At 41.1% G+C, this 55498-nt stretch carries 70 protein-coding genes, 1 pseudogene and 1 riboswitch (2 of these 72 running past the window's edge); of the genes and pseudogenes, 7 read left to right on the forward strand and 64 right to left on the reverse strand.

What is annotated here, in order from left to right; all coding sequences use genetic code 11:
* The 48 genes from SK637_RS08640 to uvrA all read right to left on the reverse strand — a co-directional run.
* Positions 1-577, reverse strand: partial view of a PFL family protein gene (locus SK637_RS08640; protein ID WP_033689438.1) — the 5' end (the start) only. 761 nt of this gene lie to the left of the window's left edge; 577 of the gene's 1338 nt are visible here — the first part of the coding sequence; its start codon is at positions 575-577; the stop codon falls past the left edge of the window.
* Positions 578-586: 9 nt separating this feature from the next.
* Positions 587-853 (reverse strand): ACT domain-containing protein, encoded by a 267-nt coding sequence (locus SK637_RS08645; RefSeq protein ID WP_000644130.1) that lies wholly within the window; start codon positions 851-853, stop codon positions 587-589.
* 264 nt (positions 854-1117) lie between these two features.
* Positions 1118-1504 (reverse strand): 50S ribosomal protein L17, encoded by a 387-nt coding sequence (gene rplQ / locus SK637_RS08650; RefSeq protein ID WP_000331493.1) that lies wholly within the window; start codon positions 1502-1504, stop codon positions 1118-1120.
* Positions 1505-1515: 11 nt separating this feature from the next.
* Positions 1516-2451 (reverse strand): DNA-directed RNA polymerase subunit alpha, encoded by a 936-nt coding sequence (locus SK637_RS08655; protein WP_000568988.1) that lies wholly within the window; start codon positions 2449-2451, stop codon positions 1516-1518.
* A 42-nt stretch (positions 2452-2493) separates the two neighbouring features.
* Positions 2494-2877, reverse strand: coding sequence for a 30S ribosomal protein S11 (gene rpsK / locus SK637_RS08660; RefSeq protein WP_001118385.1), 384 nt, complete (start codon positions 2875-2877; stop codon positions 2494-2496).
* Between the two features lie 17 nt (positions 2878-2894).
* The gene (gene rpsM, locus SK637_RS08665) at positions 2895-3260 is read right to left on the reverse strand and encodes a 30S ribosomal protein S13 (protein WP_000090781.1); all 366 of its coding nucleotides are present in this window, start codon (positions 3258-3260) and stop codon (positions 2895-2897) included.
* A 17-nt stretch (positions 3261-3277) separates the two neighbouring features.
* A complete protein-coding gene (gene rpmJ, locus SK637_RS08670) occupies positions 3278-3394 on the reverse strand; it encodes a 50S ribosomal protein L36 (RefSeq protein WP_001808836.1) in 117 nt (38 codons plus the stop codon).
* Between the two features lie 24 nt (positions 3395-3418).
* Positions 3419-3637 (reverse strand): translation initiation factor IF-1, encoded by a 219-nt coding sequence (gene infA / locus SK637_RS08675; protein WP_001029883.1) that lies wholly within the window; start codon positions 3635-3637, stop codon positions 3419-3421.
* A 116-nt stretch (positions 3638-3753) separates the two neighbouring features.
* A complete protein-coding gene (locus tag SK637_RS08680) occupies positions 3754-4392 on the reverse strand; it encodes an adenylate kinase (protein ID WP_033689440.1) in 639 nt (212 codons plus the stop codon).
* Positions 4393-4541: 149 nt separating this feature from the next.
* Positions 4542-5852 (reverse strand): preprotein translocase subunit SecY, encoded by a 1311-nt coding sequence (gene secY, locus SK637_RS08685; protein ID WP_000465403.1) that lies wholly within the window; start codon positions 5850-5852, stop codon positions 4542-4544.
* Positions 5853-5864: 12 nt separating this feature from the next.
* A complete protein-coding gene (gene rplO, locus SK637_RS08690) occupies positions 5865-6305 on the reverse strand; it encodes a 50S ribosomal protein L15 (protein ID WP_000766087.1) in 441 nt (146 codons plus the stop codon).
* A 144-nt stretch (positions 6306-6449) separates the two neighbouring features.
* Positions 6450-6632, reverse strand: a complete 183-nt coding sequence (gene rpmD, locus SK637_RS08695; protein ID WP_000057241.1) for a 50S ribosomal protein L30 — start codon at positions 6630-6632, stop codon at positions 6450-6452.
* A gap of 13 nt (positions 6633-6645) precedes the next feature.
* A complete protein-coding gene (gene rpsE / locus SK637_RS08700) occupies positions 6646-7140 on the reverse strand; it encodes a 30S ribosomal protein S5 (RefSeq protein ID WP_000874202.1) in 495 nt (164 codons plus the stop codon).
* A 17-nt stretch (positions 7141-7157) separates the two neighbouring features.
* Entirely contained in the window at positions 7158-7514 is a 357-nt protein-coding gene (gene rplR, locus SK637_RS08705; RefSeq protein WP_000624044.1) for a 50S ribosomal protein L18, read from the reverse strand.
* An 83-nt stretch (positions 7515-7597) separates the two neighbouring features.
* Positions 7598-8134, reverse strand: coding sequence for a 50S ribosomal protein L6 (gene rplF / locus SK637_RS08710; RefSeq protein ID WP_033689441.1), 537 nt, complete (start codon positions 8132-8134; stop codon positions 7598-7600).
* 187 nt (positions 8135-8321) lie between these two features.
* Positions 8322-8720, reverse strand: coding sequence for a 30S ribosomal protein S8 (rpsH, locus tag SK637_RS08715; RefSeq protein ID WP_000245504.1), 399 nt, complete (start codon positions 8718-8720; stop codon positions 8322-8324).
* 284 nt (positions 8721-9004) lie between these two features.
* Complete coding sequence (locus tag SK637_RS08720; RefSeq protein WP_001085697.1) at positions 9005-9190, reverse strand: type Z 30S ribosomal protein S14; 186 nt, start codon at positions 9188-9190, stop codon at positions 9005-9007.
* A gap of 17 nt (positions 9191-9207) precedes the next feature.
* A complete protein-coding gene (gene rplE / locus SK637_RS08725; protein WP_000013542.1) occupies positions 9208-9750 on the reverse strand; it encodes a 50S ribosomal protein L5 in 543 nt (180 codons plus the stop codon).
* Positions 9751-9773: 23 nt separating this feature from the next.
* On the reverse strand, positions 9774-10079 hold the full coding sequence (gene rplX / locus SK637_RS08730; protein ID WP_000497691.1) for a 50S ribosomal protein L24: 306 nt from the start codon (positions 10077-10079) through the stop codon (positions 9774-9776).
* A gap of 78 nt (positions 10080-10157) precedes the next feature.
* Complete coding sequence (gene rplN / locus SK637_RS08735; RefSeq protein WP_000616545.1) at positions 10158-10526, reverse strand: 50S ribosomal protein L14; 369 nt, start codon at positions 10524-10526, stop codon at positions 10158-10160.
* A 25-nt stretch (positions 10527-10551) separates the two neighbouring features.
* A complete protein-coding gene (rpsQ, locus tag SK637_RS08740) occupies positions 10552-10812 on the reverse strand; it encodes a 30S ribosomal protein S17 (RefSeq protein WP_000440801.1) in 261 nt (86 codons plus the stop codon).
* A 24-nt stretch (positions 10813-10836) separates the two neighbouring features.
* Positions 10837-11043 carry a 50S ribosomal protein L29 gene (rpmC, locus tag SK637_RS08745; protein ID WP_000772918.1) on the reverse strand — a complete coding sequence of 69 codons (207 nt, stop codon included), beginning with the start codon at positions 11041-11043 and terminating at the stop codon, positions 10837-10839.
* A 9-nt stretch (positions 11044-11052) separates the two neighbouring features.
* Positions 11053-11466, reverse strand: a complete 414-nt coding sequence (gene rplP, locus SK637_RS08750; RefSeq protein ID WP_000960946.1) for a 50S ribosomal protein L16 — start codon at positions 11464-11466, stop codon at positions 11053-11055.
* A 3-nt stretch (positions 11467-11469) separates the two neighbouring features.
* Positions 11470-12123, reverse strand: a complete 654-nt coding sequence (gene rpsC / locus SK637_RS08755; RefSeq protein ID WP_000529936.1) for a 30S ribosomal protein S3 — start codon at positions 12121-12123, stop codon at positions 11470-11472.
* Positions 12124-12135: 12 nt separating this feature from the next.
* Positions 12136-12480 carry a 50S ribosomal protein L22 gene (gene rplV / locus SK637_RS08760; protein WP_000818137.1) on the reverse strand — a complete coding sequence of 115 codons (345 nt, stop codon included), beginning with the start codon at positions 12478-12480 and terminating at the stop codon, positions 12136-12138.
* An 11-nt stretch (positions 12481-12491) separates the two neighbouring features.
* On the reverse strand, positions 12492-12773 hold the full coding sequence (gene rpsS, locus SK637_RS08765) for a 30S ribosomal protein S19 (RefSeq protein ID WP_000533766.1): 282 nt from the start codon (positions 12771-12773) through the stop codon (positions 12492-12494).
* A 103-nt stretch (positions 12774-12876) separates the two neighbouring features.
* Positions 12877-13710 (reverse strand): 50S ribosomal protein L2, encoded by an 834-nt coding sequence (gene rplB, locus SK637_RS08770; protein ID WP_000512911.1) that lies wholly within the window; start codon positions 13708-13710, stop codon positions 12877-12879.
* A gap of 17 nt (positions 13711-13727) precedes the next feature.
* Positions 13728-14024: a 50S ribosomal protein L23 gene (locus tag SK637_RS08775; protein WP_001055347.1), complete on the reverse strand. Its 297-nt coding sequence runs from the start codon at positions 14022-14024 to the stop codon at positions 13728-13730.
* On the reverse strand, positions 14024-14647 hold the full coding sequence (rplD, locus tag SK637_RS08780) for a 50S ribosomal protein L4 (RefSeq protein ID WP_033689442.1): 624 nt from the start codon (positions 14645-14647) through the stop codon (positions 14024-14026). Before rplD ends, SK637_RS08775 begins: the two co-directional genes overlap by 1 nt.
* Before the next feature lie 24 nt (positions 14648-14671).
* Entirely contained in the window at positions 14672-15298 is a 627-nt protein-coding gene (rplC, locus tag SK637_RS08785) for a 50S ribosomal protein L3 (RefSeq protein ID WP_000160197.1), read from the reverse strand.
* 216 nt (positions 15299-15514) lie between these two features.
* Positions 15515-15823: a 30S ribosomal protein S10 gene (gene rpsJ / locus SK637_RS08790; RefSeq protein ID WP_001284513.1), complete on the reverse strand. Its 309-nt coding sequence runs from the start codon at positions 15821-15823 to the stop codon at positions 15515-15517.
* Positions 15824-16074: 251 nt separating this feature from the next.
* Positions 16075-16701, reverse strand: a complete 627-nt coding sequence (locus SK637_RS08795; RefSeq protein ID WP_033689443.1) for a uridine kinase family protein — start codon at positions 16699-16701, stop codon at positions 16075-16077.
* A complete protein-coding gene (nrdG, locus tag SK637_RS08800) occupies positions 16698-17288 on the reverse strand; it encodes an anaerobic ribonucleoside-triphosphate reductase activating protein (RefSeq protein ID WP_001064215.1) in 591 nt (196 codons plus the stop codon). Before nrdG ends, SK637_RS08795 begins: the two co-directional genes overlap by 4 nt.
* Entirely contained in the window at positions 17281-17787 is a 507-nt protein-coding gene (locus tag SK637_RS08805; protein WP_033689444.1) for a GNAT family N-acetyltransferase, read from the reverse strand. The genes nrdG and SK637_RS08805 overlap by 8 nt, the downstream gene beginning before the upstream one ends.
* A 43-nt stretch (positions 17788-17830) precedes the next feature.
* On the reverse strand, positions 17831-17971 hold the full coding sequence (locus SK637_RS09920) for a hypothetical protein (protein WP_000521618.1): 141 nt from the start codon (positions 17969-17971) through the stop codon (positions 17831-17833).
* Positions 17972-17982: 11 nt separating this feature from the next.
* A complete protein-coding gene (gene nrdD, locus SK637_RS08815; protein WP_033689662.1) occupies positions 17983-20190 on the reverse strand; it encodes an anaerobic ribonucleoside-triphosphate reductase in 2208 nt (735 codons plus the stop codon).
* Between the two features lie 119 nt (positions 20191-20309).
* Entirely contained in the window at positions 20310-21863 is a 1554-nt protein-coding gene (locus tag SK637_RS08820) for a hypothetical protein (RefSeq protein WP_033689445.1), read from the reverse strand.
* 254 nt (positions 21864-22117) lie between these two features.
* On the reverse strand, positions 22118-23650 hold the full coding sequence (gene cls / locus SK637_RS08830) for a cardiolipin synthase (RefSeq protein ID WP_033689447.1): 1533 nt from the start codon (positions 23648-23650) through the stop codon (positions 22118-22120).
* Positions 23651-23904: 254 nt separating this feature from the next.
* Positions 23905-24369 carry an SP_0198 family lipoprotein gene (locus tag SK637_RS08835; protein ID WP_033689448.1) on the reverse strand — a complete coding sequence of 155 codons (465 nt, stop codon included), beginning with the start codon at positions 24367-24369 and terminating at the stop codon, positions 23905-23907.
* 86 nt (positions 24370-24455) lie between these two features.
* Positions 24456-25706 (reverse strand): folylpolyglutamate synthase/dihydrofolate synthase family protein, encoded by a 1251-nt coding sequence (locus tag SK637_RS08840; RefSeq protein ID WP_033689449.1) that lies wholly within the window; start codon positions 25704-25706, stop codon positions 24456-24458.
* 404 nt (positions 25707-26110) lie between these two features.
* Positions 26111-26416: a DUF1292 domain-containing protein gene (locus tag SK637_RS08845; protein WP_000017620.1), complete on the reverse strand. Its 306-nt coding sequence runs from the start codon at positions 26414-26416 to the stop codon at positions 26111-26113.
* A 15-nt stretch (positions 26417-26431) separates the two neighbouring features.
* Entirely contained in the window at positions 26432-26851 is a 420-nt protein-coding gene (ruvX, locus tag SK637_RS08850; protein WP_033689450.1) for a Holliday junction resolvase RuvX, read from the reverse strand.
* A gap of 3 nt (positions 26852-26854) precedes the next feature.
* Positions 26855-27121, reverse strand: coding sequence for an IreB family regulatory phosphoprotein (locus SK637_RS08855; RefSeq protein WP_033689451.1), 267 nt, complete (start codon positions 27119-27121; stop codon positions 26855-26857).
* A gap of 86 nt (positions 27122-27207) precedes the next feature.
* A complete protein-coding gene (locus SK637_RS08860; RefSeq protein ID WP_033689452.1) occupies positions 27208-27777 on the reverse strand; it encodes an SP0191 family lipoprotein in 570 nt (189 codons plus the stop codon).
* A 67-nt stretch (positions 27778-27844) separates the two neighbouring features.
* Positions 27845-28243 carry a transcriptional regulator Spx gene (gene spx / locus SK637_RS08865; protein ID WP_000591165.1) on the reverse strand — a complete coding sequence of 133 codons (399 nt, stop codon included), beginning with the start codon at positions 28241-28243 and terminating at the stop codon, positions 27845-27847.
* A gap of 135 nt (positions 28244-28378) precedes the next feature.
* A complete protein-coding gene (mgtA, locus tag SK637_RS08875; protein ID WP_033689453.1) occupies positions 28379-31039 on the reverse strand; it encodes a magnesium-translocating P-type ATPase in 2661 nt (886 codons plus the stop codon).
* Positions 31040-31233: 194 nt separating this feature from the next.
* A riboswitch (M-box (ykoK) riboswitch) is annotated at positions 31234-31384 on the reverse strand.
* Between the two features lie 57 nt (positions 31385-31441).
* The gene (locus SK637_RS08880; RefSeq protein WP_033689454.1) at positions 31442-32503 is read right to left on the reverse strand and encodes a M24 family metallopeptidase; all 1062 of its coding nucleotides are present in this window, start codon (positions 32501-32503) and stop codon (positions 31442-31444) included.
* A complete protein-coding gene (uvrA, locus tag SK637_RS08885; protein WP_033689456.1) occupies positions 32496-35327 on the reverse strand; it encodes an excinuclease ABC subunit UvrA in 2832 nt (943 codons plus the stop codon). Before uvrA ends, SK637_RS08880 begins: the two co-directional genes overlap by 8 nt.
* 131 nt (positions 35328-35458) lie before the next feature.
* Between uvrA and SK637_RS08890 the strand changes: the two genes are divergently transcribed.
* The 4 genes from SK637_RS08890 (at position 35459) to SK637_RS08905 (ending at position 38764) form a co-directional block, all read left to right on the forward strand.
* Positions 35459-36403, forward strand: a complete 945-nt coding sequence (locus SK637_RS08890) for a magnesium transporter CorA family protein (protein ID WP_000815623.1) — start codon at positions 35459-35461, stop codon at positions 36401-36403.
* An 11-nt stretch (positions 36404-36414) separates the two neighbouring features.
* Positions 36415-37092: a DUF1129 domain-containing protein gene (locus SK637_RS08895; RefSeq protein WP_033689457.1), complete on the forward strand. Its 678-nt coding sequence runs from the start codon at positions 36415-36417 to the stop codon at positions 37090-37092.
* A gap of 224 nt (positions 37093-37316) precedes the next feature.
* On the forward strand, positions 37317-37580 hold the full coding sequence (locus SK637_RS08900; RefSeq protein WP_000166114.1) for a SemiSWEET family transporter: 264 nt from the start codon (positions 37317-37319) through the stop codon (positions 37578-37580).
* A gap of 152 nt (positions 37581-37732) precedes the next feature.
* A complete protein-coding gene (locus SK637_RS08905) occupies positions 37733-38764 on the forward strand; it encodes a S66 family peptidase (protein WP_033689458.1) in 1032 nt (343 codons plus the stop codon).
* A 61-nt stretch (positions 38765-38825) separates the two neighbouring features.
* Here the strand turns inward: SK637_RS08905 and SK637_RS08910 are convergent, their stop codons facing one another.
* Genes SK637_RS08910 through mutL form a run of 3 tightly spaced genes read right to left on the reverse strand, consistent with a single transcriptional unit; the run spans position 38826 to position 41957 of the window.
* Positions 38826-39389, reverse strand: a complete 564-nt coding sequence (locus SK637_RS08910) for a DNA-3-methyladenine glycosylase I (protein WP_033689460.1) — start codon at positions 39387-39389, stop codon at positions 38826-38828.
* A gap of 9 nt (positions 39390-39398) precedes the next feature.
* Complete coding sequence (gene ruvA, locus SK637_RS08915; protein ID WP_033685590.1) at positions 39399-39992, reverse strand: Holliday junction branch migration protein RuvA; 594 nt, start codon at positions 39990-39992, stop codon at positions 39399-39401.
* A 15-nt stretch (positions 39993-40007) separates the two neighbouring features.
* The gene (gene mutL / locus SK637_RS08920) at positions 40008-41957 is read right to left on the reverse strand and encodes a DNA mismatch repair endonuclease MutL (protein ID WP_033689462.1); all 1950 of its coding nucleotides are present in this window, start codon (positions 41955-41957) and stop codon (positions 40008-40010) included.
* A gap of 206 nt (positions 41958-42163) precedes the next feature.
* Between mutL and SK637_RS08930 the strand changes: the two genes are divergently transcribed.
* Together SK637_RS08930 and SK637_RS08935 are read left to right on the forward strand one after the other, a co-directional pair.
* Entirely contained in the window at positions 42164-42604 is a 441-nt protein-coding gene (locus tag SK637_RS08930) for a LytTR family DNA-binding domain-containing protein (RefSeq protein WP_033689463.1), read from the forward strand.
* Positions 42601-43059, forward strand: a complete 459-nt coding sequence (locus SK637_RS08935) for a DUF3021 domain-containing protein (protein ID WP_033689465.1) — start codon at positions 42601-42603, stop codon at positions 43057-43059. Before SK637_RS08930 ends, SK637_RS08935 begins: the two co-directional genes overlap by 4 nt.
* A gap of 47 nt (positions 43060-43106) precedes the next feature.
* On the opposite strand, the gene nrdI is transcribed toward SK637_RS08935, so the two are convergent.
* The 5 genes from nrdI to SK637_RS08960 form a co-directional block, all read right to left on the reverse strand.
* Complete coding sequence (gene nrdI, locus SK637_RS08940) at positions 43107-43571, reverse strand: class Ib ribonucleoside-diphosphate reductase assembly flavoprotein NrdI (RefSeq protein ID WP_033689466.1); 465 nt, start codon at positions 43569-43571, stop codon at positions 43107-43109.
* Between the two features lie 77 nt (positions 43572-43648).
* A complete protein-coding gene (locus tag SK637_RS08945) occupies positions 43649-44182 on the reverse strand; it encodes an ABC transporter permease (protein ID WP_033689471.1) in 534 nt (177 codons plus the stop codon).
* 60 nt (positions 44183-44242) lie between these two features.
* Positions 44243-45529, reverse strand: coding sequence for a response regulator transcription factor (locus SK637_RS08950; protein ID WP_033689473.1), 1287 nt, complete (start codon positions 45527-45529; stop codon positions 44243-44245).
* An 11-nt stretch (positions 45530-45540) separates the two neighbouring features.
* Entirely contained in the window at positions 45541-47211 is a 1671-nt protein-coding gene (locus SK637_RS08955) for a sensor histidine kinase (RefSeq protein ID WP_284698238.1), read from the reverse strand.
* On the reverse strand, positions 47189-47803 hold the full coding sequence (locus SK637_RS08960) for a YesL family protein (RefSeq protein WP_033689474.1): 615 nt from the start codon (positions 47801-47803) through the stop codon (positions 47189-47191). The genes SK637_RS08955 and SK637_RS08960 overlap by 23 nt, the downstream gene beginning before the upstream one ends.
* 133 nt (positions 47804-47936) lie before the next feature.
* Between SK637_RS08960 and SK637_RS08965 the strand changes: the two genes are divergently transcribed.
* The gene (locus SK637_RS08965) at positions 47937-48506 is read left to right on the forward strand and encodes an MptD family putative ECF transporter S component (RefSeq protein WP_000748388.1); all 570 of its coding nucleotides are present in this window, start codon (positions 47937-47939) and stop codon (positions 48504-48506) included.
* Between the two features lie 28 nt (positions 48507-48534).
* On the opposite strand, the pseudogene SK637_RS08970 reads toward SK637_RS08965, so the two are convergent.
* The 8 genes and pseudogenes from SK637_RS08970 to SK637_RS09005 all read right to left on the reverse strand — a co-directional run.
* Positions 48535-48774, reverse strand: a pseudogene (locus SK637_RS08970) (ABC transporter permease); the annotation flags it as partial.
* 16 nt (positions 48775-48790) lie between these two features.
* Positions 48791-50035, reverse strand: a complete 1245-nt coding sequence (locus SK637_RS08975) for an MFS transporter (protein ID WP_033689475.1) — start codon at positions 50033-50035, stop codon at positions 48791-48793.
* Positions 50036-50219: 184 nt separating this feature from the next.
* A complete protein-coding gene (locus SK637_RS08980; protein ID WP_237397629.1) occupies positions 50220-50957 on the reverse strand; it encodes an Rgg family transcriptional regulator in 738 nt (245 codons plus the stop codon).
* 262 nt (positions 50958-51219) lie between these two features.
* Complete coding sequence (locus SK637_RS08985) at positions 51220-51912, reverse strand: methionine ABC transporter permease (protein ID WP_000444647.1); 693 nt, start codon at positions 51910-51912, stop codon at positions 51220-51222.
* A gap of 1 nt (position 51913) precedes the next feature.
* Positions 51914-52975 carry a methionine ABC transporter ATP-binding protein gene (locus SK637_RS08990; RefSeq protein ID WP_033689477.1) on the reverse strand — a complete coding sequence of 354 codons (1062 nt, stop codon included), beginning with the start codon at positions 52973-52975 and terminating at the stop codon, positions 51914-51916.
* Positions 52968-54341: a M20 family metallopeptidase gene (locus SK637_RS08995; RefSeq protein WP_033689478.1), complete on the reverse strand. Its 1374-nt coding sequence runs from the start codon at positions 54339-54341 to the stop codon at positions 52968-52970. The genes SK637_RS08990 and SK637_RS08995 overlap by 8 nt, the downstream gene beginning before the upstream one ends.
* Before the next feature lie 96 nt (positions 54342-54437).
* Positions 54438-55292 (reverse strand): MetQ/NlpA family ABC transporter substrate-binding protein, encoded by an 855-nt coding sequence (locus SK637_RS09000; RefSeq protein WP_033689479.1) that lies wholly within the window; start codon positions 55290-55292, stop codon positions 54438-54440.
* 153 nt (positions 55293-55445) lie between these two features.
* Positions 55446-55498, reverse strand: the 3' portion of a protein-coding gene (locus SK637_RS09005) for an amino acid ABC transporter substrate-binding protein (RefSeq protein WP_033689480.1). It continues 778 nt past the right edge of the window; only the last 53 of its 831 coding nucleotides appear in the window; its start codon lies off the right edge, out of view — the gene reads right to left on this strand; its stop codon occupies positions 55446-55448.

The following is a 55498-nucleotide window of genomic DNA, read 5'->3' on the forward strand; positions in this document are numbered from 1 at the left end:
GATTGTCCTCAACAGCATTAGCGAATACAACCAACTTGGCCGCTCCCATATCTGATAAATTAGCTGTTTCCTTGATAACTCGTCCCATATCTGCTACAGCCGTCATATTGATACCAGACTTGGTTGAGCCGATATTGACTGACGAGCAGACCTTGTCCGTTTCAGCCAAAGCACGAGGAATAGAATTGATAAGAATCTCATCTCCCTTTTGGTACCCCTTTTGTACCAAGGCAGAGAAACCACCAATAAAATCCACACCGATTTCTTTCGCAGCCTTATCAAGCGCTTTTGCCAGAACCACGTAGTCCGTCGCGTCTGTCGCTGCCCCTATCAGAGAAATAGGAGTCACCGATACACGCTTATTAACGATAGGAATTCCCAACTCAGCTGCAATTTCATCACCAACAGCTACTAAATTTGCTGCTTTGGTCGTAATCTTTTGATAAACTTTCTCCGCAGCACGATTGATATCTGGATCAATACAGTCTAATAGGGAAATCCCCATGGTAATGGTTCTAATATCGAAGTTTTGCTCCTCAATCATGGCAATGGTTTCAGTAACTTGTCTAATATCCATGATAACCTCCTAGATATTATACATAGCTTCGAAAATCGCTGCACTCTGAATATTGATTTTCACATTCAAAGTTTGCCCAAAAGCTTCAAATTCATTACGAAGATAGGTAAAATCTTGCTTTTTATCACTAGAGACGACAGCCATCATCGTGAAATATTCATCCAAGACAGTTTGAGAGATATCATCAATATTTAAACCCAATTCTGCAATTTTACCAGAAACACCTGCAACAATTCCAGACTTATCTTTACCAACAACAGTTATAATCGCTTTCATAAGCAAACTCCAATTCTTCTTTTAATAGGAAACCTGAACATTAAACAGGATTCTTTTCAAATAGTATAGCATAATTCTAACTAAAATACTCAAAAACGCCTGCTTACGAAGTTGTTCTTAAGAAAAAAACAATTTCGTAAACAAGCGTCTACTATCCCAACTTATGATGAGTGTTCCCGCTAGGACCGAGATCCTAGCGGTAGACCAGAGCTAGACTAAGAGCACAAGACTCCATCATCATAACACTCAACAAAATTGATGATTTTATACTAATTCGATGATCGCCATTGGCGCTGCATCACCACGACGTGGTTCAGTTTTAAGGATACGAGTGTATCCACCGTTACGTTCAGCATAACGAGGTGCAATTTCTGAGAACAATTTTTGAAGTGCTGTAGTAGAAGTGTACTTATCAGTTGCTTCATCATAGTTTTCAGATGCGATTTCATTACGTACGAAAGCAGCTGCTTGACGACGTGCATGCAAATCACCACGTTTACCTAGAGTAATCATTTTTTCAACAGTTTTACGGATTTCTTTAGCACGAGCTTCAGTTGTCACGATTGATTCGTTGATCAAAAGGTCAGTTGTCAAATCGCGAAGCATTGCTTTACGTTGTGAGCTAGTGCGTCCTAGTTTACGGTAAGCCATGTATTCCTCCTTTATTTATCTTTTAATCCAAGACCCAAATCAATGAGTTTGAGTTTCACTTCTTCCAAACTCTTGCGTCCAAGATTTCGTACTTTCATCATCTCTGCTTCAGATTTTTCTGTCAAATCATGCACAGTATTGATACCGGCACGTTTCAAACAGTTGTATGAACGCACAGACAAGTCCAGTTCCTCAATCGTACGATCCAAAATACGGTCGTCAGATTCAGTGTCAGCTTCTTTCATCACTTCAGTTGACTTAGCAATCTCAGTAAGATTTGTAAACAAATCAAGATGTTCTGTCAAAATACGTGCTGAAAGCCCTAAAGCATCTTCTGGAATAATTGTTCCATTTGTCAAGATTTCAAGGGTTAATTTGTCAAATCCATCATTGCTACCTACACGAGCAGGTTCCACTTGATAGTTGACTTTTGTAACTGGTGTATAAATAGAATCTACAGCAAGTGTTCCAACTGGTGCATTATCCTTTTTATTTTCATCAGCAGGTACATATCCACGACCACTGTTAACAGTCATAGTCGCTTTTAGGGAAGAACCTTCACCGATTGTAAAGAGATAATGATCTGGATTTACAATTTCAATATCGCTATCTGTCAAAATGTCACCAGCTGTTACTTCAGCAGGACCTTCAACATCTAGTTCGATGATTTTTTCGTCTTCAACGTACGATTTCACTGCAATTCCTTTAATGTTCAGAATGATTTGCATCACGTCTTCACGAACACCTGGAACTGTGTCAAACTCATGCAACACACCATCAATATTGATAGATGTCACAGCTGCTCCTGGTAGAGAAGCTAGAAGTACACGACGAAGAGAGTTACCAAGAGTTGTACCGTAGCCACGTTCAAGTGGTTCGATTACAAACTTGCCATAATCTTTATTTTCATCAATTTTTGTTATATTTGGTTTTTCAAACTCGATCATTTAGTTACTCCCTCTTAAACGAAAAGCAGTGTAATGCGATGATTATACACGGCGACGTTTTGGAGGACGAGCACCATTGTGTGGCACTGGAGTCACATCACGAATTGCTGTTACTTCAAGACCAGCGGCAGCAAGCGCACGAATAGCTGACTCACGACCAGAACCTGGACCTTTTACAGTAACTTCAACTGATTTAAGACCGTGTTCTTGTGCAGATTTAGCAGCAGCTTCAGAAGCCATTTGAGCAGCGAATGGTGTAGATTTACGAGAACCTTTGAAACCAAGAGCACCAGCTGATGACCAAGCAATTGCATTACCATGCACATCAGTAATCATAACAATAGTGTTATTAAATGTAGCGTGAATATGAGCAATACCAGATTCGATATTCTTTTTCACACGACGTTTACGTGTTGGTTTAGCCAAGACTTTTACCTCCTATATTATTTTTTCTTACCAGCAATCGCAACAGCTTTACCTTTACGAGTGCGAGCGTTGTTTTTAGTGTTTTGTCCACGGACAGGAAGTCCACGACGGTGACGGATACCACGGTATGAACCGATTTCCATCAAACGTTTAATGTTCAAGTTTACTTCACGACGAAGGTCACCTTCAACTTTGATTGCATCCACTTCACGACGGATAGCATCTTCTTGATCTGATGTAAGATCACGTACACGAACATCTTCTGAGATTCCAGCAGCAGCCAAAATTTTCTTAGATGTTGCAAGTCCGATACCATAAACATAAGTCAATGAGATTACTACGCGTTTGTCATTTGGAATGTCAACTCCAGCAATACGAGCCATGTTTTCTCCTTTCTATCTTATCCTTGACGTTGTTTGTGTTTTGGATTTGCTGGGCAAATTACCATAACACGACCATTACGACGAATAACTTTACAGTATTCGCAAATTGGTTTGACCGATGGTCTTACTTTCATTTCTTATCCCTCCAAGTTTTTCGATTATTTAAAGCGGTAAGTGATACGTCCACGTGTCAAGTCATATGGACTCATTTCGACAGTAACACGATCTCCCGCTAAAATACGAATATAGTTTTTACGAATTTTACCAGAAACTGTTGCTAAAATCTGATGTCCATTTTCAAGTTCAACCGTAAACATTGCATTCGGCATTGTATCAACTACTTTGCCTTCAACTTCAATCACATCGTCTTTTGCCACGCAAAAGCACCTCCATAAATTTCGATTCGATGCCTCTAGACACAGAGACAACAATTATAAGTCAGACTATCTTAGTATAACATTTGTAGCGGATTTTTGCAAGTGTGAAAAACGCTTTATTTCAAATTTGTCAATACTTTTTCGATATCTGAGAAGACATCATTGATATCTTGATTACCTTCGATGTCATGAACCAAACCTTTGGCACGGTAGTGAGCAATGATTGGTTCCCCTTGAGCAATATTTACATCCAAACGACGTTTTACTGTCTCAGGCTTATCATCTTCACGTTGGTAGTAATCTTCTTCTTTATAGTCAACTGGTGGGTTAAAGACCTTGTGGAAAGTTTCTCCAGTTACGCGGTGGATGATACGGCCACTCAAACGTTCCAAGAGGCTGTCAGGGTTCACTTCAATATTGATAACACCTTCTAATTCAATGCCAAGTTCAGCCAATGTTTTGTCCAAGGCATGAGCTTGTTCGATCGTACGTGGGTAACCATCCAACAAGAATCCTGTTTCTTTAATATCATCTTGTGAAAGACGTTCTTTTACAATCCCATTTGTAACTTCGTCAGGAACTAATTCACCCTTGTCAATGTATGACTTAGCAAGAATACCCATTTCAGTTTGATTTGCCATAGCAGCACGGAACATATCACCTGTTGAGATATGTGCAACATGGAATTGTTCTACGATTTTTGCTGCTTGAGTTCCCTTACCTGCACCAGGTAAGCCCATAATCAAAAGATTCATGATTTGATCTCCTTATTTTATTTTTAAATAGAAGCAAAAATTCTTTTCACCCCTATTTAAAAACAAAATAGAAGAGGGGAGACCAAACTCTCACAAATGTTAGAGTTAAACCTCCACTCCCTCAGTAATTACTGATTCAGTAATTACTTTTATTCTGTTCTGTCCATGAAACCAACATACTTACGTTTCAATAGGTAGCCTTCCAATTGTTTGATTCCTTCAATACCTGTAGAGATAATGATCAAAAGACTGGTTCCTCCAAAAGCAACTGCTTCTGAAAGTCCGAAAACATCTTTTGCTACGATCGGTAAAATAGAAATCACACCAAGGAAGAGAGAACCAACAGTTGCAAGACGACGAAGAAGTTTAGACATATATTCTTCTGTACCTTTACCAGGACGAACTCCGTGGATATAGGCACCGCTCTTTTGTAGGTTCTCTGCCGCTTTTTCAGGATTAATCTGTACAAACGTATAGAAGAATGTAAAGAGAATAATCAATAAAGCATACATAGCAATACCAGTTGGTGAAGTTGTTGCCAGCATTTCTTGTGCTGTTCTTACCCAAGCCCAATCATGACCTGTAGCGCTCAAAAACTGAAGAATAGCCGCAGGCGCTGCAGTAATCGAACTTGCAAAGATAACAGGGATAACTCCAGCAGGGTTTACCTTCAAAGGAAGGTAAGAGCTAGATGGAGCACCTTGTGCAACCTTAGTATATTGGATTGGAATTTTGTATTCTGCTTGTTGAACATAGGTTGTAAAGTAAATAATCAACAATACAGTAATAATCAAAATGATTACGAAAATGATAGATGAGTTGATACGGCTACTTGGTACGTTCACAAAGTAGTCCACATAGATGCCCTGAATCATCTCTGGAATTGAGGCAACAATCCCGGCAAAGATAATCATAGAAACACCATTTCCGTATCCCTTATCTGTAATTTGCTCTCCCAACCAAGTCACAATCATGCTACCAGCTGTTAAGATGATACCAATCATGATAAAGACTTGTGGTGTAAGAGCTGTTTTCAACAATTGAGCTCCAGCCAAAGTATTAAAACCAGCTGTAATCCCGATAGATTGCACAAAGGCTAGAACAAGAGCAATATAACGAGTAGCTTGATTTAATTTTCTTCGACCTACTTCCCCTTGTTTACCCCACTCTACAAATTTGGGTAAAATATCCATTTGCAAGAGTTGGACAACGATAGAGGCCGTAATGTAGGGACTAACACCAAGAGCAAAAACTGAGAAGTTTTTCATGGCATTCCCTGACACCAAGCTCAACATGTTTAAGAAGGATAATCCACTTAAAGCATTCAAGCTATTGGCATTCACACCAGGAACTGTAATGCTAGTTCCGATACGAAAGACCAAAACGATAAAAATTGTAAATAAAATTTTTGATCGAACCTGCTTGACTTTAAGAGCTTCTCTTAATAATTTAAAAAACATAGGTCACCTCTCTTAGATGACTTCTACTGAACCACCTTTAGCAGTGATAGCTTCTTCAGCTGATTTAGAGAATTTAGCTGCTTTCACAGTCAATTTCTTAGTCAACTCACCGTTACCAAGAATTTTAATACCTGATTTTTCAGCTTTAACAATTCCTGCTTCGATAAGAACAACTGGAGTAACTTCAGCACCATCTTCAAAGACGTTCAATTGGTCAAGGTTCACAATTGCGTATTCTTTAGCGTTGATATTAGTGAATCCACGTTTTGGAAGACGACGGAACAATGGAGTTTGTCCACCTTCAAAACCAAGGCGAACTCCGCCACCGCTACGAGCTTTTTGACCTTTTTGACCACGACCAGATGTTTTACCGTTACCTGATGAAGTACCACGACCAACGCGGTTACGTACTTTACGAGAACCTTCTGCAGGTTTCAATTCATGAAGTTTCATTTTTATTTTCTCCTCTTTTGTAAAATGCTAGCGCCGATAAGGAAGAAAAGGTTGTCTCCCCCATCAACTCGCCTATACGACGTCATCATAGATGACTATATCTAGTTTTAGGGGATGGTATAGTGCACATCCCCTAAAAATTCATTAGTTTACTTCTTCAACTGTTACCAAGTGAGATACTGCTGTGATCATACCACGGATAGCAGCGTTATCTTCTTTAATAACAGAGCTGTTCAATTTGCCAAGTCCAAGTGCTACAACAGTTTTACGTTGTGATGGAATGCGTCCGATTGGAGACTTAGTCAAAGTAATTTTAATTTGAGCCATTTTATCCCCTTTCTTATGCCAAATCAGAAACTGAAATACCACGAAGGGCAGCAACTTCTTCAGCGCGTTTCAATTGTTTCAAACCTTCAACAGTTGCACGAACAATGTTGATTGGAGTGTTAGAACCAAGTGATTTAGATGTAATATCTGCCACACCTGCCAATTCCACAACGGCACGAACTGCACCACCAGCGGCAACTCCAGAACCTTCTACAGCAGGTTTCAACAATACTTTAGCTCCACCGAATTCTGAAAGAACTTCGTGTGGGATTGTTGTTCCAACCATAGGAACTTCGATCAAGTTTTTCTTAGCATCATCTACTGCTTTACGGATTGCTTCTGGAACTTCTTGAGCTTTACCAGTACCAAATCCTACGCGACCGTTGTGGTCACCAACAACAACAAGAGCTGCGAAACGAAGACGACGTCCACCTTTAACAACTTTTGTAACACGGTTGACAGCAACTACGCGTTCTTCTAATTCAACTGCATTGTCTTTAAATGCCATTTTCTAGTGTCCTCCTATTAGAATTTCAATCCGTTTTCACGAGCTGCATCAGCCAAAGCTTTCACACGTCCGTGATATAGATATCCACCGCGGTCGAACACCACTTCTGAAATACCTTTAGCGTTTGCACGTTCTGCAACGAGTTTACCGACAGCAACGGCTTGTTCAGTTTTAGTTCCTTTTGAAACTTCTTTGTCAAGAGTTGAAGCACTTGCGAGCGTTACACCCGCTACGTCATCAATCACTTGAGCGTAGATGCCTGTATTAGAACGGAATACGTTCAAACGTGGGCGATCAGCAGTTCCAGAGAGTTTTCCGCGAACGCGACGGTGGCGTTTTTGGCGGAGTTTGTTTTTATCTGGTTTTGAAATCACAGTTTTCACCTCTTTAGTTTTAAATCGTGTGCTATGCACAAAGTTGGAAAATAGGTTGGTGGTTGAGACTCAACCACTCAACATTATTTACCTGTTTTACCTTCTTTACGGCGAACGAATTCACCAACGTAACGGATACCTTTACCTTTATATGGTTCTGGTGAACGAAGGCTACGTACGTAAGCAGCTGTTTGACCAACTACTTCTTTTGAAATTCCGTTAACAACGATTGTTGTTGGGTTTGGAAGTTCAAAAGTAATTCCTTCTGGAGCTTCAACTTCGTCTGGATGAGATTTACCAACAGCCAAAACAAGTTTAGATCCTTGAAGTTGTGCACGGTAACCAACCCCGCGCATTTCAAGTTCTTTCTTGAATCCTTCTGATACACCAACAACCATGTTGTTCAAAAGGGCACGAGTAGTTCCGTGGATAGTTTTCATTTCTTTTGAATCGTTTGGACGGTGAAGAGTTACTTCTGTACCTTCCACACGGATTTCAATATCTTTTGAGAACTCACGAGTAAGTTCTCCTTTAGGTCCTTTTACAGTTACAACGTTGTCATTGTTAGTGAGTTCAACACCAGCGGGCAACACGATAACTTTATTACCAATACGTGACATGTTTATTTTCTCCTGTTAGATTGTCAGGCCAGAACGGCCAGTTTTCACGGGGTTAAATCGATTTCTCGATTTAAAGGAACATTTAGGTTTCAATTTCAAAGTGAATCTAGGCATCGTCTCGCAGGCATAACTTTGGGTTAGGCTAGAGACGATAACAAAGAGTTACAAAGAAATTGGGAGCTAAATATTACCAAACGTAAGCGATAACCTCACCACCAACATTCTTTTGGCGTGCTTCTTTATCAGTAAGCAAACCTTCAGAAGTTGAAAGGATAGCAATTCCAAGTCCGTTAAGAACTTTTGGAAGGTCTTCACGTTTTTTGTAGACACGAAGTCCTGGTTTAGAAACACGTTTCAAGTTAGTGATAACTTTTTCACCGTTTGGTCCGTATTTAAGGAATACACGGATGATACCTTGTTTGTCATCTTCGATGATTTCAACGTTTTTTACAAAACCTTCGCGTTTAAGGATTTCAGCAATCCCTTTTTTGATGTTTGATGCAGGTACTTCAAGTACTTCGTGTTTAGCTTGGTTAGCGTTACGAATACGAGTTAGGAAGTCTGCGATTGGGTCAGTCATAACCATTTTGTTTTTCTCCTCTTACTAGTAGTTTGCAAGTTGCACTTGCTAGTTAATACATGATACAAAGAGCGTAACAGCACTAGCAAAAATAGGCAATTTGATGCAGGAGCGATGCTCCAAAGAAAATTGGTCTTTTTTGCAAAAGCTGTAGCTCGTGTTCAAATTGGCAAGCCCAACTGAACCCGGGCTAAACTCTGTGTGAAAAAGATAAACTTTCCTAGAAACTTCAGTTTCTTCGTCAAGTTTCCTATTTTCACTTAGAGTTTTGACGCCCTTGATATCTTAAATTACCAAGATGCTTTTGTTACACCAGGAATTTGTCCTTTGTAAGCTAATTCACGGAAGCAAACACGGCAAAGTTTAAATTTGCGGTAAACTGAATGTGGACGACCACATTTTTCACAACGAGTATAAGCTTGAGTAGAGAACTTCGCTGGACGTTTGTTCTTAGCAATCATTGATTTTTTAGCCATTAGATTTACCTCCTATATTATTTTGCAAAAGGCATTCCAAGGCCTGTAAGCAATGCACGTGACTCTTCGTCAGTGTTAGCAGTTGTTACGATAACGATGTCAAGACCACGAGTTTTGTCAACGTCATCGAAGTTGATTTCTGGGAAGATCAATTGTTCTTTCACACCAAGTGTGTAGTTTCCGCGTCCGTCAAATGATTTTGTTGGAACACCGTGGAAGTCACGTACACGTGGAAGTGAAACTGAAACCAATTTATCCAAGAATTCGTACATACGTTCACCACGAAGGGTAACTTTTGCACCAATCGCAACACCTTCACGAAGACGGAAGCCGGCGATTGATTTTTTAGCTTTAGTGATAAGTGGTTTTTGACCTGAGATAAGTGCCAATTCTTCAGCAGCTTTTTCAAGGCTTTTAGCGTTTGATACAGCTTCACCAACACCCATGTTCAAAACGATCTTATCTACTTTAGGCACAGCCATCACTGATGAGTAGTTGAATTGTTCTGTCAAAGCAGGAACTACTTCATTAAGATATTTTTCTTTTAAACGATTTGCCATTATACTTCTCCTTTCCTTCGTGATTAATCAAGCACTTCGCCTGATTTTTTGTTGTAGCGAACTTTTTTACCGTCTACAAATTTGTAACCAACACGACCAGCTACACCATTTTTGTCCAAAACTTGAACGTTTGATACGTGGATAGCTGCTTCTTTCTCGATGATACCACCTTGAGGAAGCTCGTTAGTTGGACGTTGATGTTTCTTAACGATGTTAACACCTTCAACGATAACTTTGTTTACTTTTGGAAGGGCAGTAAGGACAACAGCTTCTGTTCCCTTATCTTTACCAGCGATTACGCGAACTTTGTCGCCTTTTTTTACAAACATTAGGTTTCTCCTTGATTTTTCTTACGCCCATAAGGGCACCCTGGAGGTAAATCCAGGGGACTAGTTTGTTTCTAAAAATTAAAGTACTTCTGGAGCAAGTGACACGATCTTCATGAAGCCACCTTCACGCAATTCACGTGCAACTGGGCCAAAGATACGTGTTCCGCGAGGAGTTTTGTCTTCACGGATGATAACTGCTGCGTTTTCGTCAAATTTGATGTATGAACCATCAGCACGACGAGCACCTGATTTAGTACGAACGATAACTGCTTTAACAACGTCACCTTTTTTAACCGCACCACCAGGAGTAGCTTGTTTTACAGATGCCACGATAACATCACCGATGTTTGCAAATTTACGTCCTGAACCACCAAGAACTTTGATAGTCAAGATTTCACGAGCACCGCTGTTGTCTGCGACTTTCAAACGAGTTTCTGTTTGAATCATTTCAGTTTTCTCCTTTCAGGTTTGATTAGATGATGACCGCTTCTTCAACAACTTCTACAAGACGGAAACGTTTTGTAGCTGAAAGCGGGCGAGTTTCCATGATACGTACGATATCGCCTTCTTTGGCAACATTGTTTTCATCATGAGCTTTGTATTTTTTAGAGTAGTTAATACGTTTACCATAGACTGGGTGGTTACGTTTTGTTTCAACTACAACTGTGATTGTCTTGTCCATTTTGTCAGATACAACACGTCCAACAAGAACTTTACGATTATTGCGTTCCATTGAAATTTCTCCTTCCCTAGTCTATTATTTCGCTTCAGATTGAACTGTTTTGATACGAGCGATTTGTTTTTTAACTTCTTTCAAGCGAGCTGTTTGTTCCAATTGACCAGTAGCAGCTTGGAAACGAAGTTCAAACAATTCTTTTTTCAATTCGTTTTCGCGCTTCGCGAGTTCTTCTTGAGAAAGACCACGAAGTTCTTTAACAAATTCTTTTACTTCATTAAGTTTCATGCCTTCTCCTTATTCTGCTTCACGTTTTACGAATTTACATTTAACTGGCAATTTGTGGCTAGCAAGACGAAGCGCTTCGCGAGCGATCTCTTCAGATACACCAGCGATTTCGAACATCACTTTACCACGTTTAACTGGTGCTACCCAACCTTCAGGTGCCCCTTTACCAGATCCCATACGCACACCGATAGCTTTAGCAGTGTATGATTTGTGTGGGAAGATTTTAATCCAAACTTTACCACCACGTTTCATGTAACGAGTCATGGCGATACGAGCAGCTTCGATTTGGCGGTTAGTGATCCAGTGGCTAGTTGTAGCTTGAAGACCGTATTCACCGAATGCTACTTCTTTTCCACCTTTTGCTTCACCGCGCATTTTTCCACGGAATTCACGACGGTGTTTAACACGTTTAGGTACTAACATTGGTTATTTACCTCCTTTAGTGTTTTTGCGAGCTGGAAGAACTTCACCACGGTAGATCCATACTTTAACACCAAGTTTACCGTATGTAGTATCTGCTTCTTCCCAAGCGTAATCGATATCTGCACGAAGTGTGTGAAGTGGAACAGTTCCTTCAGAGTATCCTTCAGCACGGGCGATATCTGCACCGTTCAAACGACCTGATACTTGAGTTTTGATTCCTTTAGCTCCAGCACGCATTGCACGTTGGATTGCTTGTTTTTGTGCACGACGGAAAGCAACACGTTGCTCCAATTGACGAGCAATTCCTTCACCTACAAGGTGAGCATCCAAATCAGGTTGTTTGATTTCGATGATGTTGATGTGTACTTGTTTTCCAGTCAATTTGTTAAGTTTCGCACGGAGTGCATCAACGTTAGCACCACCTTTACCGATAACCATACCTGGTTTAGCAGTGTGAAGTGAAACGTTAACTTTGTTTACTGCGCGTTCGATTTCGATAGTTGAAACTGCTGCGTCAGCAAGTTCTTTTTGAACGAATTTACGGATTGCAAGATCTTCATGAAGGTAATCCGCGTATTCTTTTTCAGCATACCATTTGGCATCCCAATCACGGATGATGCCGACACGCATACCAATTGGATGTACTTTTTGACCCACGATTTTACCTCCTTATTTTTCTGCAACAGCTACAGTGATGTGAGCTGTACGTTTGTTGATTGGTGAAGCTGAACCTTTCGCACGTGGACGGAAACGTTTCATAGTTGGTCCTTCGTTTGCGAATGCTTCAGATACTACCAAGTTAGCTTTATCCAAACCAAAGTTGTTTTCAGCGTTAGCTACAGCTGAGTTCAAAACTTTCAAGATGATTTCAGCGGCTTTGTTTGGGGTGAATGTCAAGATTGCGATTGCATCGGCTACGCTTTTACCACGGATGTTATCAAGAACAAGACGTGATTTACGAGGTGAAACACGTACTGTACGAGCCATTGCTTTAGCTGAAGTAATTTCTGCCATTTATGTTCTCCTTATTTTCTACGTGTTTTCTTGTCGTCTGCAGCGTGACCTTTGTAAGTACGAGTTGGTGCAAATTCACCAAGTTTGTGACCTACCATGTCTTCTTGGATGTAAACAGGTACGTGTTTACGTCCGTCATAAACTGCAATAGTGTAACCAATGAAACTTGGGAAGATCGTTGAACGACGTGACCAAGTTTTAATAACTTTTTTCTTTTCGTCGTTAGCTTGAGCTTCAACTTTTTTCATCAAATGCTCATCGACGAAAGGTCCTTTTTTAAGACTGCGTCCCATTTTTATATTTTCTCCTTTAAATGTTGTACCACAGCGGCTTGCGCTCACCTGGAGCGCTACCGAGCTGGCGGATTTACTAGTTGCTTAAGCAACTAGTTTAATATTATTTCTCGTTGCGACGACGAACGATAAGTTTGTCAGATTTCGCTTTCTTGTTACGAGTTTTAAGACCAAGAGCAGGTTTGCCCCATGGAGTAGATGGTGCTTTACGACCAACTGGTGCTTTACCTTCACCACCACCGTGTGGGTGATCGTTAGGGTTCATTACAGAACCACGAACTGTTGGGCGGATACCTTTCCAACGGCTACGTCCTGCTTTACCAAGGTTTACAAGTCCATGTTGTTCGTTTCCGACAACACCAACAGTAGCACGGCAAGTTCCAAGAATCATACGAACTTCACCTGATTGAAGACGAACAAGAACGTATTTACCTTCAGAACCCAATACTTGAGCAGATGCTCCAGCAGCACGTACCAATTCACCACCACGACCTGGTTTCAACTCGATGTTGTGGATCAAAGTACCAACTGGGATGTTAGCAAGTGGAAGAGCGTTTCCGACTTTGATATCTGCTTCTGGACCTGAAACGATACGTTGACCAACTTCAAGACCTTTTGGAGCGATGATGTACGCTTTCACACCGTCAGTGTAGTGTACAAGAGCGATGTTTGCAGAACGGTTTGGATCGTACTCGATTGTTTTAACAACTGCTTCAACGTTGTCTTTGTTACGTTTGAAGTCAACCAAGCGGTAGAAACGTTTGTGTCCACCACCTTGGTGACGAACTGTGATACGACCGTTGTTGTTACGACCAGCCTTGCTCTTCAATGCAACAAGCAATGATTTTTCAGGAGTGCTTGTTGTGATTTCAGCGAAATCCAAAGAAGTCATATTACGGCGACCGTTTGTTGTTGGTTTATAAACACGAATTCCCACGATATTTCCTCCTTAGATTATTCAGCTTCAGCAGCAAACAACTCGATTGCTTTAGAATCAGCTGTAAGTGTGATGATAGCTTTTTTAGTTTTGTTAGTAAAACCAGTGTAACGTCCAACACGTTTAGCTTTTGGTTTTACGTTGATTGTGTTAACATTTGCAACTTTAACACCTTCGAAAGCAGCTTCAACAGCTTGCTTGATCAAAAGTTTGTGTGCACGAGTGTCAACTTCAAATACATATTTCCCTGCTTCAAGTTGAGCCATTGAGCTTTCAGTGATAACAGGTTTTTTGATAACATCATACAAATTCATTATGCAAGAACCTCCTCGATTTTAGAGATAGCTGCTTGAGTAACAAGAAGTTTGTCACTATTTGCGATGTCAAGAACACTTGCAGTTGTAGCAGTCGCAACTTTCACGTTTGGAAGGTTACGAGCTGAAAGAGCTGCGAATTCGTTTCCTTCTTCAAGAACAACAAGGACTTTAGAATCGATGCTCAAAGCTGCAAGAACTTTTGCAAATTCAGCAGTTTTTGGAGCTGTAAATTCAAGAGAATCAACGGCTACAAATTTGTTTTCAGCAACTTTTTCTGAGTAAACAGATTTAAGCGCAAGGCGACGAACTTTTTGAGGAAGTTTGTACGCATAGCTACGTGGAGTTGGTCCGAAGACGATTCCACCACCACGCCATTGTGGAGAGCGGATAGAACCTTGACGAGCACGTCCAGTTCCTTTTTGACGCCATGGTTTGCGTCCGCCACCTGAAACAGCTGAGCGGTTTTTAACTGCGTGAGTTCCTTGACGAAGGCTAGCACGTTGGCTGATAATCACATCAAACACAACTGATTCATTTGGTTCGATACCAAAGATTGCATCGTTAAGAACAACTTCGCCAGCTTGTTTACCAGTTTGGTCGAATAATGTTACATTTGCCATTTTGACTGTATTCCCCTTTCCTTATTATTTACCAGCTTTAACTGCTGACTTGATAGTGATAAGAGATTTCTTAGCACCTGGTACGTTACCTTTGATAAGGATAACGTTCTTTTCTGGAACAACTTGTACAACTTCAAGGTTTTGAATTGTTACGCGGTCACCACCCATACGTCCGGCAAGGTTTTTACCTTTGAATACGCGGTTAGGTGCAACAGGTCCCATAGAACCTGGACGACGGTGGTAACGAGAACCGTGAGCCATTGGTCCACGTGATTGTCCGTGGCGTTTGATAACACCTTGGAAACCTTTACCTTTAGAAGTACCAGTTACGTCAACAACGTCTCCAGCTGCGAATGTTTCAACTGTGATTTCAGCACCAACTTCCAAGCCTTCAACGTTTTTGAATTCACGAATGAAGCGCTTAGGAGCCGTGTTAGCTTTCGCTACATGTCCTTTAGCAGGTTTGTTGCTCAATACTTCGCGTTTGTCATCAAAACCAACTTGGATAGCGTTGTATCCGTCTGTTTCAACAGTTTTAACTTGAAGAACAACGTTTGGAGTTGCTTCAATAACTGTTACAGGGATCAATTCGCCAGCTTCAGTGAAGATTTGAGTCATTCCCACTTTTTTCCCTAAGATTCCTTTTGTCATGAGAAAATAGTTCCTTTTCTATATTTTTTATTCAAAAAGTTTTTAACGAGCGTTTTTTATGCTCAAGTCTAAGATATAAAGGGCGTCAAACTCAAAGTGAAAATAGGAAACTGACGCAGTGTCTAGCAGACACTAGGAAGTTTATCTTTTTCACACCGAGTTTAGCCCGTGTTCAATTAGATTGAAACACCAGCATCTGCTCTTTTATATTTTAGATTAAAGTTTGATTTCTACGTTTACACCACTTGGAAGATCCAATTTCATCAACGCATCAACTGTTTTTTGAGTTGGGTTAACGATATCGATCAAACGTTTGTGTGTACGCATTTCAAATTGTTCGCGAGAGTCTTTGTATTTGTGAGTCGCACGAATGATTGTGTAGAGGCTACGTTCAGTTGGAAGTGGGATTGGACCCGCAACTTGTGCACCTGTACGAGTAGCTGATTCTACGATTTTTGCAGCCGCTGTGTCAAGCGTACGGTGTTCGTAAGCTTTCAAACGGATACGGATTTTTTTGTTTGCCATCTTTTTCTCCTTTTCGTCTATTTAAGATAATAGGCTAGCTCCACAAGAAAACCGACGCGGTGTTGCGTGGCAATGCAACCGAGCGTGTCGCAACCTCTTGCATCAAAGCTAAGGCTGTAATTTACAGCACCATAATAGAATAACACAAAGCCCCTGCGATTGCAAGCGATTTGTTAGGTTTTTTTCGTTTTTATGGGATGAAAATGTTTTCCTACTTTTTCTTTCTAAAATTAGGGATTTTCTTCTATATTCTATATAAGTTGAGTTCTCTTGACATCAATTTTACCTTCTGATTGGTCCACTAGAATGTCCGCCTTTGACTCAGTTTCTTTATAGTATAGCAGATACTGCTCCCGTCTCATCTGATGGCTAGCCAATATAAAGGATGCATCGCGATTTCTCACAGTCGTATCTCGAGCTAGACGCCGCTTTAATTCGGTCTCCTCATCCGTGTAGAAACAAATGGTTTTGTCAAGGAGTTCTTTGGGTAAAAAGCCCACAGACATCCCTTCGACAATCAAAATCGGTTTTGCTCCAGACAAGACCTCACTAGCCTTCCAAGGTTCTTCAATTGTTAAGACATCCATACCCGCTTGTAAGGCGAGGATATCTCTTTGCAAACTCGCCAGTTCATGCGCCACTGGCAGACAGGCTGTCACCTTTTGATTTGGCGCGTCCTTGGGTACTACCAGATGGCGTCCTGAGGTGATATAAGGATCTGTTTCTAGCAAATTTACTGTAGTAGAATCTAAAGCTTGGTACAATTCCTGTGCAAAGGTTGATTTTCCTGAAGCCCCATGACCGTATATTCCCAGTGTCTTGACTTTTCCCGTTTCTATTTCTGAGACAAACTGGTCTATTAAGTCTTTTCTCTTCATTCTCTCTTCACCTGTTCATAACTTTCTTTTCCGTCATTAAGCTTATCCCAAATCACTACTTGCCCACTTTTGAAAGATTTTTGCACATCGATGATGCGTTGATTGGAAGAACCTCGAAACTGGAGCATGAGATTTCTCTTAGTTCGGTCATATCTTCCATCAACAAGAATGTCAATCAGCGACAAGAGTTCCAATTTATCTGGAGTTTCCAACATCATTTCTTCCCATGTATAACCCGTCCAGGACCAGATATCTTTATCTGGCAATTCCTTCCGAATCCGCTTAACGAGTGGCAAGAGAATACCAGTATTGAGAAAAGGTTCCCCTCCCAGCAAGGTCAATCCTTGAACATAGGGCTGGGCAAGGTCTGCCATGATCTGTTCTTCTAATTCTGCTGTATAGGGAATGCCAGCATTAAAAGACCAAGTCGCAACATTATAACATCCCTCGCAGTGAAACATGCAACCTGATACATAGAGGGAATTCCGCACACCTTCTCCATCCACAAAGTTAAAAGCCTTGTAGTCAATGATACGCCCTTGACTGAGTTCCTCGCTTTTCCATTCTTGTGGTTTTGGATTATTCATTCGCTACCTCTATCCAATAACGCTCGACTCCATTACGAACATCCTCAAGAATTCCTCCATTTGCTAGAATGACTGCTCTGCTAGCAGGATTATTCACGCTACAGGTCACAAGAGTTCTCTTGATGTTCTTTTCCTTAGCAACTTGCAAGCCCTGACGTAGAGTTTCCTTAGCATAACTTTTGCCTCTTTCTGATGGACGAATGGAGTATCCAATGTGACCAGCATAATTCAATAAACCCTCATTCAATCTCAATCGCAGATTCAAAAATCCTAGAGCACGACCTACATCATCAAATGATACAAATTGAATAGAAGGAACATGATTTTCAGGCAAGTTTATTCCCATTTCTTTTTGCATATTTGTTTCCAACCATTCTTCATACACAAAGTTCTCTGTATCCCAGAAACCACCGTCGTGAGGCGACTGATATTTTTCAAACTCTGCCATCATCTCTAAAACTGTTTCTTTATCTGCTAATCTTGGTCTGCGTAATTCCATCCTTACCTCCCACTAAGAGAAAAGCGAGAGCTGACTCTCACTTTTATTTCTTCTTATTCTTATTTAAAAATTGTTCTCTGAGGTTGAGCAAGCGTTCTTTTTTACCAGCTCCACCTTTAGAGTGTTTCTCGTGATAACGGGTCACTTGTGCACGCCCCTTATCGTCTAATTGATATTTTCCCATTTCACTTCTTTCTAATTTGTTACTTGATGCCCAGCTATTTTAATCGTTGAACCATTCATATGTTTGACACGCGCTGCGATTTCCTTGTGACGTCCATTAACCATCGGACGCGCTTGAGGATTGCCTAAATAGCCACAAGTCCGTTTAACAACGTCTACTGTTTTAGGGTCGCTATTTCCACAGTTTGGACAAGCAAATCCTCTCTCAGTTGGTTCAAAATCCCCTTCAAAGTCACACTTGTAGCAACGGTCAATTGGAGTATTGGTTCCCAAATATCCCACACGATCATAAGCGTAATCCCAGACAGCTTCCAAGGCTTTAGGATTTTGCTGAAGGACTGGATACTCGCAATAATGGATGAAACCACCTGACGCACCTGCTTCTGGATATACTTTCTCAAAGTCTAATTTTTCAAACGGTGTTGGATTTTTACGAACATCGTAGTGGAAAGAGTTGGTGTAGTATTCCTTATCTGTAATATCAGGAATAGACCCAAACTTCTCTGTATCTAGTCGGCAAAAACGGTCTGTCAAACTTTCGGACGGTGTTGAGTAGATAGAGAAATGGTAGCCATATTGGTCAGACCACTCTTCTACACGGCGTTTCATATCTCGAATAATGTCTAGCGTGAATTCCTTAGCATCTGGATTACTTTCCCAGCTGTTACCAAAGAAAACTGTCGCTACTTCATACAAGCCGATATAGCCCAGCGAAACTGTTGCTCGACGATTCTTAAAGAGCTGGTCAACACTTTCTTCTTTACTTAGACGATGTCCAAAAGCACCGTATTGGTAGAGGATTGGTGCGTTAGCTGGTGTAGCTTCCTTGGTCCGTTCGACACGATAAACCAGAGCATCTTCTGCAATGTTCATCCGCTCGTTGAAGATTTCCCAGAACTTATTCATGTCGCCCTCAGACTCAAGAGCAATACGAGGCAGGTTAACTGTCACAACACCCAGGTTCATACGACCTGAATTGACTTCTACACCATTCTCATCCTTCCATCCTTGAAGGAACGAACGGCAACCCATAGGCACCTTAAAAGAACCCGTCAAGTCAACAATCTTATCGTAAGACAAGACGTCTGGGTACATCCGCTTGGTTGCACACTCAAGAGCCAACTGCTTAATGTCGTAGTTGGGAGTCCCTTCTTCTAAGTTAAGGCCTCTTTTAAGCGTAAAGATGAGCTTAGGGAAGATGGCTGTACGATGCTCCGAACCCAGACCCTTTATACGAATACTCAAAATAGCTTTTTGAATTTCCCGTTCAAAACGATTGGTTCCTAGACCAAAACCTAGTGAAGTAAAAGGTGTTTGTCCATTTGAGGTGAAGAGAGTATTGATTTCATATTCGAGAGATTGCATGGCATCATAGATGTCCTTTTGCGTTTTCTTCCAAGCGTAATCTTCCCGTTTTTCAGGCAAAACCCACTCTTCTGCATCTTTGAGATGTTTTTGGTAATTCTTCTCTGCATAAGGCGCCAAAACTTCATCAATACGGTCAGCTGAACAGCCTCCATACTGGCTAGAAGCAACGTTGGCGATGATTTGGGAAATCTGAGCTGTCGCAGTCTGGATAGACTTAGGACTTTCTACCTCTGCATTTCCAATCTTAAAACCATTTTCCAACATACCCTTGAAATCAATCAAACAGCAGTTGGTCATAGGTGTATAGGGACTGTAGTCCAAATCGTGATAGTGGATATCCCCTTTTTGGTGGGCATTGGCTACGTGCTTAGGAAGCATTTGCAGTCCGATTGATTTCCCAACAATACCCGCTGTCAAATCACGCTGAGTGTTAAAGACATCACTGTCTTTATTAGCATTTTCATTGACAACTGCCTGGTCTTTGTTGAGAAGTTTATGGATGCTAAAGTTGATATCCGTCGCTTTTGAGCGCTCAAAATCCCTCTGCGTCCGATAAGTAATATACTCCTCAGCCAGCGCATATTCTTTGGCTTCAAGGAGTTCATGTTCTACGATATTTTGAATTTCATAAATCTTAACTCCCTGCGGAAAGCGACTATGAATTTCTGTGACAATTCGCTCAGTCAGAGCATTGAGGCGTTTTTCGACTAAGGGTGTCACATCCATAACCTTGTCTGCCGCCTTGTGGAGAGCCTTGTCAATCTTGTCCACATCAAATACAACACGTCTCCCATCTCGTTTCTCGACGAAGAGAGTTGGCAAAATTGTAATTTTTTCTTCTAGTGCAATCATATGCATGCTCTTTTCTAAAATGTTCTTTCTAAAAAGTATTATACCACTCTAAAAAGAAAAATCAATATCTTGTGTCAAAAATCCTAAAATTTTAAAAAATACACAAGATATTGATTTGGTTATTTAATTTTATAGACTTTAAACTCTGAGTAATCAGTCTTTACTTGTTGATAATTTTCTTTTAAGAGTGTCTCCGCCTCAGACCAGAGATCCACCTTGTCGTTTACCACAATCACCTTAGGTTGGTTTTCTTTCAAATCATTGATTAAACTAGTTTTATTCTCTTCTGTACTCGTGTAAAGAAGAGGTGATGGGAACATGGATCCAGCCAATCGCTGGCTTTCTTTATAGATCTGAACATGTGAATCCCAAATATAAATTTGATCTCCCTCACTCGTCTCTTGTTTGACTCTGTCTACTACTTGATGTTGTTCTCTATAAGAAGCTGGATGCAAGACAAAACGAGCCACAAAAGGAATAGCAATCAGATAAACCACCACTAGGATCGGTAGGTAGAGATTTCCCTTCATGAATTTTTTCCATAAAGTTGGAACCTCTTCTCTTCTCCGACGACGAGCTCCTCTAGCTGAATGTTTCCCACGAATACTGGTCATCAGAAGAAGGAGTAAAAATGGAAGGATTAGAATCAAACGCGAACCGTGAAGAGGTTCTTGAGAAAAAAGCAACAAGGCTAGTACAAATAAGAAAGTGAAACTAGCAGGCACTGAAATAACATATAATCTTGATGCCTTTGATTGGAACAAGCCTAGAAAAACAAGGAAGAGAGCTCCTAAACCAAAGGTCAACAAACCATAGAATACAACATTATCCATTAGTTGGGGATTGGTAAAGACCTGAAGGGAATCAATCGGATATAAAAGACTTCCTAGAGCTTCTCCAAAACCACCTGAAGCAAGGACATAGTAGCCTACTGGGTAAAAGATGAGAGAAAAGCCAAGTGCTGCTGCAAAAAACTGATAAACTCCATGGACAAGGCGGCCATGCCCAACATTAAAGGCAAATAAACCAATCGTTACTACTGCAATAAAGAGAAGACTTGTAAGAGGCTCTATGAAAAATGATAGAGCCAAGAAAATTCCCAGACGTAGAAACCCCTTGTCATGGTTAGGATTTGATAGATAAGCTGCTATGAATGAAAATCCTGCAAACAGGAATGGCAGAGCTAAAATCGTAGCATATCCTCCTCCAAAACCGAGACCGGATACCAAAATATAAAATATGGTTAGGAGTTGCTTGGCTTGTTCCCTTTGTCCCGTCAGATAGTCAGTTGAAGAAAAGAGAAAATAACCTCCTCCTAAGAGGACTAGCCATTCTACCAAGGCAAAAAGGATGCCTCCTTGGGTAATGTAAAGTAGCAAGTAATAAAGAAGACCATGACTAGCATAATAGCTACTGTAGAGCTGTCCTCCCTGATGTAAAGCCCACCCTATATACAAATCCTGCGCCTGAGAGGGACTTACCATATCTAAAAGTAAAGGAACCACCACAGAAAACATCGTCGCAACCATACTTCCAATGACGAGTCTGAAAAACGGGAAAGCTACCTGTTCTTCTTTTTCCACATGAGATTCAAGATTCCTATCCAGTCTATTTTCAATTTCATTACTCTGTATCGTTTCGGATACTTCTTCGATTCTGCCATATACAGCCATATCGTTTCTCCTATTCAATTTATCTGTCTTAGTATATCAAAAAGACCTAAAATTGTCAGCTTGCGATGGCTGTTTGAGCGATTTTTTGCATAGTTTCACAAAAGTTTCAATTTCCCGAAATCGGTGTAAATGCGTCTGTTTAAATGACATGATATAATCCAATTCTTTCTGAGTCAGCATCGCTCCTCCTATATCTTCTTATTCGTAAAATGCAAGAAAAATAGGACTGGTTTGTGTCCTAAGTCCTAGATTTCTTATAAGATTGGGGCAAATAACTGGGCAATTTCCTTAATCAATTTTTGATACCAGCTATTTTTTATCGTATGAGGGAAAATTTCTTGCGATACTGAAAAAATCTCCTGAAAATCTTTTTGAATCTCTGTGATTGATTTTGTTTTATATAGCAAGACTGCATTTTCATAGTGGTGAAGCAAACTTCTATAATCTAAGTTAATGGTCCCGACTGCAGCAAAATCCTTATCCACTACAATTTGTTTACTATGGATAAAGCCTGGACTATACTCAAAAATCCTGACTCCTGCTGACAACAAATCCGGATAGGCCCCTCTTGTAATGAGTTGGATTAATTTTTTATCCGGAATGAAAGGGGTCACGATGCGGATGTCAACACCCCTCATGGCTGCATTTTTAATACTCTCTGTTAAGTCATAGTCAATAATCAAATAGGGTGTTGTGATATAGACTGAATCAGTAGCCTGATTAATCAAACTTTGATAAACTTTTTTCCCTACCTGAGTACGGAAGATGGGCTTGGGTCCACTACCGTAAGGAATGCAGAGCCCTTGGCTAGAACAAGGCTGGTTTTCCAAGTGATACTGGTCAAAATCACTGATTTCCCCACGATTGATGTACCAAGTCATCAAAAAGAGACGGGTTAGCGCCTTGACACCAGGACCATCTATGCGAATTCCACTGTCCTTCCAGTAGCCAAAGCGTTCTACATGATTGATGTACTCATCGGCTAAGTTAATCCCTCCTGTATAAGCTACCTGACCATCTATGACAAGGATTTTACGATGATCCCGGTTATTATAAGCTACCGTCAAACGAGGAATCACCTTGTTAAACTTATGGGCTTCAATTCCTCGACTACGAAGCTGAACAGTATAGTCTCCAGGCAAAGTCGCCATACAGCCGATATCATCATAGAGCATCTTGATCTCTACACCCTGAGCTACCTTTTGCTCTAGTATATCTAGTATGCTATTCCACATCAGACCTTCTTCGACAATATAGTACTCTAAAAAGATAAATTTCTCAGCTTTCTTGAGGTCTTCCAACATATGTTGCCACATGCTTTCACCCGAAGAAAAGAATTGTGAATCTGTTCGATCATATACATCGGCATTGCTATCCATACTTAGCAAAGATTTGATAACTCCGTAAGCTGCCTTATCATCTTCCTTCAATTTCTGGCGGAGAGCTTTACTGTTATCCTCCCGAAAATGCATGGAACCAAGTTTATCCAACTGCTTGATTTCTTTTTTGGACAATCGCCTTTCACCAAACATCAGATAGAGCAAGGGCCCGATGACAGGAACAAAAGTCACCACTAACCACATCACTTTACTATCAGGCGCCATTGAGCGATTGACAATCGCTACGATAGTCGCCATACTCATAAAAATTAAGACAATTACCCATAGAATAGGAGCAATACGCCCTAAGTAAAGAAAGAGACCAAAAACAAGAGAAAGTTCAAGTAGCATAATCGAAAGACTAAAGCCATACTTGGACATCAATAATTGAAATTTTCTATATTTCATATCCCCTCCTTGATATTTTGATACTCAATGAAAAGCAAAGAGCAAACTAGTAAGCTAGTCGCAGGTTGCTCAAAACAGTGTTTTGAGGTTGCAGATGGAAGCTGACGTGGTTTGAAGAGATTTTCGAAGAGTATGAATGCTAAAAACAGGTAATTAATACTAGTATAACGCAGGTATTCGGTAGAAGGCAAGTATTTATAATCATTTTTCTGAGTAAAAGCAAAAGAGACTGACAAAACCAGTCTCTTTCTAGTCTATTTTGATAAAACAATGCGATCAGACGCTTCTCTATCCATATCGTCAATAATCATCTGATTTCCATTGATTGCATAAATCTTGGCATCATCCCCAATAATCATGCGTTGATTGGCGGCATCGAAGCTAACCTGCTTGATTTCTTGATCTCCGTCAGTTTCTACCTGTGTCCATGTACCAGTTGTTCCAGTTACCACTAAAGTGATACGGTCTCCTTCGTCCTGACCAGTATAAGTTCCATCAATATTAGTTGGTTGAGCCTCAGGCGCATTTTGTGAAGAACTTGTTGCTGCCTGGTTGCTATTTTCTGTAGAAGATGAAGCAGCAGGTTGTGATTGCTGAGTTTGTTGTGTTTGCGATTGAGTTGCTGGTTGTTGAACTTGTTGAGCTCTTTGTGAACAAGCTACTAAGAGACTAAGACTTGCTATAGAAGCAAGAGAAAGTGTGAATCTTTTTAATTTCATGATGAATTTCCTTTCTGCTACCAATTTACAGAAGTTTTTCCTTCTAACTAGTAGTTTCCCTAGTATAACAAGTTCAAAAAAGGAGGTCAATTTATCTGCTCATGCCCCAGTAGATAGCCCCGTACTTCTGAGATAAAATAGAGAGACCCTGTAACGAACAACAAGTCCCGGGCATCTGCCCTTGCTTCAAAATCGCTAATAAATTCTCGATAAGAAGGAACTATATCGTAACCTGTTACATCTGTTTCATCCAAAGAACCTTGATAGTCAAAGCCCGTCACCTTGAGTTCCACCTGAGGCAATTTTTCAGTCAGATAAGCCAACATCCCTTGATAATCCTTCCGTTTCAAGGCTCCAAATAGGATTTGAGGACGATAACCTTCCTGCTCTTTTTCTTTAATAAACTCAACCAAGCGAGTCAAGGCAGGGAGGTTATGAGCACCGTCCAAGTAAATCTGAGGGCAAATACGCTCCAAACGCCCAGCCCAATGGGTCTGCTCCAAAGCCTGTCTTACAACCTGCTCATCAACAACTTCCTTTCCTTCCCTCATAAAGAGAAGAAACGTTTGTAGCGCCAAGGCCGCATTTTCCTGCTGATAAGCTCCTTCTAAACCTATTTTCAACTGTGAAAGGTTAGCCAAAGAGCTTGAAAAATTCCCATTCAGCGTTGAAAAATCCTGACCTGCCTGATAAAGGTCAACAGCTAAAGAGTCTGCTTTTTTCTGACAAACAAGCCTAGCTTCTGAAGGCAATTTCGCAATCACTGCCTTTTTACCAGCCTTGAAAATACCAGCTTTCTGCTCTGCAATTGCTGCTATACTGTCACCCAGAGTCTCCTGATGGTCAAGTCCGATGGAAGTGATGACAGCAATCTCTCCAGTTACCACATTAGTCGTGTCAAGTAAGCCACCAATTCCCACTTCTAGTAAAACCAAATCCACCTCTTGCTCTCTAAAATAAAGAAAAGCAATCAAGGTCAGCAATTCAAAAAAGGACAACTGATCATGGGTTTGCAGAAGCGTTTTCTCCATCTCCTTGACCTGATTAGCCAAACGGATAAAGTCTGCGTCTGCTATAGGTTGTCCATTAATGCAGATTCGATCATTAATAGAGACGATATGAGGGGAGGTAAAGGTCGCAACTTTTTTGCCATGCCCCATAAATAACTCCCTCATAAAAGCAATGGTAGAACCTTTTCCATTAGTCCCTGTCACATGGATAATAGGGTAAGACTTCTCGGGATTCCCCAGCAAATCCACCGCTTGTTGCATTCGGCTCAAACCTGATCGAAAATTCAAACCAATCCGACTATAGAGCCATTCTTCTACTTCAAACATATACATCTCCTTAATTACAGGTTCAATCAACTGCCTCAATAAAGTCTCATAACTAACAAAAACGAGGCCAGGATTTTCGTCCCGACCTCTCACTTAGTTAGCTAATAGCTAGCTACTATGAAGTTAACGTGGGGTAAAACATCCACTGAATGTGCCTGCGTTTCTAATTTCTAGCACAGGGCTAAACACGTCCACTGGATGTTTCAACTCTTCTAATTTCTAGGAGTTGGGGTAAAAATATCCCCCAAACTTACTGACGGTTTTTATTTTTAGCGTCAGGGTAAAAATGTTCACTGAACACACCAGTTCTCTCTTATTTTAAGGAATTGGGCTAAAAACATCCACTGGATGTTCCAACTTTTCCAATTTCTAGGAGTTGGGCTGATACAGTCTCCCAGACTGTATCACTCCTCCATAAAGCTGTTGAAGACTTCTTCAATCATGTTCCATTCGTCTTCTGAGTCTTCTGGGATTGGTTGCAATTCACCTTCTGTTCCATCTTCGTTTTCGATGAATGAGTAAGCTTGGATTTCAACTTGTCCGTCTTCGTCTTCTTCTGCGTTAACTGGTACTAGAAGAACATAGTTTTTACCAAATTCTTCTTTTCCGTCAATAGTCAAAAGGATTTCAAACAAGGTTTCATTTCCTTGCTCATCTACTAGTGTGATTAGTTCACGTTCTTCGTGGTCGTGGTTATGATCGTGTGACATAGCCTCTCCTTTATATTAAAATTTTCTATCTAAATAATTTTGTAAAATCAGCTGAGCTGCTAACTTATCAATGACTTTCTTGCGTTTATTGCGACTGATATCTGCTTGTTCAATCAACATGCGCTCCGCAGCAACTGTTGTCAAGCGTTCATCTTGATAGTCTACTGGTAAATCAAAAAGCTCTTCTAGCTTTGCTCCGTATGCTTGACTAGCTTCCACGCGCGGTCCGCTTGTATTGTTCATGTTTTTAGGTAAGCCCACTACAAATCGTTCCACCTTGTAAGCATCAACCAACTCCTTAACGCGGTCAAAACCAAATTGGCCTTGCTCCTCATTGATTTGGATGATTTCAAGCCCTTGAGCTGTAAAACCGAGTGGATCGCTAATAGCCACCCCTACCGTTTTTGAACCGACGTCCAATCCCATAATTCTCATAGGTTACAGATCGACTCCTTGTCCTTTAAGGTAGTAGCGGACCAATTCCTCAACGATTTCATCTCGCTCATATTTACGGATTTGATTTCGTGCATTATTATAACGAGGAACGTAGGCAGGATCTCCACTCAATACGTAACCAACGATTTGGTTAATCGGATTGTAGCCCTTATCGTTCAACGAAACATAGACATCAGTCAAAGTTTCGCTAATTTCTTTTTTATTGGAATCGTCCAATTTAAAACGTACTGTTTCTTCAGTAAATCCCATTCTAACACCCTCTTTCCTTAGAATAGTACCATTATAGCATAATTCCTTACCTTCTACAATTCAGGCAGTCTATTTATTTGGATTTTCTACTGTTCTGTCGCGCCATTTGCCAATCTGTCTGAAATATATTTGCTCGGTTCATTCTTCAAAAGATTTTCTAAGCCAATGTTCTTCAGATATTCTAACTGAGAAGCCTTCTTGACATCCAGAACTTGAAAATCATAACTAGTCGTTGTTTGAAGTTCCGTTGCGCTCGACAGTTTTGTTTCAAGCTTAAAGCCTGCTAATTTACGAGCTTCTATGATAGACTCATCCTTCTCCTCCGCCTCGAGAAGAGCTTTTTGAGTTTCTTCCACTCCATGTTGATCGATATAAGTCTTCAACTCATCTGAGACTGGACGTTTTTGTTGAATCGTTAAGCTCAAAAAAGTCTTGTCCTTGTATGTAATGGTTTGGGTTTGCTGGCTGCCATCATCTGACTTGGGCAAGACCAAAGTCTTGGTGACAACTGTATTCTTCTCGGCATTTTCAATAACTGGCAATGCCGACTGAAGCGTATCCTTTTCTGTTTTTGTAGCTGGTCCAGTTTCTTTTTTCTGTCCGCAACCAACTAGGACAAAAAGGAAAGCTAGACTAACAAGAACTATTTTTTTCATTTCTTTCTTCTTTCTTCTTTCTTTTTTAAATTAAAATAAGACTGGGAGTTGCTCCCAGCCTTGATGTTTATAGAGCTGCACGCAAACGTGCTTCTGCATTTTCTACATTACGGACAGAGCGTGGTAGGAAGGCACGAATATCATCTTCCTTATAGCCAACTTGCAGGCGTTTTTCATCTACAAGGATTGGGCTCTTTAAAATTCTCGGCGTTTCCATAATCAGATTGAGGACCTCATTAACGCTCAAATCTTCAATATCCACTCCAAGGGCTTTAGCATAGCGATTTTTAGACGAAACGATGCTGGCTATTCCGTTATCTGTTTTGGTTAGAATATCCAGTAATTCTTCTCGCGTAATTCCTTCTTTACCAAGGTTTTGTTCTTTATAACTTAACTGGTGGGCATTGAGCCAGGTTTTTGCTTTTTTACAGCTAGTACAACTTGAGACTGTATAAATTTTAATCATGTACCTACCCCTTTCGCTACATGTTACTATCAGTTTAGTCTATTATACCATAAAAAACATCCGACTTGCGACCTATTTTTAAATTTTTTTGACTTTTTTCGTCATTTTCGTACTTTTTTCTTGACAAAATGAAATTTACAGCCATTCGTTATATTTTTTGATATAGATTTTTTTCACAATTGTCACGCTAATCATGTACAAAATGATGATGAAAATCAAAAAGATGAAATAAATCGGTTTCAAAGGAGTTAGATGAAGAAGGCTAGCTAGTGGACTATAGGGAAGGAAGGTCACAAAGGCTGCAGCCAATAAAGTTGTCACAAGGACTAGCCAAGCTGGACGACTTTGTAAAAAGGGAATTTTGGCTGAACGCAGCATATGGATAACCATGGTCTGTGACCACATGGACTCGATAAACCAACCTGTCTGAAACAAGACAATAAATCCTACGGCAGACTCCGCTCCATGGACATAGGCTTGACCTGTTGTCATGGGTACAATGATAAAATAGAGAAAAATAAAGGTCAAAATATCAAAGGCAGAAGAGATAGGTCCCATCCAAACCATGAAACGCGTGATGGACTTGGCTTCCCAAGTATGCGGATTTCTCAAAAAATCTTTATCCACCTTGTCAAAAGGCAAGGCAATACAAGACAAATCATAGACTAGATTTAGGATAATCAAATGGACTGGTGCCATTGGTAAAAATGGCAAAAAGATTCCAGAGACCAATAGGGATAAGATATTTCCAAAATTAGAACTCACTGTCATTTTGATATATTTAGTCATATTGGCATAGACCTTACGCCCTTCAACAAGTCCTTTTTCAAGCACCATGAGATCCTTATCAAGTAGGATAACATCAGCCGTTTCTTTGGCAATATCTACTGCTGTATCAACAGAAATCCCCACATCTGCAACTTTCATAGAAGGAGCATCATTGATCCCATCTCCCATATAGCCAACAGCATGACCATTAGCCTTAAATTGCAAAATAATCCTCGCTTTTTGATCAGGAGAAAGTTTGGCAAAGACTGTTACCTCCTCTACGGCTTGGGCCAATGCTTGATCACTCATCTGATCAATTTCAGATCCTAACAGCATCTGATTGATATCCAAACCAACCTTTTCACAGACTGCTTGGGTAACTTTTTCATTGTCTCCCGTCAAAATCTTTGTTTGAACCCCATGTTCTAACAGCGCCTTAATTGCTGGTGCTGCAGATGGTTTAGGAGGATCTAGGAAGGCTAAATAACCAGTTAGAATCATATCTCCTTCGTCATCAACTGTATAGGCATGACCTTCCCTCAAACCTGACTTATAGGCCACTCCCAAGACACGCAAACCTTGTTGATTTAGCTGTCTGACTTCTGATAAGATTTCTTCTCTAATAGCATCCGTCAAGGGAGTAATCATTCCATGATATTCCGCATAACTGGAAATCGTCAACATTTCCTCAAGGGCTCCCTTAGTTACCAAACTAACCGTTTCGTGTTCATCCTTAACGATAACACTCATCCGTCTACGTTCAAAATCAAAAGGAAGCTCATCTATTTTTTGAAAGGTTTGAGCCAAATTTTGCAAGAGGGCGTGTTCTTTTGCTTCCTTTTCAGTCCGCTTGATGATAGCTCTGTCCATCAAATTTTTCAAGCCAGTTTGAAAATAAGAGTTGAGATAAGCTCGTCTCAAGACGGTCAAATCCAAGCGTCCGTGAATGTCCAAGGGATATTCTAGAACGATTTCATCTTGGGTTAGAGTTCCTGTCTTATCTGTACACAAAATATCAATCGCCCCTAAGTCCTGTATGGCATTGAGTTTCTTGATAACCACTTTTTCCTTGGCCATGATAATAGAACCTTTTGCTAGACTGGCAGTGATGATCATAGGAAGCATCTCAGGTGTAAGCCCGACACCCACGCTCAAAGCAAATACGCCAGCTTCCAGCCAGTCACCATCTGTTAAACCATTGGACAAGAAAACGATGGGCACCATGACCAACATCAAGCGGATCAAGAGCCACGAAATACTATTCATCTCCCGTTCAAACGAAGTAGGCTCATCATAGGTGTTTAGAGTCTGCTCAATGGCTCCCATCATGGTAGCATCACCAACCGCCAAAACCACAGCCTTGGCACTACCAGATAAGACATTGGTTCCCATAAAGGCGAGCGCTTCTGCTTCTAGCAGACTATCAGATTGTTGAACTGTTGCCTTGGTCAAGGCTAATTTTTCAACCGATTCACTTTCACCTGTCAAGCCCGACTGTTGTACAAAGAAATCGCGCGACTCAAATAAAAGAAGATCTGCTGGAATCATGTCTCCAGCGCTTAATTTAACCACGTCACCCACTACCAAATCATCGATAGGTACTTCTTGAATTTCTCCTTGACGAATGACAGTCGCTGTGTTGACAATCATTTTTGATAGATTGGTCGCAGCCTTATCACTACGGAGTTCTTGGACAAAGCGTATGCCACCAGAAATGAGGACTAGGACAACGATGATAATAGAAGTCGTCGGATCCTCTTGACCTGGTTTTGCCAACCAGACATTGGTCACCAAGGAAATCACGGCGATGACCAGTAAGATGATCGTAAAAGGATTGATAATGGATTCGTAAATCTTTTTAAGGATACTGTCTTCTTGACCCTTTGTGATGGTATTTTCGCCATATAGGTCACGATTTTTCTCCACCTGCTCCTCAGTCAAGCCTGTTAGACTTGTCTTATAAAAAGATAGAGTTTCGTTTAAAGCTGTATGAATAGCTGTTGCTAATCTTTCTTTTGTAGTTTTCATTGGTTTCTCCTATCTGTATGAATGATGTGTTTCATACACAGAGACCAATCACTTTATAAGGGCAGAACGACACAAATCAGCGATTGGCTGTGTATGTGCGGTTCCGGATGGTCGTCAATTTGCATCTTCTATCTCCTTTCTTTGTTTTAAACAGTAGAAAATCCCACCATAAAATGGCAGGATTAAAAAACTAATTATCTGTTTTTCGTTCAAGCTTTAACTCCATAGGGCAATGTAATGAGCTTAGTCTTGGCCTTCGCGACCAAAACTGTTGACCAACGAGTAGTGTCTCCACTGCTTTGCGGTAGTCATCCGTATCCCTATGGTAGCCTCACCTACCGTTTTCGTCTTTCAGTATAAACCTTTAAATTTTAAAAGTCAATCATTTGAATTGTTTGACTCTTAAATGACTATCAACTCTTTTGGAGCTAGGGTCAATAATTCACAACCTGTCTCTGTAATCAGAATATCATCCTCGATACGAACGCCATATTTGCCTTCGATATAGATACCTGGCTCATCTGTCAAGGCCATACCTGCCTTAATAGTTTCTGTAGAAGTCTGGCTAAAGTAAGGCTCTTCATGAATATCCAGCCCAATACCGTGTCCAATACCGTGGGTAAAGTAGTCGCCATAGCCCGCCTCGATAATAATATCACGAGGGATTTTGTCAAAGTCTCGGAAACCTAATCCTGCCTTAGCCTGGTCAATCAAGGCTTGGTTGGCTTTGAGAACCGTATTGTAAATCTCCGCCTGCTCGTCGCTGACATGCCCCAGATAGATAGTCCGTGTCATATCGCTAACATAGTGGTCATAGAGGCAGCCGAAGTCCATGGTAATAGCTTCTCCCAGCTCCACTGGTTTGTGCATTGGATGGGCATGGGGCTTAGAAGAGTTGATTCCGCTAGCTAAGATAGTGTCAAAAGACAAGCCAGATGCTCCCAACTCACGCATGCGGAAGTCAAGGAAGTTGGCAATCTCAATCTCAGTCTTTCCTGGCTTAATAAAGTCAAGCGCATCGCGGAAAGCTTGGTCTGAGATAGAACAAGCCTTGCGAATCGCTGCAATCTCCGCCTCATCCTTAATCATTCGAAGACCCTCAACAAATTGTGTCTGTGGAACTAGTTCCAAACCTTCAAAGACCGTTTGCATACGGTGGTAATAAGAGACTGAAATCTCGTCCTCAAAACCGATACGAGACAAGCCCATGTCCTTGACAATTCCTGCAATGACAGCCAATTCATCACGGTCAGCCACAATCTCAAAGCCACTGGTTTCTTGCTTAGCTGCAATGATATAGCGAGAATCCGTCACCAAGACCTGACGGTCACGGCTGATGAAGATTGTTCCATTTGAGCCCCAAAAACCAGTCAAATAATAGACGTTTTTAAGGTTATTGATGATAATGCCATCCAGTTCCTTTTCTTGCATTTTAGCTAGAAATGCTTGTACGCGTTTATTCATGATCTAACTTTCCTTTCAAATAGTGCCCTGTGTAGCTGGATTCATTGGCCGCTACTTCTTCTGGAGTTCCTGTTGCGATGATGGTTCCACCACCGACACCGCCCTCAGGTCCCAAGTCAATGATATGATCTGCCGTCTTGATAACGTCTAGATTGTGCTCAATGACGAGGACTGTATTGCCATCGTCTACAAAGCGAGCTAAAACCTTAAGCAAGCGAGCAATATCCTCGGTATGAAGACCTGTCGTCGGCTCATCCAGAATGTAGAAAGATTTTCCTGTCGAGCGTTTGTGGAGTTCACTAGCCAGCTTCATACGCTGGGCTTCTCCCCCAGAAAGGGTGGTAGCTGGTTGCCCTAGCGTCACATAGCCTAGACCTACATCCTTGATGGTCTGAAGTTTGCGTTGAATTTTCGGAATGTGTTGGAAGAACTCCACCGCATCGTTGACAGTCATGTCCAAGACCTGCGAGATATTCTTTTCCTTGTAGTGAACTTCTAGGGTTTCACTGTTGTAGCGAGTTCCGTGGCAGACTTCACAAGCCACATAAACATCTGGCAAGAAGTGCATCTCAATCTTGATGATCCCGTCACCTGAGCAGGCTTCACAGCGACCTCCCTTAACATTGAAACTGAAACGTCCCTTTTTGTAACCACGAATCTTAGCCTCATTTGTCTGGGCAAAAAGGTCACGTATATCGTCAAAAACTCCTGTATAAGTAGCTGGGTTGGACCTCGGCGTCCGTCCAATTGGACTCTGGTCAATGTCAATCAAGCGGTCTACATGCTCAATCCCTGTAATAGTCTTAAATTTACCAGGCTTGTCTGAATTACGGTTGAGCTTCTGGGCAATAGCTTTTTTGAGAATGCTATTGATTAGGGTCGATTTCCCTGAACCTGATACACCGGTCACCGCGATGAATTTTCCTAGTGGGAAGCGAGCTGTGACATTCTGCAGGTTGTTCTCACGCGCTCCTGTAACCTCGATAAAACGACCATTTCCAACACGGCGCTCTTCTGGCACTGGAATGGCACGTTTGCCTGACAAGTACTGGCCTGTGATAGACTTGCTGTTGCGAGCCACCTGCTTGGGCGTACCTGCGGCGACAATCTCCCCACCAAAAACACCGGCACCGGGACCAACGTCAATCAGATAATCAGCCTCACGCATGGTATCTTCGTCATGTTCCACCACGATAAGAGTATTGCCCAAGTCACGCATCTTTTTGAGACTGGCAATCAGGCGATCATTATCCCTCTGGTGAAGACCGATTGACGGCTCATCCAATATATAGAGGACACCTGATAGGTTAGAACCAATCTGGGTTGCCAAGCGAATACGCTGACTTTCCCCACCTGAAAGGGTTCCTGCCGAACGTGACAGGGTTAGATAGTTCAGACCCACGTTATTAAGGAAGGTCAAACGATCCTTGATTTCCTTGAGAATGGGACGAGCAATGATGGCTTCATTTTCAGACAAGGTTAACTGGCTCACCAACTCCAAGTGGTCTGCGATAGACAGGTCTGAAATTTCTCCGATATGTGGTCCTTGCTCACCACCAACACGGACAGACAAAGCCTGATCATTAAGACGATAGCCGTGACAAGTTCCGCAGGTCAGCTCATTCATGTAGAGGCGCATCTGGGTGCGGGTGTAGTCACTATTAGTTTCATGGTAGCGACGTTTGATATTATTGACAACTCCCTCAAAAGGAATATCGATATCGCGCACGCCACCAAATTCATTCTCATAGTGAAAATGGAATTCCTTGCCATCAGAACCATAGAGAATCAAGTTCTTATCTTCTTCTGACAAGTCCTCAAAAGGCTTATCCATATCCACTCCAAAGGCTGTCATAGCCTGCTCTAGCATGTTTGGATAGTAGTTGGATGAGATAGGATTCCAAGGTGCCAGCGCTCCCTCACATAAGGTTTTTCTGGCATCTGGCACTACCAAATCAGTATCCACTTCCAGCTTAATGCCCAAGCCGTCACACTCACTACAAGAACCAAAAGGAGCATTGAAAGAGAAGAGACGAGGCTCTAACTCTGGGACAGTAAAACCACAAACTGGACAGGCATAATGCTCAGAGAACAACAACTCAGAGTCGTCCATCGTATCGATAATCACATAACCTTCTGAGATACGAAGGGCAGCCTCAATAGAATCAAAGAGACGACTACGAATACCTTCCTTGATAACAATACGGTCAACCACGACATCGATATTGTGTTGCTTGCTCTTGGACAACTCTGGCACTTCGGTCACATCATAGACTTCCCCATCCACACGGACACGAACATAACCATCTTTCTGAACCTTCTCGATAACAGTCTTATGTTGGCCTTTTTTCTTGCGGATGACAGGGGCCAAAATCTGCAAGCGCTGGCGTTCAGGTAACTCCAAAACCTTATCCACGATTTGCTCCACCGAAGAAGCTTTGATAGCTCCATGCCCGTTGATACAGTAAGGCGTCCCCACACGTGCGTAGAGGAGACGCAGATAGTCATTGATTTCAGTCGTCGTTCCCACGGTCGAACGAGGGTTTTTACTAGTCGTTTTCTGGTCGATGGAAATAGCTGGGCTGAGACCATCAATGGCATCTACATCTGGTTTTTCCATATTTCCCAAAAACTGGCGAGCGTAGGCTGACAAACTCTCCACATAGCGACGTTGACCCTCCGCATAGAGGGTATCAAAGGCCAGACTGGATTTTCCTGAGCCTGACAAGCCGGTCACGACAACCAACTTGTCTCGCGGAATCTCCACATCAATATTTTTTAAATTATGGGCACGCGCCCCATGAATGACAATTTTATCTTGCATCTTTGTTCTTTCTAGTCCATTATTGCTTACCATTATACCAAAAAAAGTGAGATTCTATTACCCAAAAGGCCGATTTTGTAGTATAATAGTACGGTGTGAAAAAATCTGAAAAATGAGAAAGGATAAGGGATATGAAACAAGTTTTTCTCTCTACAACAACTGAATTTAAAGAGATCGATACGCTTGAACCGGGCACTTGGATCAATCTCGTTAATCCGACTCAAAATGAATCACTCGAAATCGCCAACGCTTTCGATATCGATATTGCCGACCTTCGAGCACCGCTCGATGCGGAAGAAATGTCTCGTATTACCATTGAAGACGAGTATACCCTGATTATCGTGGACGTTCCGGTCACGGAGGAAAGAAATAACCGCACTTACTACGTAACCATCCCGCTTGGTATTATCATCACCGAGGAAACCATTATCACTACTTGTTTGGAACCATTACCAGTCCTCGATGTCTTTATCAACCGTCGATTACGTAATTTCTACACCTTCATGCGTTCGCGTTTTATCTTTCAGATTCTCTATCGCAATGCAGAGCTTTACCTAACAGCCCTTCGTTCGATTGACCGTAAGAGTGAACAAATCGAAAGTCAACTGCATCAATCAACTCGTAATGAAGAATTGATTGAGCTCATGGAATTGGAAAAAACCATCGTCTATTTCAAGGCCTCCCTCAAAACAAATGAGCGCGTGATTAAGAAATTGACCAGCTCAACCAGCAATATCAAGAAATACCTTGAGGACGAAGACCTGCTTGAAGATACCCTGATTGAAACCCAACAGGCCATCGAGATGGCAGACATTTATGGAAACGTCTTGCATTCTATGACAGAGACCTTTGCCTCTATCATTTCCAACAACCAGAACAACATCATGAAAACCTTGGCCCTTGTGACCATCGTCATGTCCATCCCAACCATGGTCTTTTCTGCCTACGGGATGAACTTTAAGGATAATGAAATCCCCCTAAACGGCGAGCCAAATGCCTTCTGGTTAATCGTCTTTATCGCCTTTGCTATGAGTGTCTCGCTCACTCTCTATCTCATCCATAAAAAATGGTTCTAAGAGGAGTTCCTATGTCTCAGATTGATTTACAAAAATTAACAAAGAAAAACCAAGAGTTTATCCATATCGCTACCCAACAATTCATCAAAGATGGGAAAACAGACGCTGAAATCAAGGCTATTTTTGAGGAAGCCATTCCTCAAATCCTTGAAGAGCAAGCCAAGGGTACGACTGCTCGTTCCCTCTACGGCGCACCGACCCATTGGGCTCATAGTTTCACTGTCAAGGAACAATATGAAAAAGAGCATCCAAAAGAAAATGATGATCCAAAACTCATGATTATGGACTCAGCTCTTTTCATCACTAGCCTCTTTGCCCTTGTCAGCGCCATCACAACTTTCTTTGCGGCAGATCAAGCTTTCGGCTATGGATTGATTACTCTTCTATTAGTTGGACTGGTTGGGGGATTTGCCTTCTACTTGATGTACTACTTTGTTTACCAATACTATGGACCAGATATGGACCGCAGTCAACGTCCACCTTTCTGGAAATCTGTACTAGTTATCCTAGCTTCTATGTTCCTTTGGTTGCTTGTTTTCTTTGCAACAAGCTTCCTACCAGCTAACCTTAACCCCGTACTTGCTCCATTGCCGCTGGCTATTATCGGAGCAGTCCTCCTAGCCCTTCGCTTCTATCTCAAGAAACGCTTGAACATCCGTAGCGCAAGTGCAGGACCAACACGTTATTAAGAAGAACGGAAACATATCATGGTTCAACATCATAAGAACCATGATTTTTTAATCTTTAAACAATCATGTAAAAAATATTTAACTCTATCTAAAATTCAGTACATTTATACTTTATAAAACATAAATGTAAACATTTTATTCTATTTTGTACAGAGAATAACAACAAATGAGCATATTCCTTGCCTATATACAATCATTTTGATACTCTATAATTGGAGGGAAATATGACAAAACAAAAAATTAATCGAATCGTAGGCTCCATTGGTGCCTTTATTGGAATTATAGTATTTATTGCCTACATACCTCAAATTATCGCTAATTTACAAGGAAATAAAGCTCAACCATTTCAACCTTTATCAGCTGCTATATCTTGCTTAATCTGGGTTATTTATGGATGGACAAAGGAACCTAAGAAGGATTGGATACTAATCATTCCAAATTCAGCCGGTGTTATTTTAGGTGGAATCACTTTTTTGACTTCACTCTAACAAATCTAATAGTATGTATAAAAAGCAACTGCAGGCGCGGTTGCTTTTTCACTTACTTTTTTGATTTTAAAGTATTCTTCTGACATCCCACATAGCTCTATCTAATCTTTTTGTGATAAAATAGGCTCAATCTATTTCTAGGGGGATAAAATATGATTTCTACTATTGGTATTGTTAGTTTATCTAGTGGCATTATCGGAGAGGACTTTGTCAAACACGAAGTGGACTTGGGTGTCCAACGTCTCAAGGACCTGGGACTCAATCCTATCTTTTTGCCCCATTCGCTAAATGGATTAGACTTTATCAAGAACCATCCTGAAGCTCGTGCAGAGGATTTGATTCATGCCTTTTCTGATGATAGCATCGATATGATCCTATGTGCCATCGGTGGAGACGATACCTATCGCTTACTACCTTATCTTTTTGAAAATGACCAACTCCAAAAGGTTATCAAACAAAAAATTTTTCTTGGCTTCTCGGATACAACCATGAACCATCTCATGTTGCATAAACTAGGAATCAAGACTTTTTATGGTCAATCCTTCTTAGCAGACATTTGTGAATTAGACAAAGAAATGCTAGCCTATAGCCTTCACTACTTTAAAGAATTGATTGAGACGGGAAGAATCTCAGAAATCCGCCCTAGCAATGTTTGGTATGATGAAAGGACTGACTTCAGTCCCAAGGCTCTGGGGACACCTCGTGTCAGTCATGCAAATACCGGTTTTGAGTTGTTACAAGGAACTGCCCAGTTCGAGGGAAAAATCCTCGGTGGTTGCCTCGAATCTCTCTACGATATCTTTGACAACTCTCGATACACAGATAGCACGGAGCTCTGCCAAAAATACAAACTTTTCCCTGACTTGTCAGACTGGGAAGGAAAGATCCTCTTGCTAGAGACAAGCGAAGAAAAGCCTGAGCCAGAAGACTTCAAAAAGATATTGCGGACTTTAAAGGACACTGGCATATTCGAGGTCATCAATGGACTCTTGGTCGGAAAACCTATGGATGAAACTTTCTATGACGACTATAAAGAGGCACTATTGGATATCATTGACAGCAATATCCCGATTGTCTATAATCTGAATGTCGGCCACGCAACTCCAAGAGCAATTGTACCCTTCGGAGTCCATGCTCATGTAGATGCACAGGAACAAGTCATTCGCTTTGACTATAACAAATAAAGCTGGGAAAAGTTTCTCAGCTTTTTTCTATATTCTCAGATATTCTAGTTACCTATACTCACTAATTGCTACTTTTCCACTCACAATCATTCTCATGGTCATCAACCAGCCCTGTTGCTTGTAAAAAAGACAAGACGGCGACTGGGCCTGTGAACTTGAAGCCTCGTTTTTTGAGATCTTTGGCTAACTCCTCAGACAGAGGTGTTTTAGCTGGGGCTTGGCGGTAATCGGGAACATCGTTAACGATCGTTTTCCCCTCAACAAAAGACCAAAGATAGGCATCAAAAGAGCCATACTCTGCCTGTAACTGTAGAAAGGCTTGGGCATTAGCACATGTAGCAAAAATCTTGGCTCTATTTCGGATGATAGCTGGATTATCCAGCAAGGCTTCCAGTTCGGTGTCTGTCATCTCTGCAACCGCTTGAATTTGATAGCCATGAAAGGCTTCTCGGAAAGCCTGGCGTTTGTTTAGTACCGTTTCCCAAGACAGGCCTGCCTGATAGGTTTCCATACACAACAACTCAAACAATGCTTGATCATCATGGAGGGGCTGCCCCCACTCCTCATCATGATAGGCGATATAGAGAGGATTGGTCATCTTGACCCACGAACAACGTTTTGTCATGCTCTGCTCCTATTTAACCAACATCTTAAGGGCCGACTTGATATAGTTCTCAGCTGTATCTGTCGTTCCTTCAAAGAATTTCTTGATTTTCTTGAGCTCTGTCGCCTTGTAGCCCAGAGCCAACATGGCTTCCATGGCTTCTTCCAGTTCTTGGTTTTCAGCGCTAGCTTGCACTGCTACCTTGGCAGGAAGGTCATCTCCTGAAACTACTACCTTGCCTTCCAAGTCCAGCACCATCTGCTGGGCTGTTTTCTTGCCAATTTTAGGGAACTTAGTCAAGTAGGTGATGTTCTTGGTTTCAATGGCTTGAACCAATCCAGCATTGTCATCAGCAGCGATAATAGCCAGAGCTGATACAGGGCCAATCCCAGAAACCGAAATCAGACTGAGAAAGAGCTTTTTCTCATCTTCTGAGCGAAATCCATAAAGTAGATGAGCGTCCTCACGCACGACCTGATGCACATAAATTTGAGCTTCTTGATTGACCTGTCCCGAGTAGGCATAAGGATTGGCCACATGCAGGATATAACCGATACCGTTGACTTCAAGAACAATGTATTTAGCAGTGATTTTGGTAATGATTCCTTTTAAATATTCGTACATAGTTTTCCTTTTAGTTTAATATTTCCCCAACTCACGGAGACTGGTGTGATTTTCCTGAATGCGTCGGAACATCTTTTCCATATCTGACTTGGTAAAATGCACCAAAACAGGACGTCCGTGGGGACAGTTGTAGGGATTGTCACATTGAGAAAGCTGATAGAGGAGTTGTCTAGCCGAATGATCGTCAATACGATGGTTGGCCTTGATAGACCGTTTGCAGGACATCATAATAGCCAGCTCTGCCCGGTATTTCTTGATAGAAACTTCCTTGGTCAAAAGGAGCATGTCGCACATCTCATAGATGCCTGATTCAATCTCTTCTTCTGCCATCCAAATAGGATGTTCACGTAAGATGAATTGATTTTCTCCGTACTCTGCTAGAAAGACGCCCACTTCCTCTAAAAGTGCCATTCTTTCCTTGAGACGCAGGGCATCATCCGCTGGAAATTCAAAGATGTAGGGCACTAGGAGTTGCTGTTGACTTTGGTCAACATCACCAATGCTTTCACGGTACTCCTCGTACTTGACCCGTTCCTGTGCCGCGTGCTGGTCTATGATATAGAGCCCATCTCGCCCTTGGGCAAAGAGATAAGTCCCGTGCATTTGCCCGAAAAATTCCAACTCTGGAAAGCTTGATGATTCTTCTCGCTCCAGCTTGTCATAAGCCTTATCCAGACTGGCTAAATCTAGCTCTGGGTGATCTAGCTGGTCGTAGTTGGCAGGCTTTCTCTCTGCAAAATGCAGTTTTGCTGGCTTGGTCAGCTGGTCCAAGGTTTCCTTGGCAAATAAAGTCAAATCCTGTCCTTCATCAGTCAATTCTACCTGATAATCAGCCACCTCAGCTTGGCTAGGTCTTGATGACTCAGTTTTCTCATAATAGAGCGTATTTTCTTTGAGTGGGAGAATAGTCTGCTCCACCTTCTCACGATTGCGCACGGTCGATTTGGCAAGATTTTCCAAGGCATCTGGTATCAAGGTTTGCTCCTTGAGACTGTTGGAAATAGCTTCTGAAACCAAGGCCATCAATTCTTTTTCCTTGGAAATCCGCACCTCTTGCTTGGTCGGATGCACATTGACATCCGCTAGATAAGGGTCAATATGGATATGAATGACAGCCAGTGGAAAACGGCCCACCATAAGCTTGCTTCCATAACCGTCAAGAATAGCACGATTGAGTAAAAAGTTCTTGATATAACGGCCATTGATGAAGAGACTGATATAGTTACGATTAGCCCGAGTCAACTCAGGCAAGGATACAAAACCTGAAATTTTGAAATCTAGGTCAGAATTCTCAATTTCAATCATCTTCTTGGCGCTGGCTAAACCGTAAATCCCTGCGATAGCTTGGCGCAATTGACCTGTTCCCGCTGTTCGTGTCATTTCCTTACCATCACTAATCAAACTAAAAGAAATCTCAGGATGGGCCAAGCCCAGACGGTTGACAATATCAATGATATGAGACAACTCCGCCTGCTGGCTCTTCATATACTTGAGGCGGGCAGGCGTGTTGAAAAAGAGGTCCTCCACACAAACCTTGGTCCCCACAGGACTAGTCGCTGGGATGACTTCTTCAACTTCTCCCCCACGCGCGACTAACTTGGTTCCATGACTAGCACCATCCACCGCCGTCAACAGAGTCAAGACACTAACAGACGCTATAGAAGGCAAGGCTTCACCACGAAAACCAAGCGTCCGAATTCGAAAGAGGTCTGCTTGATTTTTTATCTTACTGGTCGCATGGCGGCGCAGGGCCAATTCCACCTCATCGTGGGCAATTCCATGACCATTATCTGTGATTTGAATCTTCTTGAGACCAGCTTCCTCAATCTCAATGATAATCTGACTAGAGCCCGCATCAATGGCATTTTCTACCAGCTCCTTAACAACGCTAGCTGGACGCTCGATAACCTCTCCAGCCGCAATCTGGTTTGCCAGCACCTCTGGCAATTCAATAATATGAGACATCTTTCAGCCCCTTTCCGTATCTATTTTCCTAGAAATTGATTAGTGCTATTATACCATATTTCAGATAGGACAGAAAAGCAAGCGCCACATAGGAGTAAAATCCCTCCACATAAACAAAGTCCCTTGTCAGGTATCGTAAAATAGTGTTTAATAAAGGTGTACAAGAAGTGATCACAATTTTGTATGAAAAACAAGGAGAGAAATTTATGAAAGTAGAACTACAGATTAGTGAGACTTACAAGGAGGAAAAACTGATTGTCCAAGCACCTCAGCCGACAGATAAAGTCCAGAAAGTCATCGAGTTCGCAGAAAATCTTGACCAAAGAGAAACAATCAAAGGAAAGATTGATGATCAGGTCTATCTCGTTAAGATTGGTAAGATACAACGCTTCTATATCGAGAATCGGAAGGTTCTAGCAGAAACTGCGAGTCAGACCTACAACATTGATTTGCGACTCTATCAAGTTCTTGAACTCTTGCCAAGCAATTTTATCCAAATTTCCCAATCAGAAATCATCAATATCAACTCCATCTCTCATCTCAAGCTAACCCCAAACGGTCTGGTAGAAATTTTCTTGAAAAACGAAAGCTTCACCTACTCTTCACGCCGTTACCTAAAAACCATCAAGGAGAAATTAGAACTATGAAAAAACAAGTATTTCACGACGCAACCGCCGGTGTTCTTATCGGCCTCATCCTATCTATCATCTTTTCACTCATTTATGCACCAAATACCTACACACCACTAAATCCCTACTCTATCATCGGCCAAGTGATGGCTCAGCATCAGGTTCACGGTGCCCTGATCTTGCTCTACTGTACACTGATCTGGGCAACTATCGGTATTCTCTTCAACTTTGGAAAGCGATTATTCAGCCGTGATTGGAGCTTGCTCCGTGCGACTCTGACTCATTTCTTCCTCATGCTGGCTGGCTTTGTCCCACTAGCAACCCTAGCAGGTTGGTTCCCCTTCCACTGGAATTTCTACCTCCAGCTCATTATCGAGTTTGCAATTGTCTACCTCATCATTTGGACTATTTCCTATAAAAGAGCATCAAAAAAAGTAGACCATATCAATCAACTCTTGGAGCATAGAAAGTAAGTGCTCTGATAAAACTGCTTGGAATAATAAAAAAGTCAAGCCTAAGCTCAACTTTCCAACTCATACAAATCTGCGATAATTGCAGCCACATGCTTGATATCTCCCAGCATGCCTCGCATTTCAAAGTCAGCCAATACAGGGAAACCAAAACGTTGACTGTATTGCTTGGCTGTCAGGCAGTATTGGTTATTAAAGTTACGATTTCCTGAACCAACTACACCAAAACACTTACTAGCATTGTCACCATAGGCGATAAAATCCCCCACTGGTGTCGTCAAAATCTCAACATCTCCGTTATCCACGCCATTCCCACCTTCGAGATAGGTCGGTAAAAAAGTGACATAGGGATGGTCCATTTCATAGAAATCTTTGCCTTCCTTGACCAAATCCTTGATATGAATCTTTTGAACCTCAATTCCCTCGTACTGGGACAAGAGATAGTCTTTCAAGCGTGTCACAAAACTCTCAGTGTTGCCGCTCAGACTGATATAAACTAAAGAAATTGTCTTCATATTTACCTCCATGATTTTATGTATAATCGAAAAATAACTACCAAGATTGTAACTTGATAGTTATTTTTTGTCAATACTTAGGCAAGTTCTTCTGTTTCCTCTTCTTCAGCCAAGGCTTTTTGCTGACGCCATATCTTGTAGAAGACAAGGGCTAGGAAGAGAACATTGATGACGATATAGAAAATGCTGACAGCTTTTGAACCAATACCCATTGTCAAACGCATAGTTTCATCTTGAACCAACTGCAAAGCGTCTTGTAAAGTCACATAGGTATAAATCGAACCAATAATGGCTAGCAAAACATAGCCGACATAAGTATAGTTTGCATACTGCAAATTCTTACGAACAAGGAATACAATCGCTACTACCACTAAAATAGCAGATAGTACAACCAAGGCCACATTAAAAATAGAATGAGATGCTTCTGCCAATCTATAGCTAAAATTAATGCTATCTTCTACCTGCTGAGCACTGACCCCTGCAACTTGTTTTTGAGCAGCACGAAGGACTTCTTTACTAGGCAAGGGCTTCAAAAGTTCAAACAGAGACGTAGCTGAAATAAGGGCAGACAAGATTAGCAAGACCCATAGATAAATCGGTTTCTTTTTCATGATAGAACCTCCTGATATTATTATTTATATTATAGCACTTTTTGTAAAGGGATACAAATCTTATAGTATAGTTTCTACCTGTTTTCGGTAGGCTTTTGGTGATTTTCCGCACAATTTTCGGAAAACTTTATAAAAATATCCAACGTTACTGTAGCCAACAGCATAACAGATATCTTCGATACTGTCACTAGTTGAAAGTAAAAGTTGCTGAGCAGCCTTAATGCGTTGTTTATTTAGTAACTCTGCGAAGGTCGAATTGGTTTCTCGCTTAATCAACTGCCCCAGATAGACAGGATTGATAAAGAGATCCTTACTGATATCCTTGAGGGAAAGTTCTTTCTGATAATCACGCCCAATAACTTCCAGTACACTAACCACATTTTCATTCATACGATATTGTCCAAAGAAGCGAGTTAGAGTTTCCTTGATATAATGAACCAATTCATCGAAGGTTTGAATAGCATGAATCGTTTTGACAATATCCGTCAAATCATCAGCTTTGAGATGTTCAAATAAATGAAAGACATCCATGACAAACTGGATAAAAAGCTGTTTGGTAATCGGAACACGCGGCGTATTTTCAAGAACCACCTTCTCCAAGAGATTTAACTCTTCTACGATTTGATTGAGATTTCCCTGAATGATAACCCTATAAATCGGTTCGTAATAGGCAAAGAGGCTCTCAGACTGTTTTAGATTTACAGAACCGTAAAAGAGGGCTTTCTCAGCATTCAGCTTCCAGCGTTCAAAGTGTTCTTGATAGGGAGCTTCAAAGGGAGTAACGACTAAACCATCTAGGGGTTGATCAGAAATAAAAATCTGCCAGTCTTGACCCAAGACATAGTAGGGAATGGTAAAAGAGCCTTGTTTTTCCTTGGATAGGCCTATCCACCAATTCTCCTCACCTCCTAGATAACTAACAAATCCAGCCTCATCTAAATCTTGACTGAGGGTCTGACTTTTCTTTCCTCTCTCGCTGAGCTGACCTGCAATCTTCTCCAGCAGATTTCCCAACTCTACCTTATCTACTGGCTTGACCAAATAGTCCACCACACTAAGGTTCATGGCTTTTTTTACGTAATCAAACTCCTGATAACCTGACAGCAAGATATAGGCAACATCCGGTAAGATCTCTTTCATTTCCTTGATCATCTCAAGCCCTGTCTTATCTGGCATATTGACATCGGAAATGACCACATCTACTGGATTTTCCTGCACATATTCTAGGGCTTCATCGGCATGGCTGGCTGTTGCGACGACCTCCATATCCCACTTATCAAAGGGGATCAAACGCTTCAGACCTTCTGTCACCATGTACTCATCATCTACTAATAATACTTTATACATTTTCTCCCTTTCTACTCATCTTGAATTGTAATACGGTACTGAACACCTGCTTGCTCTGCAGACTCTATAGTAATGGCATAGCGGTCCCCAAAATAGAGCACAAAACGCTCATGTACATTGACAATCCCGATAGACTGCTTTTGATCACTATAACTGGCTTGGTGTTCAAAATGTCTCTGACTTAATTTTTCTCGGAGATTTGCCAGCTTTTCAACCGACATTCCTCTACCATTATCGACCACCAAAATTTCCACAAAACCATCCTGTTTAAGAGCTTTAATGCTAATCACATTATCTGTTCGTCTGTGGTCAACACCATGAGCGAAATAATTTTCTACTAGCGGTTGCAAGGTAAACTTAGGAATCTTCATATTCTCTAACTCTGGATCTATCTTGAAACCATAGGCAATGGACTTGGGATAGCGAACCATGCAGAGATAGCTGTATTTACGGCAAAATTCTAATTCCTGTTTGAGAAGAGTTTCTCTTTCGTCGGAAATATTGTTACGCAAGAGGCTACTGAACTCATAAATGATATCTGCCAACTCATCTTGACTCTGCATGACTGCGTACATACGCAAGAACTCCAGAGTATTGTACATAAAATGGGGATTAATTTGAGCCTGCAGGGCTCGCATGTTGGCATCTTTTTGGCTGAGCTCTAGCTGATAAATATCATGGATATTCTTTTCCAAGCGATCCAACATATCATTGGTCGTCTCCGCGATTAGGAGCAATTCCTGATCCTTTTCAAGCGTATCAATGCGAAGACCTTCTTGTCCTTGGGCAATAGCTTTGATGGAATCCACCAGATCCACTACCTGCTTTTGATAATTAGCAAAGGTCTGCCTCAACGTCAGATAGAGAATGACAATAAAGAGAAGGCTCAAACCCACAATCAAAGCAGAGCTAGCCACTGTTCCTTGTAAAACAAAGTTTTTAGGAACTGTCACCTGAACCTGATATCCATGAGAGGTCATACCAACAAACCAGTTCTCATGTTCCCTATCGACCCTCTCACCAATATGAAAAATCTCCGTATCAAAAGGCGATGTCACAGTAACAGCCATCGGAATATGACCCCGGGTATTGTCAATTGCATGATATAAAACTTCTGGATCCAAGGAGATGTATATCACTCCTATAGATTGATCCGTTGCTGGATCCAGAACTGGAATGCCAAAACTATTGGCCTCTGGTTTAAAGGCCTCAGCAGGCAAGATATGACCACTTCTTTTATCCCTTGTTGAAACATAAACTTCTTTAAAATCCTGCAAGACGATTGCAACACCCGTTATAGAGTCATTTTGGACATAAAGATCATCAATGTTTTCATACAGAGAAATAGAAGTTGACGAAGTTGCTTGATGCTCCAACAGCCAATAAAAATACTCAGAAGTTGACAAGCTAAAGTACTTATAAACCCCTTGTATACGGTCTTGATTGGCTACTAAATCTTGCGCCAGTTGGGCTGATTCTCTATAATAATACTCCACCTCATCGACTGTTCGAGTGGTTACACGCTGGGCTACTCTTTGAGCTTCCTTTTCCCGTGAATCCCAGTCAGCGTAAGAGAGTAAGATTGCAAAACTCGCAATAATAATCATCATAACTGAACTATAGGTTCTTAGAAGCGTATGTAGCCAAAACTGCTTCATCCTACTTTGTCGCCAATTTTTCATGGATACTTTCATAGACCGGTTCCAACATATCACTGATAAAGAAATGCCACATCCCAATTCCTACAAAAAATAGCAGGGCAGGCATATAGTAACCAATTGCCACAAGTAGCGCTGTCCCAAGGAGAACCTTGGCTACAGCCTCTAAGCTTATAAAGATGCCAATCAAGGATAGTTTGAGACTATTTCGATAGGACAAATCAAAATAAACTTGTAATTTCAAAGATACTGTATAAGCCAAAAAGATCAGGGCAACTACTAGGACATTCAAAAAGGTCGCAATCAAATGAACAATAGTCTGATGAGGCAATTGCACCAAGAGATACAAGCCGTAGACCAAAACTAAATCCACTCCTAGAAAGCTATAAAAAATCAGGTTGCTTGAGACAAAATTTTGCTTGTAAAGAGACCAAGCCTCCTTCAAACTATATTCTCGAAAACTATAACCATGTTCTGCATATAAGCTCATCAAGGTGGCGCTAGCCGGCGCTAGACCAAGGATAATTCCCCCTGTTAAGGTTAATAGCCAAAAGAAGGCTGTCGCAATCATCCCTAAAAAGAAACGATTAAAGACAAAGTCTAAAAACCTACCCATGATATCCTCCTAAAATTAACTATGAAACTATTATATCATATTTCAAGCGTTTTCAAAACTTATAGTGCCCATTTACAATCCCACCAAACCATGGTACAATGAGAATTGTGAAAAAATTATCAGGAGACAATTCATGAAAAAATCTATCTTAACTACACTGCTTTTTGCAGTTCTTTACTTCCTCTGCATGGGGATTGGTGTCCTTTTGGGCAATCTCTTTGACCAAACTGGAAACATGTTTTATGCGCCTGCCTTTACTGCCCTTGTCGGCGGTAGCGTCTATATGATTCTGGTCGCAAAAGTTCCGCGCTTTGGAGCCATTACCACTATCGGCCTTGTCATTGCTCTCTTTTTCTTGGGAACTAAACACGGTGCTGGTGCCTTCCTTCCTGGAATTATCTGTGGCCTCCTAGCAGATGCAGTAGCTAGCCTCGGAAAATACAAGGACCAAACAAAGAACTTTCTTTCTTTTATTATTTTTGCCTTTAGCTCAACTGGCCCAATCTTACTTATGTGGATTGCGCCCAAAGCCTATATGGCTACCCTTCTAGCAAGAGGAAAATCGCAAGAATATATCGACCGTATCATGGTTGCTCCAGACCCTGGAACCATCCTTCTATTTATCGCAAGTGTTGTCATCGGAGCCCTAGTTGGTGCCTTGATTGGACAATCCTTGAGTAAAAAATTTGCGCAGAAAATCTGATTACTAAAAAAGAGCCAAACGGCTCTTTTTATTTATGGCTCAATTTTTTGGTCAGGAAGTCTCCCAAGAATTGGATTGCAAAGATAATCAAAATGATAATGATGGTTGCCAAGATGGTCACATCGTGATTGTAGCGGTTAAATCCATAAGCGATGGCCACGTTACCGATACCACCAGCTCCAACCGCACCGGCCATGGCTGTTTCACCAACAAGGGAAATCAAGGTCACAGTCGTCACACGAATCAAATCCGGAAGACCTTCTAGTAAGCCTGATTTTCCTAGGTTAAAATTTTTTACCCGAAAAACTTCTTTTTTCTAGTGATAAAATCAACCCTATCACACTCACTACCAAAAACACCCACCAACAAAGCCTGATATCTTGCAAAGCTAAGAAGGAAAATACAGACATCCCCAAAGGTAATGTTAGGGAAAAAATCATACTCAAGAGATTATTACTTCGAGCTAATACATCCGCACTCAAATTAGACAATAACAGAGTATCTAATTTAGGCATTGATTTCGACATCAAATACATGACAAAGGCTAAGCAAACAACACCTACTAGAGGAGAAAAATCTAAAATATTAGCAGTAGAAAGCACGACAAACAGACTTGCATTGAGCGATAGCAAACTTGAAAACGACAATTTCCCAAAATAATCATGGGGAGTTAGGCTACCAAGAATAGCTCCTCCCAAGCTAACACATTCAATTAAAAATAGGGCCTGAGCATAGCTGAGATGATAGATAGTATGGTCTAATAAGTAAAAGTGGTAAATACCTCCAACAGCTCCTCCCAAAGTATTCATTACCAAAATAACAAGAATCATTTTAAACAATGATTGACTTTCTCTCTGTCTAAAGATAGCATCCATGTCCGCATAGATTGACTTAACTTGTTGAAATAAACTAATCGACTCATTCTCTACCGTTACAGACAAATGCGTCAATTCTCTTCTATTTTTGAACAAAATAAGAGAAGATAGTAAAAAGAAGCCAGCATTCACAATTGCAACAAAAGAAAAATTTTGGTGGCTTGTTGTGAGTAACCACACTCCTAAGGCTTGACCTCCTAGATTTGATAAATAGGAAACAAACTGAGTAAATGAATAAGCTTCATAGAGCTTATCTTCCGAAATATTATGCTGGATAATCGGCATACGAAGACCTGCTGTATAATCTGATAAAATATCCGAACAAATATTAACCATACAGATAAAAGCAAACGTTACGAAGTTCGGATCATGAATCACACTAGCAATCAAAAGAAATAGTAGACTTTGCACACAACCAACCCAGATAATTGTCCCTGCTTTATTCCGAGTATGATCAGCCTTAATCCCAACATAAAAAGTAAATAGGAAAGGTAAAATCGTAATCATATTCGCCATCAATACAGCTATATTTTTAAAGGGTAGACTCGCAGCATAAACGATAAATACCAGATTATAAATATAAGCTCCACTTGAGCTCAAAAACCTTGATAAGGTCAGTATTCTAAATAAATGATGTCTTAAGAATAGTTTCATAACAGGCCTTTCTCACATTTCAAAGAATATTCTATTGAAACCAGTCTAACAAAAAAAGCGGGATTCCCCACTTTTTTGTAATATATTTTTTCTGAAAATAGAAACTCTAGCGTCTAGAAACTACTAATTATCAATCCATCTACAAGGCTATTTATTTTTCATCAGTCGATGTAATTGGAATATATTACAAATCTTTATTTGAGAGCTGACTTGCAAAATAGTTTTCATAGTATCTTGCACCATCTATATACTCTAAATCTTGTAAGATTGTAATGCCTCTTTGGATTTTTTCAAGCCCCTCATTTTCTACTTTAAAAATAGTATCATAATACCCTTTAGCAATCATATAAATGATTTTAAGATAAGCTTCAGATTCTGGCAATTCTCGTTTTTCAATCTGAAAAACAAAATAGTCTGCTTTTAATTTATCCTTTTCCTCTATTGCTTTAAAGAATCCATTAATCAAAATGGTATCAATACCGATTTTGTTACTAGGTAAAGAACCTAATAAATCCGTCTTTTGTAACATCTCCCTAGAATATTTAAAGTAGAGGGGCAGAGGGAACAAAGTAGAAATCGTTGAAAATAGTTCTAATTCATAATTTCCCCAGATATCAATAGTAAAAAAATAGTCATAGAGAAAAGTTAGTTCTTCATCCGTTGCTCTTATTTCTGAATCAAAAAACACAAGAAGGCTCTTGATACGAATCATTTGTAAAAGATAGCTTGTTTCACCACTTGATCTATACTTTTGAGTCGTCTCTTCATACAAGGATTGGAGAGAATCAATCCCTTCTCTATCATATAGTTCCCAGAGATTTTCTTGAAAAGCCAAAGCCTTTTTCTGAGAAAAACCACGTACCAAGTACATAAATTCATTCAAATCAGAGTGGATGTTATCTAAGGCAGTAATCAATTTCATAGACGATAAGTCTGCTTCTCCACGCTCAAATTTGCTCAGCATGGAATAAGTAAACTCTCCCCCTGTCGCCTCCTGTAGAGATACATTCCGACTCTTTCTCAATTCTTTAAAAACTTCTCCCAGATTTTGCATATTGACTCCCCACAATTCTTAACTCTCTAACTCATAAAAGTGACGATTGATAGCAACCAGTACAGAGAATTTAAAGTCTTAACTATAACGACAACTCCTATGAATGATGTACAGATGACCTAGCTCTTTTTTATTTATGGCTCAATTTTTTGGTCAGGAAGTCTCCCAAGAATTGGATTGCAAAGATAATCAAAATGATAATGATGGTTGCCAAGATGGTCACATCGTGATTGTAGCGGTTAAATCCATAAGCGATGGCCACGTTACCGATACCACCAGCTCCAACCGCACCGGCCATGGCTGTTTCACCAACAAGGGAAATCAAGGTCACAGTCGTCACACGAATCAAATCCGGCAGACCTTCTGATAGGTAAACACCCACGATATCCCAGAATGTCGCTCCACTCGCTTGAGCCGCCTCAATGACACCACCATCCAATTCAGCCAAGACAACCTGCACCTGACGGGCAAAGAAGGCAAAGACCGCAAAAGATAGGGGTACAATAGCCGCATTTGGTCCGATACTTGTTCCTACGATTAGATGAGAGAAGGGTGACAAGACTGCCAAGAGAATGATAAATGGTACCGCACGGAAAATAGAGGTAATCTTATCTAAAATCCAGAAGACGACCTTATTTTCCAAGACACCACCTGGCGCTGTCAAAACAAGGAAAAGACCTGCCACTAGCCCCAAGAAACCTCCGATGATGAAAGAAAGAACTGTCATATAAAGAGTTAGATAGATGGCTGTTCCCCAGCCTGCTTGACCAGCCCAGCCCATTTTATAGACATTTGGTAAATAGGTTTGAATCAATGATTCCATCTTACTGTCCTCCCTTCAATACTTTTAGCTGCACGCCTGCTTGACGGATAGTTTCTTGAGCACCTGCTAGCGCTGCTTTTTCACCTGACAAGACTACAACCAATTCTCCAACAGGAGTGCCATCGAGGATTTCGATATTCCCATAGAGGATATTAGCCGTTACTTGGTAACGCTTGTACAATTCATTCAAAAGTGGCTCATCTGTTGAAGCTCCAGCGTACTTAAGTTGCACCAAGATACTGTTTTCAGACAAGTGTTCCACGATTTCTTGCTTCTCGATTTTGACCATGGCTTCGTCAATACCTGTGGCTGTTGAGATAAAGTCCTGAGTCAAAGGTTGTTTAGGGTCTGAGAAGATTTCAAGGACGCTACCCTCTTCAATCAAATGCCCATCCTGCATAACTGCCACACGATTGGCAATATCTTTGACAATCTGCATTTCATGCGTAATCAAGACAACAGTTAATCCTAATTTTTGGTTCAAATCTTGCAACAAGGCCAAAATTTGCTTGGTTGTCTTAGGGTCAAGGGCAGAAGTTGACTCATCTGAAATCAAGATTTTTGGATCATTGGCCAAGGCACGCGCAATGGCCACACGCTGTTTTTGACCTCCAGATAGTTGTGAAGGGTAGTTTTCAGCACGGTCTGCTAAGCCAACCAAGTCCAACAACTTGGCTACTTTAGCCTTCTTTTCTTCCTTGCTGAGTCCAGAGTGTTTAAGGGCAAAGGCTACATTCTCCTCTGCTGTCTTTTGGCTCATCAGATTAAAATGCTGGAAAATCATCCCGATATCCTGACGTTTACGACGCAACTGCTCTGCCGTCAAAGTCACCTTACCATCAAAAATCACATCGTCGTCAATGGTAATTTTCCCTGCAGATGGTTTTTGCAAGAGGTTAATCACCCGTACAAGGGTTGACTTCCCTGCTCCAGAATATCCAACGATTCCGTAGATATCCCCTTCTTGGATGTGAATGGTCACATCCTTGACCGCTGTGATGGTTCTCTTCTTTTGGTGAAAAGTCACATCGATCTGATCTAACTTAATAATATCTCTACTCATAGCTTCTAATCAGCTCCTCTACTAATTCAATATGGGTGTAGTAATCGGCGATTCGCACGTTTTCATCTCCACCGTGGTCTCGGCTATTGGCATTTCCTAGACCGAAGGCCACCATTGGTACTTCTAAAGCATCAAAGACCGTATGCATAGGCCCTGTTCCAGCTGTAGTCGGCAAGACTGAAACGCCCTGTGGATAGAATTTCTTGGCCAACTCGATTACATTGAGAATGGCTGGCGCGCTCATATCGCTTCGATAGCTCATCTCTCCCAAGGTATAGTATAATTCTACCTTATCAAAGCCATTTTTGTCTAGCTGTTTCCGAATTTTTTCCAGAACATCATGCGGTTCTAGGCCAGGAACCAAACGAACCTCTAGCTTAGCACTGGCTTCTGCTGGCAAAATCGTTTTAACGCCTTGTCCTTGATAACCTGACTGAATCCCTTCGATATTAAGGGCTGGCTCGAAAAAGAAACGTTTTAGGAAGGCTGCACGATCCTCTTGTAAGAGAGGCAATTCCAAACCATAAATCTGGCTGATTTCCCCTGGATTGCGTTGAGCATAAGTATCTACCAAGGATAATTCCCGTTCATTTGGTTCTTGTACTTCTTCGTACAAGCCTTCAACTAAAATACGGCCATCTGCAGCGCGAAGAGACTGTAAGGCTTGAAGGAGATACCAGGGAGCTGATTCCACAACCCCACCATAACTAGAATGGATATCGACATCAGCACTTTTAACCTTGGCATCAAAGGTCACAATCCCCTTATTTCCACCAGAAATTTCCAGCTGTTCCAAGGCATTTTTGGTCCCTTGTTCCCAGACCAACAAATCTGCGCCACGGAGTTTATTCGCATGTTTTTCCAGATACTTATCTAGGTCTGTCGAAGCGGATTCCTCCGCACCCTCCATGATAAAACTGATATTGACAGGCAGGTCATCGTGGTGCTTCATATATTTTCTCAAAGCACTCAAACGAGCTGTGATATGACCCTTGTCATCGTCAACCCCACGCCCATACATAAAGCCATTGCGGACTGAAAGAGTAAAAGGATCTTCTGTCCACACCTGATCCCCATCAGCTGGTACAGTGTCATAGTGGTTATAGAAAATCAAGGTCTTGGCATCTGGGCGCGAACTCTTGAAATGCGCCATGACAAAGGGAGCCGTATAAGTCTCATCAATCTCCACTTCAGCCCCAACACGCTTGAAAATCTCACCCAGATAATTTGCGACTTCCTTAAGTCCAACCTGCTGGGCAAAGACCGATTTCTTAGAAATCAAGGTATGCAAAACCTTAAAATAATGCTGGGCTACATGATCCTTTTCAAATTTTTCAATTTGTTCTTGTTCGCTAGGAAAAACCATATTCTCTCTACCTTTCTATGAATTACTCTTCCTGACAATCCATGCTCTATACAAAAGCAAGAGGTGGAATTTTCTCTCCCACCTCCCTATTTCTTATTACCAAACTGGTTGATCCAAACCGTCTGATGTTTCTTCGATAATTTTTTTCACTTCATCTGTATGGTAAGCTGCAACAACTTTCTTGATAGCATCAGCCTTAGGTGATGATTCCCAATCTTTTTTCGCAACAATGATGTTGTACCATTGTTTTGAATTTTCATCAGCTTGTTCTTTGAAGAGTGCTTTCTTGTAGTCCAATTTTGCTTCTGTAACGAAGGTATTGTTTACAACGGCAGCGTCAACTGATGACAATGAACGAGCTGTTTGGCTAGCATCCAATTCAGTGATTTTCAAGTTCTTTGGATTTTCTTTGATGTTAGCAACTGTTGCAAGAGCAGTTCCAGAAACATCCAATTTAATCAAGCCAGCTGATTGAAGCAAGTAAAGCGCACGGCTTTCGTTTGTAGCGTCGTTTGGTACAGCAATTTCTCCGTTTGCTGGGATGTCTTCTACTTTAGTGTACTTGTTGTCACTTCCATTCAAACCTGAGTAAAGGCGAATTGGAGAGATGTAAGTATCTGCAATCGCTACAAGGTCTTTCCCGTTTTCTTTGTTCCAGTTGTTCAAGAAGTTATAGTGTTGGAAAGCGTTCAAATCTACTTCGCCATCAGCAGTTGCCTTGTTTGGTTGTGAGTAGTCTGTGAACTCTGTAAATTCCAAAGTGATACCGTCTTTTTTAACTAATTCTTGGATTTTATCCCAACGTTTTTCTTCAGAACCGCTACGGTTAACAGTTGCGATTTTGATAGTTGTTGCATTGTCTGCTTTCTTTTCTGAGTTTCCACAAGCTGCAAGAGTCAAACCTGCGACTGTAGCAAGGGCTGCTACACCAAGCCATTTTTTGATTTTCATGATTCTTTCTCCTTAAAAATAATACCGTACTAGTATCTCACAATTTGTTTGATTTCACAAATTGTTATTAGATAGTCAGATATATAGTTTAAAGCTATATCCCTAAAAACTGAGAAATCACCCACCTTACTCAGAATGGATGATTTCAAGCAATTATTTAATATCCGCTTCTGCTGGTAGATAATTGTCTCCGAAGAATTGTTTTG

It is taken from the genome of Streptococcus mitis (assembly GCF_000722765.2).
Lineage (GTDB): Bacteria > Bacillota > Bacilli > Lactobacillales > Streptococcaceae > Streptococcus > Streptococcus mitis_AQ.

Bases quoted from the DNA above. Each gene is read 5' to 3' on its own strand.
- SK637_RS08775 (WP_001055347.1), bottom strand. From the start codon at position 14,024: ATGAATTTGTATGATGTTATCAAAAAACCTGTTATCACTGAAAGCTCA.
- SK637_RS08975 (WP_033689475.1), bottom strand. From the start codon at position 50,035: ATGAAACTATTCTTAAGACATCATTTATTTAGAATACTGACCTTATCA.
- SK637_RS08855 (WP_033689451.1), bottom strand. From the start codon at position 27,121: ATGGGATTTACTGAAGAAACAGTACGTTTTAAATTGGACGATTCCAAT.
- nrdI (WP_033689466.1), bottom strand. From the start codon at position 43,571: ATGAAGACAATTTCTTTAGTTTATATCAGTCTGAGCGGCAACACTGAG.
- rplP (WP_000960946.1), bottom strand. From the start codon at position 11,466: ATGTTAGTACCTAAACGTGTTAAACACCGTCGTGAATTCCGTGGAAAA.
- SK637_RS08930 (WP_033689463.1), top strand. From the start codon at position 42,164: ATGAAAGTAGAACTACAGATTAGTGAGACTTACAAGGAGGAAAAACTG.
- SK637_RS08995 (WP_033689478.1), bottom strand. From the start codon at position 54,341: ATGGTTTTTCCTAGCGAACAAGAACAAATTGAAAAATTTGAAAAGGAT.
- SK637_RS08950 (WP_033689473.1), bottom strand. From the start codon at position 45,529: ATGTATAAAGTATTATTAGTAGATGATGAGTACATGGTGACAGAAGGT.
- nrdG (WP_001064215.1), bottom strand. From the start codon at position 17,288: ATGAATAATCCAAAACCACAAGAATGGAAAAGCGAGGAACTCAGTCAA.
- rplO (WP_000766087.1), bottom strand. From the start codon at position 6,305: ATGAAACTTCATGAATTGAAACCTGCAGAAGGTTCTCGTAAAGTACGT.
- SK637_RS08965 (WP_000748388.1), top strand. From the start codon at position 47,937: ATGAAAAAATCTATCTTAACTACACTGCTTTTTGCAGTTCTTTACTTC.
- SK637_RS08880 (WP_033689454.1), bottom strand. From the start codon at position 32,503: ATGAATAAACGCGTACAAGCATTTCTAGCTAAAATGCAAGAAAAGGAA.
- SK637_RS08895 (WP_033689457.1), top strand. From the start codon at position 36,415: ATGTCTCAGATTGATTTACAAAAATTAACAAAGAAAAACCAAGAGTTT.
- nrdD (WP_033689662.1), bottom strand. From the start codon at position 20,190: ATGATTGCACTAGAAGAAAAAATTACAATTTTGCCAACTCTCTTCGTC.
- rpsM (WP_000090781.1), bottom strand. From the start codon at position 3,260: ATGGCTCGTATTGCTGGAGTTGACATTCCAAATGACAAACGCGTAGTA.
- SK637_RS08720 (WP_001085697.1), bottom strand. From the start codon at position 9,190: ATGGCTAAAAAATCAATGATTGCTAAGAACAAACGTCCAGCGAAGTTC.
- rplV (WP_000818137.1), bottom strand. From the start codon at position 12,480: ATGGCAGAAATTACTTCAGCTAAAGCAATGGCTCGTACAGTACGTGTT.
- SK637_RS08905 (WP_033689458.1), top strand. From the start codon at position 37,733: ATGATTTCTACTATTGGTATTGTTAGTTTATCTAGTGGCATTATCGGA.
- rplC (WP_000160197.1), bottom strand. From the start codon at position 15,298: ATGACAAAAGGAATCTTAGGGAAAAAAGTGGGAATGACTCAAATCTTC.
- secY (WP_000465403.1), bottom strand. From the start codon at position 5,852: ATGTTTTTTAAATTATTAAGAGAAGCTCTTAAAGTCAAGCAGGTTCGA.
- rpmJ (WP_001808836.1), bottom strand. From the start codon at position 3,394: ATGAAAGTAAGACCATCGGTCAAACCAATTTGCGAATACTGTAAAGTT.
- SK637_RS08820 (WP_033689445.1), bottom strand. From the start codon at position 21,863: ATGGCTGTATATGGCAGAATCGAAGAAGTATCCGAAACGATACAGAGT.
- rplD (WP_033689442.1), bottom strand. From the start codon at position 14,647: ATGGCAAATGTAACATTATTCGACCAAACTGGTAAACAAGCTGGCGAA.
- rpsQ (WP_000440801.1), bottom strand. From the start codon at position 10,812: ATGGAACGCAATAATCGTAAAGTTCTTGTTGGACGTGTTGTATCTGAC.
- SK637_RS08805 (WP_033689444.1), bottom strand. From the start codon at position 17,787: ATGGAATTACGCAGACCAAGATTAGCAGATAAAGAAACAGTTTTAGAG.
- SK637_RS08990 (WP_033689477.1), bottom strand. From the start codon at position 52,975: ATGAGTAGAGATATTATTAAGTTAGATCAGATCGATGTGACTTTTCAC.
- rplE (WP_000013542.1), bottom strand. From the start codon at position 9,750: ATGGCAAATCGTTTAAAAGAAAAATATCTTAATGAAGTAGTTCCTGCT.
- rpmC (WP_000772918.1), bottom strand. From the start codon at position 11,043: ATGAAACTTAATGAAGTAAAAGAATTTGTTAAAGAACTTCGTGGTCTT.
- SK637_RS08980 (WP_237397629.1), bottom strand. From the start codon at position 50,957: ATGAAATTGATTACTGCCTTAGATAACATCCACTCTGATTTGAATGAA.
- SK637_RS08985 (WP_000444647.1), bottom strand. From the start codon at position 51,912: ATGGAATCATTGATTCAAACCTATTTACCAAATGTCTATAAAATGGGC.
- SK637_RS09000 (WP_033689479.1), bottom strand. From the start codon at position 55,292: ATGAAAATCAAAAAATGGCTTGGTGTAGCAGCCCTTGCTACAGTCGCA.
- SK637_RS08680 (WP_033689440.1), bottom strand. From the start codon at position 4,392: ATGAATCTTTTGATTATGGGCTTACCTGGTGCAGGTAAGGGAACTCAA.
- mutL (WP_033689462.1), bottom strand. From the start codon at position 41,957: ATGTCTCATATTATTGAATTGCCAGAGGTGCTGGCAAACCAGATTGCG.
- SK637_RS08900 (WP_000166114.1), top strand. From the start codon at position 37,317: ATGACAAAACAAAAAATTAATCGAATCGTAGGCTCCATTGGTGCCTTT.
- SK637_RS08835 (WP_033689448.1), bottom strand. From the start codon at position 24,369: ATGAAATTAAAAAGATTCACACTTTCTCTTGCTTCTATAGCAAGTCTT.
- SK637_RS08840 (WP_033689449.1), bottom strand. From the start codon at position 25,706: ATGTTTGAAGTAGAAGAATGGCTCTATAGTCGGATTGGTTTGAATTTT.
- SK637_RS08935 (WP_033689465.1), top strand. From the start codon at position 42,601: ATGAAAAAACAAGTATTTCACGACGCAACCGCCGGTGTTCTTATCGGC.
- rpsJ (WP_001284513.1), bottom strand. From the start codon at position 15,823: ATGGCAAACAAAAAAATCCGTATCCGTTTGAAAGCTTACGAACACCGT.
- rplX (WP_000497691.1), bottom strand. From the start codon at position 10,079: ATGTTTGTAAAAAAAGGCGACAAAGTTCGCGTAATCGCTGGTAAAGAT.
- rpsS (WP_000533766.1), bottom strand. From the start codon at position 12,773: ATGGGACGCAGTCTTAAAAAAGGACCTTTCGTCGATGAGCATTTGATG.
- ruvA (WP_033685590.1), bottom strand. From the start codon at position 39,992: ATGTACGAATATTTAAAAGGAATCATTACCAAAATCACTGCTAAATAC.
- ruvX (WP_033689450.1), bottom strand. From the start codon at position 26,851: ATGAGAATTATGGGATTGGACGTCGGTTCAAAAACGGTAGGGGTGGCT.
- rplQ (WP_000331493.1), bottom strand. From the start codon at position 1,504: ATGGCTTACCGTAAACTAGGACGCACTAGCTCACAACGTAAAGCAATG.
- rpsH (WP_000245504.1), bottom strand. From the start codon at position 8,720: ATGGTTATGACTGACCCAATCGCAGACTTCCTAACTCGTATTCGTAAC.
- uvrA (WP_033689456.1), bottom strand. From the start codon at position 35,327: ATGCAAGATAAAATTGTCATTCATGGGGCGCGTGCCCATAATTTAAAA.
- SK637_RS09920 (WP_000521618.1), bottom strand. From the start codon at position 17,971: ATGGGAAAATATCAATTAGACGATAAGGGGCGTGCACAAGTGACCCGT.
- SK637_RS08860 (WP_033689452.1), bottom strand. From the start codon at position 27,777: ATGAAAAAAATAGTTCTTGTTAGTCTAGCTTTCCTTTTTGTCCTAGTT.
- SK637_RS08655 (WP_000568988.1), bottom strand. From the start codon at position 2,451: ATGATCGAGTTTGAAAAACCAAATATAACAAAAATTGATGAAAATAAA.
- spx (WP_000591165.1), bottom strand. From the start codon at position 28,243: ATGATTAAAATTTATACAGTCTCAAGTTGTACTAGCTGTAAAAAAGCA.
- SK637_RS08645 (WP_000644130.1), bottom strand. From the start codon at position 853: ATGAAAGCGATTATAACTGTTGTTGGTAAAGATAAGTCTGGAATTGTT.
- mgtA (WP_033689453.1), bottom strand. From the start codon at position 31,039: ATGAAAACTACAAAAGAAAGATTAGCAACAGCTATTCATACAGCTTTA.
- SK637_RS08845 (WP_000017620.1), bottom strand. From the start codon at position 26,416: ATGTCACACGATCATAACCACGACCACGAAGAACGTGAACTAATCACA.
- rpsE (WP_000874202.1), bottom strand. From the start codon at position 7,140: ATGGCATTTAAAGACAATGCAGTTGAATTAGAAGAACGCGTAGTTGCT.
- SK637_RS08945 (WP_033689471.1), bottom strand. From the start codon at position 44,182: ATGAAAAAGAAACCGATTTATCTATGGGTCTTGCTAATCTTGTCTGCC.
- SK637_RS08890 (WP_000815623.1), top strand. From the start codon at position 35,459: ATGAAACAAGTTTTTCTCTCTACAACAACTGAATTTAAAGAGATCGAT.
- SK637_RS08910 (WP_033689460.1), bottom strand. From the start codon at position 39,389: ATGACAAAACGTTGTTCGTGGGTCAAGATGACCAATCCTCTCTATATC.
- rpmD (WP_000057241.1), bottom strand. From the start codon at position 6,632: ATGGCTCAAATTAAAATTACTTTGACTAAGTCTCCAATCGGACGCATT.
- rplN (WP_000616545.1), bottom strand. From the start codon at position 10,526: ATGATTCAAACAGAAACTCGTTTGAAAGTCGCAGACAACAGCGGTGCT.
- SK637_RS08955 (WP_284698238.1), bottom strand. From the start codon at position 47,211: ATGAAAAATTGGCGACAAAGTAGGATGAAGCAGTTTTGGCTACATACG.
- SK637_RS08960 (WP_033689474.1), bottom strand. From the start codon at position 47,803: ATGGGTAGGTTTTTAGACTTTGTCTTTAATCGTTTCTTTTTAGGGATG.
- cls (WP_033689447.1), bottom strand. From the start codon at position 23,650: ATGAAATATAGAAAATTTCAATTATTGATGTCCAAGTATGGCTTTAGT.
- rplF (WP_033689441.1), bottom strand. From the start codon at position 8,134: ATGTCACGTATTGGTAATAAAGTTATCGTGTTGCCCGCTGGTGTTGAA.
- SK637_RS08795 (WP_033689443.1), bottom strand. From the start codon at position 16,701: ATGAAGAGAAAAGACTTAATAGACCAGTTTGTCTCAGAAATAGAAACG.